Origin of the sequence: Streptococcus infantis, assembly GCF_047460825.1 — a bacterium.
Classification (GTDB): Bacteria; Bacillota; Bacilli; order Lactobacillales; family Streptococcaceae; genus Streptococcus; species Streptococcus infantis_V.
In genome coordinates this window covers 1-56,922 of the sequence record NZ_JASHFO010000010.1, presented here as the reverse complement: position 1 = coordinate 56,922, position 56,922 = coordinate 1, and the positions used below count along the sequence as shown (strand labels likewise).

General features: G+C 40.9%; 60 protein-coding genes and 1 pseudogene (1 of these 61 only partly in view). 11 read left to right on the top strand and 50 right to left on the bottom strand.

The features are described 5' to 3' along the window. The 12 genes and pseudogenes from QM911_RS04555 to tsaB all read right to left on the bottom strand — a co-directional run. On the bottom strand, positions 1–784 hold the 5' portion of the coding sequence (locus QM911_RS04555; protein WP_414313255.1) for a M20 family metallopeptidase. It extends 590 nt beyond the left edge of the window; only the first 784 of its 1,374 coding nucleotides appear in the window; it begins with the start codon at positions 782–784; the stop codon falls past the left edge of the window. Positions 785–906: 122 nt separating this feature from the next. Further along, positions 907–1,761 carry a MetQ/NlpA family ABC transporter substrate-binding protein gene (locus QM911_RS04550; protein ID WP_000694516.1) on the bottom strand — a complete coding sequence of 285 codons (855 nt, stop codon included), beginning with the start codon at positions 1,759–1,761 and terminating at the stop codon, positions 907–909. 153 nt (positions 1,762–1,914) lie between these two features. After that, positions 1,915–2,757, bottom strand: coding sequence for an amino acid ABC transporter substrate-binding protein (locus QM911_RS04545; RefSeq protein ID WP_084921146.1), 843 nt, complete (start codon positions 2,755–2,757; stop codon positions 1,915–1,917). 102 nt (positions 2,758–2,859) lie between these two features. After that, entirely contained in the window at positions 2,860–3,183 is a 324-nt protein-coding gene (locus tag QM911_RS04540; protein ID WP_045762538.1) for an AzlD domain-containing protein, read from the bottom strand. Further along, on the bottom strand, positions 3,173–3,868 hold the full coding sequence (locus QM911_RS04535; protein ID WP_301393873.1) for an AzlC family ABC transporter permease: 696 nt from the start codon (positions 3,866–3,868) through the stop codon (positions 3,173–3,175). The genes QM911_RS04540 and QM911_RS04535 overlap by 11 nt, the downstream gene beginning before the upstream one ends. A gap of 117 nt (positions 3,869–3,985) precedes the next feature. Next, the gene (locus QM911_RS04530) at positions 3,986–4,213 is read right to left on the bottom strand and encodes a hypothetical protein (protein WP_414313254.1); all 228 of its coding nucleotides are present in this window, start codon (positions 4,211–4,213) and stop codon (positions 3,986–3,988) included. A 366-nt stretch (positions 4,214–4,579) separates the two neighbouring features. Continuing rightward, entirely contained in the window at positions 4,580–5,257 is a 678-nt protein-coding gene (locus QM911_RS04525; protein ID WP_414313253.1) for a lysostaphin resistance A-like protein, read from the bottom strand. A gap of 121 nt (positions 5,258–5,378) precedes the next feature. Then, entirely contained in the window at positions 5,379–6,047 is a 669-nt protein-coding gene (locus QM911_RS04520; RefSeq protein ID WP_414313252.1) for a lysostaphin resistance A-like protein, read from the bottom strand. A 115-nt stretch (positions 6,048–6,162) separates the two neighbouring features. Beyond that, positions 6,163–7,025 (bottom strand): annotated as a pseudogene (locus QM911_RS04515) (helix-turn-helix domain-containing protein). Positions 7,026–7,135: 110 nt separating this feature from the next. Next, a complete protein-coding gene (gene tsaD, locus QM911_RS04510) occupies positions 7,136–8,146 on the bottom strand; it encodes a tRNA (adenosine(37)-N6)-threonylcarbamoyltransferase complex transferase subunit TsaD (RefSeq protein ID WP_414313251.1) in 1,011 nt (336 codons plus the stop codon). Then, a complete protein-coding gene (gene rimI, locus QM911_RS04505; protein WP_320692665.1) occupies positions 8,136–8,573 on the bottom strand; it encodes a ribosomal protein S18-alanine N-acetyltransferase in 438 nt (145 codons plus the stop codon). Before rimI ends, tsaD begins: the two co-directional genes overlap by 11 nt. Further along, positions 8,570–9,253, bottom strand: coding sequence for a tRNA (adenosine(37)-N6)-threonylcarbamoyltransferase complex dimerization subunit type 1 TsaB (gene tsaB, locus QM911_RS04500; protein ID WP_320692666.1), 684 nt, complete (start codon positions 9,251–9,253; stop codon positions 8,570–8,572). The genes rimI and tsaB overlap by 4 nt, the downstream gene beginning before the upstream one ends. A gap of 172 nt (positions 9,254–9,425) precedes the next feature. On the opposite strand from tsaB, the gene cibA reads away from it, so the two are divergent. Both cibA and cibB read left to right on the top strand, forming a co-directional pair. Continuing rightward, entirely contained in the window at positions 9,426–9,608 is a 183-nt protein-coding gene (gene cibA, locus QM911_RS04495) for a fratricide two-peptide bacteriocin subunit CibA (RefSeq protein WP_045762528.1), read from the top strand. Position 9,609: 1 nt separating this feature from the next. After that, positions 9,610–9,753 carry a fratricide two-peptide bacteriocin subunit CibB gene (gene cibB / locus QM911_RS04490; protein WP_320692667.1) on the top strand — a complete coding sequence of 48 codons (144 nt, stop codon included), beginning with the start codon at positions 9,610–9,612 and terminating at the stop codon, positions 9,751–9,753. A 369-nt stretch (positions 9,754–10,122) separates the two neighbouring features. On the opposite strand, the gene QM911_RS04485 is transcribed toward cibB, so the two are convergent. Continuing rightward, entirely contained in the window at positions 10,123–10,329 is a 207-nt protein-coding gene (locus QM911_RS04485) for a hypothetical protein (RefSeq protein WP_320692668.1), read from the bottom strand. A 418-nt stretch (positions 10,330–10,747) separates the two neighbouring features. Here QM911_RS04485 and QM911_RS04480 point away from each other — a divergent pair, with 418 nt between their 5' ends. Together QM911_RS04480 and rnjA are read left to right on the top strand one after the other, a co-directional pair. Beyond that, positions 10,748–10,981, top strand: a complete 234-nt coding sequence (locus QM911_RS04480) for a DNA-dependent RNA polymerase subunit epsilon (protein WP_000639587.1) — start codon at positions 10,748–10,750, stop codon at positions 10,979–10,981. A 1-nt stretch (position 10,982) separates the two neighbouring features. Then, on the top strand, positions 10,983–12,662 hold the full coding sequence (gene rnjA, locus QM911_RS04475) for a ribonuclease J1 (RefSeq protein WP_311522443.1): 1,680 nt from the start codon (positions 10,983–10,985) through the stop codon (positions 12,660–12,662). 41 nt (positions 12,663–12,703) lie between these two features. Here rnjA and QM911_RS04470 read toward each other — a convergent pair whose 3' ends face one another. From QM911_RS04470 to QM911_RS04435, 8 genes are all read right to left on the bottom strand, one after another. Further along, positions 12,704–13,741 carry an aldose epimerase family protein gene (locus QM911_RS04470; RefSeq protein ID WP_414258235.1) on the bottom strand — a complete coding sequence of 346 codons (1,038 nt, stop codon included), beginning with the start codon at positions 13,739–13,741 and terminating at the stop codon, positions 12,704–12,706. 146 nt (positions 13,742–13,887) lie between these two features. Then, positions 13,888–14,883, bottom strand: a complete 996-nt coding sequence (lacD, locus tag QM911_RS04465; RefSeq protein WP_414258234.1) for a tagatose-bisphosphate aldolase — start codon at positions 14,881–14,883, stop codon at positions 13,888–13,890. 10 nt (positions 14,884–14,893) lie between these two features. Further along, positions 14,894–16,060: an SIS domain-containing protein gene (locus tag QM911_RS04460; protein ID WP_414313250.1), complete on the bottom strand. Its 1,167-nt coding sequence runs from the start codon at positions 16,058–16,060 to the stop codon at positions 14,894–14,896. Between the two features lie 118 nt (positions 16,061–16,178). After that, positions 16,179–16,586: a PTS sugar transporter subunit IIA gene (locus QM911_RS04455; protein ID WP_414267455.1), complete on the bottom strand. Its 408-nt coding sequence runs from the start codon at positions 16,584–16,586 to the stop codon at positions 16,179–16,181. Between the two features lie 3 nt (positions 16,587–16,589). Further along, positions 16,590–17,411, bottom strand: a complete 822-nt coding sequence (locus QM911_RS04450; RefSeq protein WP_000185293.1) for a PTS system mannose/fructose/sorbose family transporter subunit IID — start codon at positions 17,409–17,411, stop codon at positions 16,590–16,592. After that, positions 17,398–18,303 carry a PTS mannose/fructose/sorbose/N-acetylgalactosamine transporter subunit IIC gene (locus QM911_RS04445; RefSeq protein ID WP_414313249.1) on the bottom strand — a complete coding sequence of 302 codons (906 nt, stop codon included), beginning with the start codon at positions 18,301–18,303 and terminating at the stop codon, positions 17,398–17,400. Before QM911_RS04445 ends, QM911_RS04450 begins: the two co-directional genes overlap by 14 nt. Positions 18,304–18,329: 26 nt before the next feature. Then, complete coding sequence (locus QM911_RS04440) at positions 18,330–18,806, bottom strand: PTS system mannose/fructose/N-acetylgalactosamine-transporter subunit IIB (RefSeq protein ID WP_000156977.1); 477 nt, start codon at positions 18,804–18,806, stop codon at positions 18,330–18,332. Further along, entirely contained in the window at positions 18,803–20,590 is a 1,788-nt protein-coding gene (locus QM911_RS04435) for a glycoside hydrolase family 35 protein (RefSeq protein ID WP_075227933.1), read from the bottom strand. The genes QM911_RS04440 and QM911_RS04435 overlap by 4 nt, the downstream gene beginning before the upstream one ends. A gap of 323 nt (positions 20,591–20,913) precedes the next feature. On the opposite strand from QM911_RS04435, the gene QM911_RS04430 reads away from it, so the two are divergent. Beyond that, entirely contained in the window at positions 20,914–21,630 is a 717-nt protein-coding gene (locus QM911_RS04430; protein ID WP_049526826.1) for a GntR family transcriptional regulator, read from the top strand. 271 nt (positions 21,631–21,901) lie between these two features. Next, the gene (strH, locus tag QM911_RS04425; protein ID WP_414313248.1) at positions 21,902–25,873 is read left to right on the top strand and encodes an LPXTG-anchored beta-N-acetylhexosaminidase StrH; all 3,972 of its coding nucleotides are present in this window, start codon (positions 21,902–21,904) and stop codon (positions 25,871–25,873) included. Positions 25,874–25,919: 46 nt separating this feature from the next. Here the strand turns inward: strH and purB are convergent, their stop codons facing one another. The 26 genes from purB to QM911_RS04295 form a co-directional block, all read right to left on the bottom strand. Beyond that, positions 25,920–27,218: an adenylosuccinate lyase gene (purB, locus tag QM911_RS04420; protein WP_414313247.1), complete on the bottom strand. Its 1,299-nt coding sequence runs from the start codon at positions 27,216–27,218 to the stop codon at positions 25,920–25,922. 55 nt (positions 27,219–27,273) lie between these two features. Next, positions 27,274–27,501, bottom strand: a complete 228-nt coding sequence (locus QM911_RS04415) for a hypothetical protein (protein WP_000615430.1) — start codon at positions 27,499–27,501, stop codon at positions 27,274–27,276. An 8-nt stretch (positions 27,502–27,509) separates the two neighbouring features. Next, positions 27,510–28,460: a ketopantoate reductase family protein gene (locus QM911_RS04410; protein ID WP_414313246.1), complete on the bottom strand. Its 951-nt coding sequence runs from the start codon at positions 28,458–28,460 to the stop codon at positions 27,510–27,512. Continuing rightward, a complete protein-coding gene (gene purK, locus QM911_RS04405) occupies positions 28,461–29,552 on the bottom strand; it encodes a 5-(carboxyamino)imidazole ribonucleotide synthase (RefSeq protein ID WP_414313245.1) in 1,092 nt (363 codons plus the stop codon). Continuing rightward, positions 29,539–30,027 (bottom strand): 5-(carboxyamino)imidazole ribonucleotide mutase, encoded by a 489-nt coding sequence (gene purE, locus QM911_RS04400; RefSeq protein ID WP_414313244.1) that lies wholly within the window; start codon positions 30,025–30,027, stop codon positions 29,539–29,541. Before purE ends, purK begins: the two co-directional genes overlap by 14 nt. Positions 30,028–30,226: 199 nt before the next feature. Next, a complete protein-coding gene (gene purD / locus QM911_RS04395; RefSeq protein WP_414313243.1) occupies positions 30,227–31,492 on the bottom strand; it encodes a phosphoribosylamine--glycine ligase in 1,266 nt (421 codons plus the stop codon). 121 nt (positions 31,493–31,613) lie between these two features. Then, positions 31,614–33,161, bottom strand: a complete 1,548-nt coding sequence (gene purH, locus QM911_RS04390; protein ID WP_414313242.1) for a bifunctional phosphoribosylaminoimidazolecarboxamide formyltransferase/IMP cyclohydrolase — start codon at positions 33,159–33,161, stop codon at positions 31,614–31,616. Position 33,162: 1 nt separating this feature from the next. Beyond that, positions 33,163–33,627 carry a GNAT family N-acetyltransferase gene (locus QM911_RS04385; RefSeq protein ID WP_101770975.1) on the bottom strand — a complete coding sequence of 155 codons (465 nt, stop codon included), beginning with the start codon at positions 33,625–33,627 and terminating at the stop codon, positions 33,163–33,165. Between the two features lie 43 nt (positions 33,628–33,670). Beyond that, positions 33,671–34,039, bottom strand: a complete 369-nt coding sequence (locus QM911_RS04380; RefSeq protein WP_414313241.1) for a hypothetical protein — start codon at positions 34,037–34,039, stop codon at positions 33,671–33,673. A 2-nt stretch (positions 34,040–34,041) separates the two neighbouring features. Next, positions 34,042–34,599, bottom strand: a complete 558-nt coding sequence (purN, locus tag QM911_RS04375) for a phosphoribosylglycinamide formyltransferase (protein ID WP_414312509.1) — start codon at positions 34,597–34,599, stop codon at positions 34,042–34,044. Further along, positions 34,599–35,621 carry a phosphoribosylformylglycinamidine cyclo-ligase gene (gene purM, locus QM911_RS04370; RefSeq protein ID WP_414312508.1) on the bottom strand — a complete coding sequence of 341 codons (1,023 nt, stop codon included), beginning with the start codon at positions 35,619–35,621 and terminating at the stop codon, positions 34,599–34,601. The genes purN and purM overlap by 1 nt, the downstream gene beginning before the upstream one ends. A 217-nt stretch (positions 35,622–35,838) precedes the next feature. Further along, on the bottom strand, positions 35,839–37,281 hold the full coding sequence (purF, locus tag QM911_RS04365; protein WP_060955050.1) for an amidophosphoribosyltransferase: 1,443 nt from the start codon (positions 37,279–37,281) through the stop codon (positions 35,839–35,841). 168 nt (positions 37,282–37,449) lie between these two features. Next, entirely contained in the window at positions 37,450–41,175 is a 3,726-nt protein-coding gene (locus QM911_RS04360; protein ID WP_414313240.1) for a phosphoribosylformylglycinamidine synthase, read from the bottom strand. Between the two features lie 63 nt (positions 41,176–41,238). Next, on the bottom strand, positions 41,239–41,946 hold the full coding sequence (gene purC / locus QM911_RS04355; RefSeq protein ID WP_414313239.1) for a phosphoribosylaminoimidazolesuccinocarboxamide synthase: 708 nt from the start codon (positions 41,944–41,946) through the stop codon (positions 41,239–41,241). Positions 41,947–42,114: 168 nt separating this feature from the next. Next, positions 42,115–43,455 carry a bacteriocin secretion accessory protein gene (locus QM911_RS04350; protein WP_414313238.1) on the bottom strand — a complete coding sequence of 447 codons (1,341 nt, stop codon included), beginning with the start codon at positions 43,453–43,455 and terminating at the stop codon, positions 42,115–42,117. A gap of 12 nt (positions 43,456–43,467) precedes the next feature. After that, a complete protein-coding gene (gene comA / locus QM911_RS04345) occupies positions 43,468–45,621 on the bottom strand; it encodes a peptide cleavage/export ABC transporter ComA (protein ID WP_414313237.1) in 2,154 nt (717 codons plus the stop codon). Positions 45,622–45,974: 353 nt separating this feature from the next. Next, the gene (locus tag QM911_RS04340) at positions 45,975–46,211 is read right to left on the bottom strand and encodes a hypothetical protein (protein WP_311522415.1); all 237 of its coding nucleotides are present in this window, start codon (positions 46,209–46,211) and stop codon (positions 45,975–45,977) included. 340 nt (positions 46,212–46,551) lie between these two features. Beyond that, the gene (locus tag QM911_RS04335; RefSeq protein WP_049531126.1) at positions 46,552–46,740 is read right to left on the bottom strand and encodes a hypothetical protein; all 189 of its coding nucleotides are present in this window, start codon (positions 46,738–46,740) and stop codon (positions 46,552–46,554) included. 80 nt (positions 46,741–46,820) lie between these two features. Continuing rightward, positions 46,821–47,033 carry a bacteriocin immunity protein gene (locus QM911_RS04330; RefSeq protein WP_414313259.1) on the bottom strand — a complete coding sequence of 71 codons (213 nt, stop codon included), beginning with the start codon at positions 47,031–47,033 and terminating at the stop codon, positions 46,821–46,823. Positions 47,034–47,071: 38 nt separating this feature from the next. Then, positions 47,072–47,227, bottom strand: coding sequence for a hypothetical protein (locus QM911_RS04325; protein WP_414313236.1), 156 nt, complete (start codon positions 47,225–47,227; stop codon positions 47,072–47,074). Between the two features lie 24 nt (positions 47,228–47,251). Further along, on the bottom strand, positions 47,252–47,404 hold the full coding sequence (locus QM911_RS04320; RefSeq protein WP_414267693.1) for a class IIb bacteriocin, lactobin A/cerein 7B family: 153 nt from the start codon (positions 47,402–47,404) through the stop codon (positions 47,252–47,254). Between the two features lie 123 nt (positions 47,405–47,527). Next, entirely contained in the window at positions 47,528–47,701 is a 174-nt protein-coding gene (locus QM911_RS04315; RefSeq protein WP_373115401.1) for a class IIb bacteriocin, lactobin A/cerein 7B family, read from the bottom strand. A gap of 451 nt (positions 47,702–48,152) precedes the next feature. Further along, a complete protein-coding gene (locus tag QM911_RS04310) occupies positions 48,153–48,389 on the bottom strand; it encodes an acyl carrier protein (RefSeq protein ID WP_060955040.1) in 237 nt (78 codons plus the stop codon). 5 nt (positions 48,390–48,394) lie between these two features. Beyond that, entirely contained in the window at positions 48,395–49,387 is a 993-nt protein-coding gene (gene plsX, locus QM911_RS04305) for a phosphate acyltransferase PlsX (RefSeq protein WP_075227952.1), read from the bottom strand. Continuing rightward, positions 49,384–50,154: a DNA repair protein RecO gene (gene recO / locus QM911_RS04300; RefSeq protein WP_049509320.1), complete on the bottom strand. Its 771-nt coding sequence runs from the start codon at positions 50,152–50,154 to the stop codon at positions 49,384–49,386. The genes plsX and recO overlap by 4 nt, the downstream gene beginning before the upstream one ends. Further along, the gene (locus QM911_RS04295) at positions 50,151–51,320 is read right to left on the bottom strand and encodes a pyridoxal phosphate-dependent aminotransferase (protein WP_414313235.1); all 1,170 of its coding nucleotides are present in this window, start codon (positions 51,318–51,320) and stop codon (positions 50,151–50,153) included. The genes recO and QM911_RS04295 overlap by 4 nt, the downstream gene beginning before the upstream one ends. A 235-nt stretch (positions 51,321–51,555) precedes the next feature. Here QM911_RS04295 and mobC point away from each other — a divergent pair, with 235 nt between their 5' ends. The 4 genes from mobC (at position 51,556) to QM911_RS04275 (ending at position 54,124) form a co-directional block, all read left to right on the top strand. Further along, positions 51,556–51,744 carry a plasmid mobilization relaxosome protein MobC gene (gene mobC, locus QM911_RS04290; RefSeq protein WP_414313234.1) on the top strand — a complete coding sequence of 63 codons (189 nt, stop codon included), beginning with the start codon at positions 51,556–51,558 and terminating at the stop codon, positions 51,742–51,744. Between the two features lie 266 nt (positions 51,745–52,010). After that, entirely contained in the window at positions 52,011–52,295 is a 285-nt protein-coding gene (locus QM911_RS04285; RefSeq protein ID WP_414313233.1) for a type II toxin-antitoxin system RelB/DinJ family antitoxin, read from the top strand. After that, positions 52,285–52,638 (top strand): type II toxin-antitoxin system RelE/ParE family toxin, encoded by a 354-nt coding sequence (locus tag QM911_RS04280; protein ID WP_414313232.1) that lies wholly within the window; start codon positions 52,285–52,287, stop codon positions 52,636–52,638. The genes QM911_RS04285 and QM911_RS04280 overlap by 11 nt, the downstream gene beginning before the upstream one ends. 475 nt (positions 52,639–53,113) lie before the next feature. Beyond that, positions 53,114–54,124 carry a YeiH family protein gene (locus QM911_RS04275; protein ID WP_414313231.1) on the top strand — a complete coding sequence of 337 codons (1,011 nt, stop codon included), beginning with the start codon at positions 53,114–53,116 and terminating at the stop codon, positions 54,122–54,124. Between the two features lie 133 nt (positions 54,125–54,257). On the opposite strand, the gene QM911_RS04270 is transcribed toward QM911_RS04275, so the two are convergent. The 3 genes from QM911_RS04270 to abpA all read right to left on the bottom strand — a co-directional run bounded on the left by QM911_RS04270 (position 54,258) and on the right by abpA (position 56,392). Further along, on the bottom strand, positions 54,258–54,695 hold the full coding sequence (locus QM911_RS04270; RefSeq protein ID WP_049503826.1) for a CoA-binding protein: 438 nt from the start codon (positions 54,693–54,695) through the stop codon (positions 54,258–54,260). A 135-nt stretch (positions 54,696–54,830) separates the two neighbouring features. Continuing rightward, the gene (gene srtB, locus QM911_RS04265) at positions 54,831–55,670 is read right to left on the bottom strand and encodes a class B sortase, LPKTxAVK-specific (protein WP_414313230.1); all 840 of its coding nucleotides are present in this window, start codon (positions 55,668–55,670) and stop codon (positions 54,831–54,833) included. A 74-nt stretch (positions 55,671–55,744) separates the two neighbouring features. Beyond that, positions 55,745–56,392, bottom strand: coding sequence for an amylase-binding adhesin AbpA (gene abpA / locus QM911_RS04260; protein ID WP_414313229.1), 648 nt, complete (start codon positions 56,390–56,392; stop codon positions 55,745–55,747). A 270-nt stretch (positions 56,393–56,662) separates the two neighbouring features. Between abpA and QM911_RS04255 the strand changes: the two genes are divergently transcribed. Beyond that, positions 56,663–56,922, top strand: a 260-nt coding sequence (locus QM911_RS04255; protein WP_414313228.1) for a helix-turn-helix domain-containing protein, incomplete at its 3' end; no start/stop codon positions are given.

The window sequence follows — 56,922 nt, the reverse complement described above, 5'->3', positions numbered from 1 at the left end:
CTCGTTCGTTAGGCTCTTGGACCTCATCGTACAAGCCCTCAACTAAAATACGTCCATCTGCAGCTCGCAAACTAGTCAAGGCTTGAATCAGATACCATGGAGCTGACTCTACAATGCCGCCATAGCTAGAGTGGATATCCACATCGGCACTCTTGACCTTAGCATCAAAGGTTACAATTCCCTTGTTCCCACCAGAGATTTCTAGCTGTTCCAAGGCATTTTTGGTCCCTTGTTCCCAGACCAATAAATCTGCACCACGAAGCTTGGTCGCATGTTTTTCTAGATATTTGTCCAAGTCCATAGAGGCAGATTCTTCTGCACCTTCCATGATGAAACTGATATTGACTGGTAGATCATCATGATGCTGCATGTATTTTCTAAGAGCACTCAAGCGGGCAGTGATATGTCCCTTGTCATCATCAACCCCGCGTCCATACATGATGCCATCACGGACAGAAAGCGTAAATGGATCCTCTGTCCAGACTTGGTCGCCATCCGCAGGTACTGTGTCATAGTGGTTGTAGAAAATGATAGTCTTGGCATTTGGGCGTGAACTTTTAAAATGCGCCATGACAAAGGGTGCCGTATAACTCTCATCAATCTCGACCTCTGCACCTACACACTTGAAGATCTCGCCTAGATAACGAGCCACTTCTTTCAAGCCGACTTGTTGGGCAAAGACTGATTTTTTAGAAATCAAGGTCCGCAAAACTTCAAAGTAATGTTGCGCCACATGATCCTTTTCAAACTTTTCAATTTGTTCTTCTTGGCTAGGGAAAACCATTTTCTCTCTACCTTTCTACTAGGACTTGTACCTTTGGAATCAATACAAGTGGATGTTCCTTTTCTTTAGTCTCTATATAAAAGCAAGAGGTGGAAAAAATCTCTCCCACCTCCCTGTGTTTATTACCAAACTGGTTGATCCAAGCCGTCTGAAGTTTCTTCGATGACTTTTTTCACTTCGTCAGTGTGGTAAGCAGCGATAATTTTCTTGATTGCATCAGCTTTAGGTGATGATTCCCAATCTTTTTTCGCAACGATGATGTTGTACCATTGTTTTGAGTTTTCGTCAGCTTGCTCTTTAAAGAGTGCTTTCTTGTAGTCCAATTTTGCTTCTGTAACAAAAGTGTTGTTTACAACTGCTGCATCAACTGAAGTCAATGAACGAGCTGTTTGGCTAGCGTCCAACTCAGTGATTTTCAAGTTCTTTGGATTTTCTTTGATGTTTGCGATTGTAGCAAGTTCAGTTCCTGAAACATCCAATTTAATCAAACCTGCTGATTGAAGAAGGTAAAGGGCACGGCTTTCATTAGTAGCATCGTTTGGAATAGCAATTTCACCGTTGTTTGGGATTTCTTCCACTTTAGTGTACTTGTTTTCTTCCCCGTTTTTACCTGAGTAAAGGCGGATTGGTGAGATATAAGTATCTGCAATCGCTACAAGGTCTTTACCGTTTTCTTTGTTCCAGTTGTTCAAGAAGTTGTAGTGTTGGAAAGCGTTCAAGTCTACTTCACCATCAGCAGTTGCTTTATTTGGTTGTGAGTAGTCTGTAAACTCTGTGAATTCCAATTTAATTCCGTCTTTTTCAACCAATTCTTGGACTTTGTCCCAGCGTGCTTCTTCTGAACCGCTACGGTTAACAGTCGCAATTTTAACTGTAGTTGTGTTGTCTGCTTTCTTGTCTGAATTTCCGCAAGCTGCAAGTGCAAGGCCTGCTACTGTAGCGATAGCTGCTACGCCTAACCATTTTTTAATTTTCATGATTCGTTCTCCTTTAAAAATAATACTGTAATAGTATCTCACACTTTATTTGATTTCGCAAATTGTTATTAGATAGGCAGACATATAGTTTGAAACTATATGCCTAAAAGTTATAAAATCATCCACCTACGAGAGAATGGATGATTTACAAACTTATTTAATATCAGCTTCTGCTGGCAGATAAGAACCGCCAAAGAACTGTTGAGATAGCTTTTCAAGGGTTCCATCTTTATATAATTCTTGGATGCGTTTGTCCACAAATGCCTTCAACTCATCTTGACCTTTGGCAAGAAGTGGGTATACGTAAGGTTGTTGGTCGCTTGGAAGTTCGATAACTTTCAAGTTATCCAAACCTTGGTCCTTGATGACTGTTTCAACACCGATTTTATCAAAAATCTTGTAGTCAAATCGGCCATCACTCAAACGTACCATGATTTGTTGGAAGTCCCCTTTAACGTAGTTAAGGATAGTTGGGTTATCTGAGTGTTGTTTGTTGTAGTCTTCTAGCTGTTTAGCAGATGTTGTTCCTTGAACAACTTCAGTAGATTTTCCACCGATATCATCAAACGATTTGATGCTAGAGTCATCTTTTTTCACTACAAGAACGTTAGGGTTTTTAGCAGTTGGAGCTGCATAAAGGTATTTTTCAGCACGTTCTTTAGTGTAGCTGATGTTGCTAACAGCCATTTGGTAACGATCAGCATCAAGTCCTGCAAAAACACCTGACCACTCTGTCTTCTCAAACTTGACAGTATACTTGTCAGAATCTTTAAAGATAGCGCGAACCACTTCAATCTCGTAACCAGTCAATTCGCCATTTTCTTCATAGTTGAATGGTTTTGGTGTAGCATTGGTTACAACGATAATTTCTTTTTTACTAGATGTTGCTTCACCAGATGCAGCATCTTTCTTTTCACCGCCTGAGCAAGCTGCCAATACACCCGCGGCAACAAGTCCTAGGGCAGCAAGTGATGAATATTTAACGATTTTTTTCATGATATTTCCTCCAAAATAGAATACAATCTTATCTTAACAGAAAAAAAGGAATTACGCTATTATATGATTTCTATATTTGTGATAGGTTTTCTTTATGGCTGATTAAAAGACCAAACGTAGGACTGCTATCAAGACTACTCCAAAGAGAACAGTCCCAACCAGGTTGCGGTAACGAAAGGCTACAAAAGCTGTTGGAAAGACTGCTAAAAAGTCTAACCACTTTATCTGTGGAAGGCTTCCAACTTTTCCTGTCACCACACTTGAAAGAATCAAGGCAAAGATAATAGAAACTGGTAGAAATTTCAAAAAGCGCTCTACGATAGGCGGCAAACCCTTGTACTTGGCTAGGATAAAAGGAATCATTCTTGGAATCCAAGTCACCAAGCCAGAAAAGACAATTGCTAATAAAATATACTTACTGACCATCCAAGACCACCCCCATGGTACAACCTAGCAAGGTCGCAAACAGAACAGCTAATGACTGAGACACCACCGTCAAGAGCAAAAAGAAAGATACAGCTACAACTGCTAAAATTATGAAGAGATTGCGCAAAGGAATCCGTTTTTGCATAATCTGAAACTGGGAAGTAAAAATCCCAATAAACATCCCCACTAGGGCAAAATCTAAGCCAAAAATTTCTGGATTTGGTAGAAGTCCACCTAGAGCAGTTCCGACAACAGTTCCGAAAAACCAAGCTACATAGCTGTTAAGGTTGTTCCCGTGCATCCACATGGGGTTAACCTTATCCGTATGCACCAACTCGCCCATCAAAACGCCATAGGTCTCATCGGTCAAAAGGCTGGACATGCCGATATTGTGCCAAAGACTGGTATGGCGAAAATAGGTCGACGCATGCAAACTCAGCAAGAAGAGACGCAGATTAATCAAAAAGACCGTCATGGCAATGGCTGCCACAGGCGCTTGAACTGCTATCAAGGCTATCATGGCAAACTGAGCACTCCCAGCATAGACAAAGAGACTCATCAAACCCATTTCTAGTGGTGTCACATAGGGAGAACCGATAATGCCACAGGCAAGACCGATGCTAACATAGCCCAGAGCTGTCGGCACCGCAGCCTGCACACCCTCCCAAAATCCTTTTTCTTTCATAGACTTCCTCACTAATCATTCCTTCAGCAACTGCTTTCCAAACAGTCACAGCAAACATCATTATAACATATTCGTAAAATAGAAAAAAGTTTAGAGTTTTAAGCTAGTAAAAAGTACTCATCCAGGATACATGCGAAATTGATCCACTCGAATAGGATATTTGTCAACTTCAGGTTTTTCAACATATTCATTTTCTATCGGGTAAACATCAACCCAGAGTTCTTCTCTCTGCCCTTTCAACTTAACCTTAAATCGATAACCAACATCATCACCTGCCAAGGCATCAACTTTCAAGGATTGAAAGTTTGGTAGAGCTTCGATTTCTGCTTTTATGTCTTGAGTCATGTGATAAAATATTTCTTTCTGTTGAACTTTAGAAGGCATCGGAAAATAAATCGTCGCTTCTTGTAAACGATGCGATTTTGAAAAAGCGAAGGTTGCTCGACCGCTATAATTCTTCCAATTAACCTTGTCATAATTATAAAAAAGGCGACCTGTTTTATAGAGATAAGGGTCTTCTGCATGCCAAGTATCTCGATAGCCAGTTGCTGTTTCTTCTACTACTTCATTTGATTCTCTATTGATTTTTAAAAATTAAATTCTTGAATTTTAAATCCACAAGGTATTGCGTAAAATTCACCTTCAGACATTAGCATTAAAGAAAAAGACTGGAAACCAGTCTCATGATACAACTTATAAACTATTTTAGATTTAATACCCAAACACCAATAAACTAACAATAAGCAAGAAGGTATTCCATGAAGCATGTAAAGCTATGGTCCAATAAATAGAGCGTGTACAGCGAAACATCATGCAAAATATCAAGCCCATTACAAAGTAGAGTATGAAATCTGTCGTTATCCAACCATGCTGTAAAACATGCATAGCGCCAAATATGCCAGCAGAAACAAGAACATCAATATAGTAGTTTTTAAATTTAGACAAGCTTGTCATCAAAAAACCACGACACACTATTTCTTCTGCTATAGGTGCGATAAGGCTACCGTAAAGTACACGCGTAATAAAATAGCTAATTCCTGTCAAACTGGTGGCTACTTCCACTACCGTACTTCCATTTTGCGTACGAGGAAAGATACGAGTTGCTAGATTTGCCCACACGAATAATAAGAAAAAAGAAAGAAAGAAAACACCTAGGTAAGACCAACGAAATTGGAAACGACCACACTCTTTCCAATGTTCACTTTTGACAAGAATAATAGTTGCAACAACTCCCAGCACAAGCATCAACAAGACCTGCAAAACATAGTAGATCTCATCAGACAAAGCTACAGTAAAATCTAAGTCTAGTATGCCATTAAAAATGAGGTAATAAGTCAAAAGCAACAAGCCAGTTGCTAGATGAAATTTCATTTCTTTCATTTTCTTCATTAAATTACTTCCTATATTATTTTATCGACAGCGTCTAGACCGCTCACCTATTGGAGCTACAGCCCAAGCAAAAGCACCACGATTAGGACTCCATTCCTTGATTTAAGATTTTGAAAATCCTCTAAAATAACAAAGGAAGTATATGCACGATACCGTTATAGACTATATGCAGTCCAATAGGCCAATAAATAGACTTTGTTACTCTAAACAAGACCGCAAATATGATACCGCCACCCATATATACGAAAAAGTCTGTCAAGACCCAACCATAATCACTAATATGCAGAATTCCAAATAAAGCAGCAGAACCAAATACGTCCAATCCCCATTTTTTCCCTTTTTCCAAGGCGGTCATCACCAATCCACGATAAATCATCTCTTCAAAAATGGGACCTGCAATCACAGGATAGAAAAAATACATCAAAAATGCCGTAGCGCCTGTAAAAGTTGGAGCAGCGAGTTGGTAAGCAAGTCCATTTTGGGTAGGTGGGAATAGGAAAAATTTGATGACATTCCAAATAAATAAAGCGAGAAAAGCTAAAAAGGAATAAAAAAGATAGAACCCTTTAAATTTTCTACTATTGATTTGTTGCCATTTTCCTGACCAAATCATGGCAACAAGAGCAAGCAAAACCACAAAAAAGTTCAACATCATATCCGAAAAGTAATAGCTAAAATCAGATAAAGAAACAGCAAAGTCGCTGTGTAAAACTAGACCACTGAAGTACTGGTAAGCAATGACAATTAGAAGTGCTACAAAAAAGTAGTAGCGTGAGATGATCTTTTTCATTCTATTTTCTCCTATACTATGGAATGAAGACAGTATAACACGAAAAATTCCATATTTTAAAAAATCGCATATTTGACATTTTTTCTGATAGGAATTTCACATTTGCGATTTCTAACTAATCGATAAGTGCTTTGTATTGCTGTAAGCGTAGTTCAAAAAGAGCTGTTAATTGTGGATTTTCTAATATTTGCAGAGATTGGATAAAGTGTTCAATCTCTTTTTGATTGCTTCCCTTGGTTTGAAGGAAAACACTCATTTTCTTTAAAAACTGCCACAATAATTTCTCAAAAACATCGTACGGGCGAAGTATGCTCTCCAACTCGGACTCAAAGATTGGAATGTAGGAGAAAAGTTTGCGCTCCATGAGCTCTGAGATGATATTGAGATAACCACCTTTCAAATACAATCGATTGTGCACTAACTCTTTAAATTCCTTGGATTTTTCAAGTAAAGAGGTGGATAAAAAGATGAAATCTTGATTGCTCAAAAAAGCATGGTATTGCAAAAGATATAGAGTTCAAACCAGGTCCAAGACTCGATAGCATAGAGATAGGTGGTTAAAAACTCACTATCCTCCTCTGCTAGCGGGTAACTTTTATCCAGTGAATGGATAGCATTTTTAATCACAATGGCATTCAAACGACGATAGATCAGCGCCATCTGTTCTTGTTCGACTTCCTCCAACAATTGCTCTAAACCAGCTATATCTTGATGGGCAAAGCGATCCACAACCCTTCTACCAAATCGCATGTGTGGAGATTCTTGGTAGTTGTTGAGCTTGTGCCCAAACTCATCGAAGGTCACATTTATCCCTTGGATCGCTAGGATCAACTTATCCGCAGACAGCATGGACTGCCCTAGTTCGAACTTGGATAACTGAGAGGCTGTTAGTCCAGCACAAGCCACATCTGACTGCTTGAGCTTTCTCGCCAGGCGCAATTCCTTGTAAAATTCTCCTAATTCCTGTTTTTCAATCATTGCCAAACTCCCCTTTTAATATTCCCTTTACTATTCTATTCGTAAAAACTTTTACTTTTTTAACATATTATAAAATATTTTAGCAAAAAAGCCAGCTTCAAGCTGACTTTTCATTCTATAGTATCAAAAGCGAGGCTAGGTTTGGCATTTAACTCCAAGCCTGCAAAGTTTTCTTTGTTCCACTCGCTGACGCTTGCGTAGGCAATCATGCCTGCATTGTCTCCGCAAAGTCGCAGAGGTGGAATGATAACTTTGACATCGGTAATTTCGGCTGCTAGACGTTCTCTAAGACCTTTATTTGCAGCTACACCACCAGCTACAACGAGGGTTTTAACAGGGTATTTCTCTAAGGCTTTTTTAGTTTTTGCCATGAGAATATCCATGACTGAAGCTTGGAAGGAGGCTGACAGGTCTTCCTTGGATAAGCTTTCTCCCTTTTGCTCGGCATTGTGGTGAAGATTGATAAAGGCAGATTTCAAACCTGAGAATGAAAACTCCAGATTGTCTTCTTTAATCATAGCACGCGGGAAATCATAAATATCCTGCCCCTTATGAGCTAGCTCATCAATCTCCCGACCTGCTGGATAGGTCAAACCCATGACACGGCCAACCTTATCATAGGCCTCACCAACCGCATCATCTCGGGTTTCACCAACAATCTTGTAATCACCAGCCTCAGAAACATAGACCAACTCTGTGTGTCCACCACTAACCAATAGAGCTAGCAAGGGGAATTCCAAGGGCTCCACACTTTGAGCCGCCATGAGGTGCCCAGCCATGTGGTTAACGGGGATAAGCGGAAGTCCATGTGCCCAAGCAAAGGCCTTGGCAGCTGACAAACCAACTAGCAAGGCTCCGACCAAGCCTGGTCCATAAGTAACCGCAACAGCTGTTACATCTTCTTCTGTAATCCCTGCTTCTGCCAGCGCCTCCTCGATACAGGCTGTAATGACCTCGACATGGTGACGACTGGCTACTTCTGGCACTACGCCCCCAAAACGTTTGTGACTCTCAATTTGACTAGCAATGACATTGGACAAGAGCTCGTCGTCGTTTTTCAGTACGGCGACACTGGTCTCATCGCAAGATGTCTCAAATGCTAAAATATATCTATCCTTCATCTATTTCTCTCTTCATGATAATGGCGTCCTCGACTGGATCATGGTAATAGGCCTTTCGCTCAGCGATGACTGCCATTCTTTCTTTCTTATAAAATGCCTGTGCTCGTTGATTTGACTTTCTGACTTCGAGGAAAATCTCCTTATCTGTCGGTAATAGATCAAATAAGTCTGACGCAATTCCCTGACCTTGATAGGCTTTTTTGACAGCGATTTGCAAGACTTCTGCCTCAAAGTTATTTTCCTGAACAGCTAGAAATCCAATCACTTCTGCCCCGTCATATGCCAGAGCATACCAAGTCTGGTCTTGGGACAGGTCTGCTTGGATTTGTTTCAAAGTCCAAGGACTGACTGGATAAACATCTGCCATAACAGCATAGATGGATTGAGCCAAGTCAGGTTGCTGTTGGATTCGTTTGATTTCTATCATAGGCGTTTAATGTAGGACTCGCCAGACTCAGTGTGATTCTTGAGCCAGTTTTCCTCAGCTTCAACTCGTTTGAGGTAATTTGGCACAAAGTCGTGCAAGGAGTCTGCTTCCTTGTCCCAGGCCCAAAGAGCAAGATTAGCTGCATTTGGCAAGGTTTCCTGATAGTTAGCCTGTGGTAGTTGTTCTTGAATCTGCTCCACAAAGGCTCCCACTTCACCAACAAAAGTGACTTGTTCAGTATCTTTGACTTGCTCCAAAACTTCTGCAAAGGACAGATGTGCCTCTGGAAAGACAGGTTGAGCATTTTCATAAAATCCTGCATAAACATTGTTGCGACGCGCATCCATCAAAGGAACAACCAAACCTTCCTGCTGGCTTGGTACCAGAGCTAAAAGGCTGGACATGCCCACTAACTCAATGTTCAGGGTATGAGCCAAGGTCTTGGCAGTTGCTACCGCGATTCGCAAACCTGTGTAGCTACCTGGCCCCTCTGCTACAACGATTCGATCCAAATCTTTAGGCGTCAAATCTAGACTAGCCATCAAAAAATCAATGGCTGGCATAAGGGTAATACTGTGATTTTTTTTGATATTGATTGTCGTCTCGGCAAGAAGCTGCTTGTCCTCTAAAATAGCAAGAGAAAGAGCCTTGCTGGACGTATCAAAAGCTAATACTTTCATAACACATTCCTATCTTTTTGTCTGTTTACTATTATACTACAAAAGAAGGCGCATGGGAATTTTCTTTGTTTTGAAACAAAAATCATGGTGAAAAGAAATTTTCAAAAACATTGCAACTTTTTACCTTCATTTCCGAATATAAAAGTGAACAAGAAAAAAGGAGGAATGTTCAATGACAAATTTCGAAAATATTGACAATCAATTTGTATCGCTATCTGAAAATGAATTATCAGATATTGATGGTGGTCTAGCTCCCTTGGTTGTCTTTGGAGTAGCAGTATCTTGGAAAGCTATTGCTGGCGGAACAGCACTTGTAGGCTCTGGCTTAGCAGCTGGTTATTTTTTAGGAGGTTAGTATGAGTAAAGATTTAGACAAATATCGTGAAATTTCTAATAAAGAATTGCAAGAAATCAAGGGTGGTTTTGGTGTCGGTGTTGGTATAGCTTTATTTATGGCAGCTTACACCATTGGAAAAGATCTCCGTAAAAAGTTTGGATAAGTCATGCTAGATAAAAGACACATTTTTAGAAGGATGAATTTTATTTTCTTCATCTCTTACAGTTTGATCAGTATTCTCAACGATTTAAACATTACAACTATACCATTGCCAATTGATTTATCTGTTTGTATTGTTTTATTTTTATGCTTCAACTCTATTTTTGAACAGAACAATCACAACTGTAAAAATAGGGATAGGGCCTGAAAATATAACCTTTGTTTGAGGGAAAATTGGACACCGAATTTGAAAAATCCACCCTATCTTAATAGTTGGGATGGATTTTTTGTGTAGCTGAGTTCGCTATTTTTTTATAACCTATTTTAAAGATAGGCATTCGTTCAATCAGCAGATATAAATAAACAACTGAAGCTAAGCATTCAAACCAAAGTAAAATACAAGCCAGACCACATAGGTCACAAGAAGGAGGAAAATAGAATACAGTGTTACAAAGAGAATTTTCCAGTGTAAAGCTGTTTTTCTATGTTCCAGCCGAACAAATAGTAGATTGCCACCGTAAACACAAGCAACAAAAACAGCAAATATCAAGAGACGAATCGCGATAGCTAGTTGAAACATAGAGAGCCTCCTTTCTCCAATTCTAAAGGCAAATATTTCAAAATCATCATCTAACGAAAAGGAGCAAATAGCCTCAAAAGGAGCCCAAGCAGTTGTAGCAATATGCAGAATTTCCATCCAAATAGGTGAAACACAAAATCAAGCATAGCTAGTCCTCCTTAATCAAGAAAAACCTCTTTTCTAACTTTATTATAGCACTTGCATCGGATGTCTTCAAATACTTATACAAGGTATAATGAAACCCATTTCAAGCTCCTTACTTTCATGTTTCCTGCTTTTACTAATTCCCCTTTTTATGTTATAATTGAGATAATTGTAACGAATCAAGGTCAATAAAGACAAAAAATGAACTGGAATCAAACCAGCTTCAAACTGAGCATTTTTGAATATAGCTGACCTGAAAGCAGAAAGGAAACATATGATTTACAAAGTTTTTTATCAAGAAACAAAAGAACGCAGCCCACGTCGCGAAACAACACGCTCACTATACTTAGACATCGATGCTAGTTCAGAACTTGAAGGACGTATCGCTGCTCGCCAACTTGTCGAAGAAAATCGTCCAGAATATAATATCGAGTATATCGAACTCTTGTCTGACAAATTGCTAGACTACGAAAAAGAAACTGGCGCATTCGAAATTACGGAGTTCTAATATGGCCTACACTCTTAAACCAGAAGAAGTCGGCGTTTTTGCCATTGGTGGTCTAGGAGAAATCGGAAAAAACACATATGGTATCGAATATCAAGACGAAATTATCATCGTTGATGCAGGGATTAAATTTCCTGAGGATGACCTACTTGGTATCGACTACGTTATCCCTGATTACTCTTATATTGTAGAAAATATCGACCGCGTCAAGGCTCTCTTGATTACACACGGACACGAGGACCATATCGGAGGGATTCCTTTCTTGCTCAAGCAAGCAAACATCCCTATCTATGCCGGTCCACTGGCCCTTGCCTTAATCCGTGGAAAACTCGAAGAGCATGGACTTTTGCGCAATGCTACACTTCACGAAATCAACCACAACACGGAGTTGACCTTTAAAAACCTTAAAGCAACTTTCTTTAGAACAACCCACTCGATTCCAGAGCCTTTGGGAATCGTCATCCATACACCTCAAGGGAAAATCGTTTGTACGGGAGACTTCAAGTTTGACTTTACACCAGTTGGTGAACCTGCAGACTTGCACCGTATGGCAGCCCTAGGTGAAGATGGAGTGCTTTGCTTACTCTCTGACTCGACCAATGCTGAAGTGCCAACCTTTACAAACTCTGAAAAGGTTGTCGGCCAGTCCATCATGAAGATCATCCAAGGTATTGAGGGACGTATCATCTTTGCATCCTTTGCCTCAAATATCTTCCGTCTCCAGCAAGCAACGGAAGCTGCTGTTAAAACCGGGCGTAAGATCGCAGTCTTTGGGCGCTCTATGGAAAAGGCCATTGTTAACGGGATTGAACTTGGTTACATCAAAGCTCCTAAAGGAACCTTCATCGAGCCAAATGAAATCAAAGATTACCCTGCAGGCGAGGTTCTCATTCTCTGTACAGGTAGTCAGGGTGAGCCGATGGCAGCCCTCTCTCGTATCGCCAACGGAACCCACCGTCAGGTGCAACTCCAACCAGGTGATACGGTTATCTTCTCTTCTAGCCCAATCCCTGGAAACACGACTAGCGTCAACAAGCTGATTAACATCATTTCTGAAGCTGGTGTCGAAGTTATCCACGGTAAAGTGAACAATATCCATACATCTGGACACGGTGGTCAGCAAGAGCAAAAACTCATGCTCCGCTTGATTAAGCCAAAATACTTCATGCCTGTCCACGGTGAATACCGCATGCAAAAAGTCCACGCTGGACTAGCGGTGGATACTGGTGTTGAGAAGGACAATATCTTTATCATGAGCAATGGTGATGTCCTTGCCCTCACTGCAAATTCTGCTCGTATCGCAGGTCATTTTAATGCTCAAGATATCTACGTCGATGGTAATCGTATCGGTGAAATCGGTGCAGCTGTGCTTAAAGATCGTCGCGATCTATCTGAAGATGGTGTTGTACTGGCTGTCGCAACCGTTGACTTCAAGTCTCAGATGATTCTATCTGGACCAGATATTCTCAGTCGTGGATTTGTCTACATGAGAGAGTCTGGTGACTTGATTCGCCAAAGCCAACGTATCCTTTTCAATGCTATTCGTATCGCTTTGAAAAACAAAGATGCCAGCGTCCAGTCTGTCAATGGCGCTATCGTAAACGCCATTCGACCATTCCTTTACGAAAATACTGAACGTGAACCAATCATCATTCCAATGATTCTCACACCAGATGAAGAATAAGAAAAAATTCTCTGAAGTCATAAGACTTCAGAGAATTTTTGTTATTTCACAACAAGTTCGTAACGAGTTTTGCTGGTGAAAGTTTCACCTGCTTTGAGAATGACTTGGTCTTTAAGGTCACTATGAATAGCATCTGGTAAAGCTTGTGCTTCAAGAGCAATTCCATTGTGCTGAATCATTGGCTGACCAGCGATGATGACACTCTCATCCACAAAGTTTGCTGTGTAGACCACAAAGCAAGGAGCCTCTGTCTTGAAGAGCAAGAAGCGACCTGAACCTTGGTCATAGAGGAATCCAGCATTGTCATGTCCTGCAGGAAGAGCAAATGGATGGTCCAAACCAGATACGAGTTGGATTTGCTCATCTTCTTCTGCAAAGATATCCTTCAACAAGGCACCATTGTAGATATGTTTGACCACATCACGGTTAGCATCTGGGGTTTTAGCTGGAACACCATCAGGAGCAATTGGATAAATACCCTCTGTATTCAGTTGGAAAACATGGCGGTCAACTGTCTGAGTGAAATCACCTGACAAGTTAAAGTAGCTATGATTGGTTGGATTAACCAAGGTATCCTGGTCCGTCGTCACCTTATAGCTAACTTCGTAGGCACCACTTTCTTCCAAGTTGTAGCTAATCCAGATCTTAAGATTTCCAGGGAAACCTCCAGTCCCGTCTGCTCTTTCTGTGTAAAGAGTCAAACCATGATCATTCACTTCGACTAGCTCAAACAAGCTAGAATCCCAACCAGTTGAGCCACTGTGGTTACAGTTGCTAGCATTATTAACTTCGAGTTCATAGGTCTTCCCATTGAGTTCAAATGTTGCACCTGCGATACGACCTGCAACTGGACCTACACTTGCTCCATGTTTAGGGCTATTGCCCACATAGCTTTCAAAATCATCAAAACCAAGAATAACATTGGCAAAATTGCCAGCCTTATCTGGAGTTACATAGCGTAGAATTGTGGCTCCATAAGTCATGATTTCCAGTTGATAACCTGCCTCCGTTTCAAAACGGTAAGCGAGGACATCCTTGCCATCAACTTTCCCAAATACACGTTCTGTGTATGCTTTCATCCTTCTCTCCTTTTTCTATTTCAATTAAGTAAACAAACCATAGAAAGCGCATTCACGTTCTATGGTTTTATTGTATGATTTACAGACACCTTTGTCAAGAAACCATAAATATTTTCTTAACAAAAGTAATTCCTTCTATTTCTATCCTATGCTTCTACACGTTCAGTCCATGAAGTAGCTGTTGTTTGAAGAACCTTATTAAGTTCATCGATGTTTTCAAAACCAGTTGTACGAAGCCATTCGCGAGCTGCTGCTTCACCATCTTTGATGTAAGCTTCAACTGATCCAGCCCATGTAGCACGTCCACAAAGAACACCGTTGAAGTTTGCACCTGATTCGTGGGCAAATACAAGAGTTTCTTGGAAGAGTTTAGCGGATACACCTGCACTCAAGTAGATGTAAGGAAGGTTAGTAGCTTCGTCTTGGGCTTTGAAGAATGCTGCTGCTTCTTCACGTGTATGAACGATTTCTCCATCGCCAAAACCTTCAACGTATTTCACGTTAACTGGAACTTCTACTTTCAAGACATCGATGTTAAAGCGTGGATCTGAGAAGACTTTCATAGCGCCAATAACCTTATGTGGTTTCACTTTAGCATATTCTGCAGAACCAGCGTCAGCAATTTTTTCATCGTAGGCAAGGATTTCAAGGAAGAATGGAATGTCTTCAGCTACACACTCAGAACCAATACGTTCAATGTAGGCTTGTTTTTGTTGGTTGAGTTCGTCAGAGCTATCTACATCGTAGTAAAGCAAGAACTTAACAGCATCTGCACCTTGTTCTTTGATACGTTTTGCAGACCAAACATCCAAGCAGTCTGGCAAACGTTTTGTGCTTGTTGTGTCGTATCCAGTTTTCTCATAAGCTAGGAGAAGACCAGCTTTTGGATCAAGAGCTTTTGTAGCTGGAAGTCCGTATTCTGGGTCAAGAAGCATTGATGAAGCGTATTTAGTCAATTCATCCGCTACCAAGACTTTAAGTTCTTCCATTTGAGCTACTGTTGGCTCTTCTGTTTGGTATTGAGCCATGAGACGTTTCAAAGCACCACGTTGGTCAAAAGCAAGAGCTGAGATGATACCATTCTCATCAGAGAGTTTTTCCAAACATGCACGTTTATTTGGGCTTAATGTTAATTTACTCATAGATTCTTCCTTATTTTTCAAATTCGTGAATAATGACACCTTGAACAACACGGTTAACTGTACCTGTAGGTGATGGTGTATCTGGTCTGTTACCAACTTTAAGTGAAGTCAAGAGAGCAAATAACTGACCGTAAACGATATAAGGGAAGACACGGTAAACATCATTCAAAACCCCACCGCAGCCAAGTGCTACTTCCTTAACATTTTCAAGTCCAAAGGCTTGATCGCTCAAGAGAACAACGCGACGAGCAATTTTGTCACCTGCAACTTCACGAACCAAATCCAAGTCATACTTACGAGTATAGTCTGTTGTAGTACCAAAGACCAAAACAACTGTATCTTCATTGATAAGAGATTTTGGACCATGACGGAAGCCAACTGGACTTTCATACATAGTCGCAACCTGACCAGCAGTCAATTCCAAAATTTTAAGCTGGGCTTCGTGAGCAAGTCCGAAGAATGGGCCTGCACCTAGGTAAATCACTCGGTTAAAGTCTAGGTCTACCAACTCTTTGACATCTGCTACATTATCAAGGACTTTACGAGCTAAACTAGATAGCACTTCAAAACGTTCAGCTTTAACTGCAAATTCTGTTGGATCAAATACCAAAAGTGCTGTCAACATCATTGAAGTGAAGCTTGAAGTCATAGCAAAGCCAGCATCGTTAGAAGCAGCTGGTTGTAGCAACAAGAGGTTGCGGTCATCACCATGCGCTTGGAGAGCCAATTTCCCTTCAGCCGCACAAGTGATGGTCACTTGATAAAGTTCATCAACCAAGGCCTTAGCCAAGTCAACTGTTGCCACACTCTCAGGTGAGTTCCCGCTACGCGCGAATGATACCAAAACAGTCGCCACATCTTTTTTCAAATAAGTTTGTGGGTTTGCTACGATATCAGTTGTCGCAATAGCATTGAAATTCCATTTACGTTCGTCATAGACTTCCTTGAAGTATGGAACTAAGGTGTCACCTACATAAGCAGAAGTTCCAGCACCAGTTAGGATTACTTTGATATAGTCATGCTTATCTGCAATTCCTTGCAAAAAGGCTGCAATTTCGTCACGGCGGGCTTGATAGGATTCAAAAGCCTCTTTCCAAACATCTGGTTGTTGGTAAATTTCACGTGTGGTGATCTCTGCTCCCAACTCAAGCAAATCTTCTTTTGTATAATCTAGCATTGAGTTCCTCTAATCTATTATTATATTGTTTTTTATCTAAAATATGGGAATGGGAGTAAGCCCCATTCCCATTTATATTCTATGAAATATGTTCTAACAGTAATTCTGTTATTACACCTTATTCATCTTCATCGTCATCGTCGAAGCCAGCCAATAAATCATTAACTTTGACAATGCTTTCTGAAGCACGACTCTTATAATCTGCATCAGCGCCGGTTAGGCTCGCATTGATAAACTCGATTACCATTGGAAGATTCATTCCTGCATAAAGTTCGATGTCACGACCTTCCATAATCAGACGGCTCACCACGTTACATGGTGTTCCACCAAGGAGGTCAGCAAAGACTAGGAAATCATCTAAACCTTCGACAGCAGCTTCAAATTTTGCAGTGAAATCTTCTGGCCCATCTTCTGGAAGAAGAGCAACTGCATGAATATTTTCTTGTGGACCCATAATCATTTCTGTGCTACCTTTAAGTTCTTCACAAAAACGTCCATGACTCACTAAAATTAATGATTTAGTCATAAATTATGCGCCCATTCCAAGTGCAAATTTACCAAAGGCAGAAAGAGCCAAGGCAAGCACGATAATGATACCGATAGCTTTTGTAGAGTTCATACCTTTCTTACCAAGCAACCAGAAGATAAAGGCAGTGAAGATTGCTGGAAGCAAGCGTGGGAAGATTGAGTTCAAGATGTCTTGGAAGTCAATCATCTTTTCACCGATTGGCAATTTGTATGAAATTTCAAAGTTGATCATTGTTGCTACAAGAGCACCCATCATGAACACACCAAGTACAGATGCAGCTTCAATCAAAGCTGTCAAAGTGCTTTGCATGTTGTTGATAAGGTTAACCCCTTCTTTGTAGGCAAATTCCAACTGTTTCCAACGGAAGATGTCATACGCTACTGCAACTGCGATCCAAAGGAAGATACCCCAAGGTTGACCAGCGATAGCCATTGTTGCAGCGATAGATCCCATGATAGCAGGTACAAGTGAACCAAAGATAGTATCTCCAAGAGGAGCGAATGGTCCCATCAAACCAGTCTTGATACCGTTAACCGCATCTTTTGAGCCAACGCCATCTTTTTCTTCCATGGCAAGGTCAAAACCAGCGATGATTGTGTGGAAGAATGGTGAAGTGTTGAAGAATTGAGTATGAACTTTCATCATTTCTTTCAACTCAGGAGTTCCATCTCCATACATTTTACGCAATTGTGGCAAGATCATGTAAAGGTAACCTGATGCTTGCATACGTTCGTAGTTCCATCCCAATTGGAAAGTGAACAAGCTACGTTTGTTAATTTGATTAAAATCTTCTTTTGTTAATTTGTAATTAGAATTCGTCATCTTCAATTTCCCCACTTTCTGATGGTGTAGAAGGTGCTGCTACAGCAACTTTTTGGCTGTTCTTGAAGTGAACAACTGCAAGGAAGATACCCACGATAGAGATACCGATCATAGACAAACCTTTGAAGTTGTTGGCAAAGCCAATTTTTTCAGCAACGTCAGCAGGAAGAGTGCCAATGATACCAGCAACTGCTCCACCAAGACCTGTTACGTATGAGTAAAGTACAGTCAACATAGCTGTCAAACCGAATCCCATAGCAAGGTAGTGAAGGTTACGTTTAACTGGAAGGTAACGAAGCAAGATAGCGAATCCAAGACCTGGAAGCATACGACCTGCAAGAGTCAAACCGTCTGCAACCCATTGGTATTCTTTAACAAGGTTTACAACACCTTGTACGAATTCTCCACCGAAAGCAAGGGCGAAGAATACTGGAAGGGCACGAGAAAGAGCCCAAGGAAGCGCACCAAGAAGGTAGTTGCGTTCGATTCCTTTGTAGTCAAAGCGTTCGATCGCAGCATCAATACGGTGTGCGAAGAATGTAGTAGTCATACGACCAAGTACGTCGAAGTAAGTCAAAAGTGCCGCTACTGGTACAGCGATTGTAGTGATCGCAAGGTCAGTTTCGATACCTTGTGAAACTGAGAAAGCAGTCGCAAGAACCGCACCAGAAGTTGCGTCGATACGAGAAGCACCACCGAAGGTACCTACCCCAAGTACGAACAACTGCAAGCTACCACCGATAAACAAACCAGTTGTCAAATCTCCCATGATCAAACCAGTAATGAAACCAGCGAATACAGGGGAACCTGCAGAAGAAACGATCGTCAACTCATCACAGATTTGATAAGCTGAGTACAGAGTGAGAAGTAAAATTTGCCACCATTGTATCATAACAATGACCTCCTAAAAATTTTTTCCTATTTTAATAAGCTCAAAAAGTCTGAAACTGGATCATTTGGAACCATTTGAGCAGTAAGTTTAACACCTTTTTCCGCCAATTTGTGGAAATCTTCTACGTCTTTATCTACAACGTTGATTGAACGTGTAATAGAACGTGTTTCTGGTGTTTGAGACATATTACCAACATTGACTGCTTCAAGCGGTACCCCTGCTTCCACTAATCCAAGGAAGCGGTCTGGTTTACGAGCAACGATAAACAAACGTTGGCTATCATATTTTCCAGCAAGGATATTGGCTGCAGCTTTTTCAACTGGCAAAATACTAAGTTTTACACCTGGTGGTGTTGCAAGTTTCAATCCGCTCTTTTCAACATCGTTGTTAACAACTTCATTGTCAACGACCATGATACGTGAAACATTCAGTTTAGCAGACCAAAGGTTTGCTACTTGTCCGTGGATCAAACGTCCATCAATACGGCATCCTACAATTGTCATAAATTTTCCCCCTTTATATGTTTTAGTGTAGGTTTACGAGTTAAGTGTATGTGATCTTTATACTCCCCTTCAGTTTCAAAGATAATGATGCGGTTAGCACCTTCCTTGAGATAGCTGTGCGGAATATAAAGCGATAAGGTTGGACCAACATTCCAGAAACGTCCGAGATGATGGCCATTGACATAGGCAATCCCTTTACCAAACTCAGATAGTTCTAAGTAGGTGTCCTTCGGAGCCTCAACTTCAAAGTCATAGGCGTAAAAGGCAGGTTGTCCTTCTGTCCATCCTTTTGAGAAATCAATCTTTTCAGGATTATCTAGTGGAAGCGGATAGTGTTCCCAGTTCACCATGAAGTGTAGGTCTTTGCAGACACCTGTACGAATCCCTTTTCTTTGTGTATCTGCTAGGAACTTATGCCCGTAATTGACACGCCCCATATTTTCTACCAAGACATCAAATCGAGAGAGCGCTTTCTTTTCTCCTTGATAGAAGATGTCCTCACCAATTTCTGTCTGGTATTGAGTTGCGACCCATTTACCATCTACAAATAGCTGAGCTCTGTCTCGACCGTCAATGATACGGATACGTTCTTCTTCTGCATCCCAACTAGCTTCTGTACGATAGAGTAGATAACCGTAGCTTTGTCCCAACTCTTCCATTTTCTTAGGATAGAGACTTTTAGTTGGACTTGTTAGGCTATCCAAGGTTTCAAATAGAGAAACTTTCTCAACCAGTGGAATGTTTTCAACTTCCATGCTCTCTTTGTAAAGCGGTTCTAATTGTGGATACTCAGGATAGTAAGTCGCCATCATTTCTTTAACTGCCATGTATTTAGCAGTTGGATTCCCAGCTTCATTAAGGAGAGCGTCATAATCATAAGATGTTACTTGTGGTAAATCAATAGTTCCTCGAGCTGAACAACCATTCATAAAACCAAAGTTGGTTCCACCGTGGAACATGTAAAGGTTGATAGAGCCTTGCTCTAGTACCTCATGTACGGCTTCTGCTAACTCCTCTGGCTCACGCGTGATGACTGGTTCTTTCCATCGGTTAAACCATCCATCCCAGAATTCCATACACATGAGTGGCCATTTCTTGCCATACTCATCAAAGAACTCTTGCATTTGCGAGAAGTTAAAGTTTGCTTTTGAACCAAAGTTCCCTGTCACAAAGAGATCATCTTCAATCAAGGTACCAGCTTTCAGAGTTGCTCGCCATGGACCATCAGATGTAAAGAGCGGACAAGTCACTGAACGTTCTTCCATCAATCGGCGAATCTCACGCAAGTAGGTTTTGTCCTCACCGTATGAACCGTACTCATTTTCAACCTGCATCATGAGGATGTTACCACCATTATCCAACAATCTTGGAACAAGACGTGGAAGTAAATGATCATAGTAGCGTCCTACCATTTCTATAAAGGCTGGATCAGAGGAACGGATTCGCATGTCTTTATTTAAAAGCCAAGCTGGTAAACCACCGAATTCCCACTCTGCACAGATAAAGGGAGATGGTCGAACAATAGCATACAAGCCTAAGTCCTGAGCTGTCTGAAGAAATTTTTCAATATCAAGATTGCCTTCAAAATTGAAGTTTCCTTCAGTTGACTCATGCAAATTCCAAGCGACGTAGGTTTCAACAGTGTTAAAACCTAAAGCCTTGAGATTGTACAATGAATGATACCAGTCTTCTTCAGGAATTCTAAAATAATGAATGGCACCAGATAAAATTTTGAATGGTTCCCCATCTAGGTAAAAATCATCCTCAATTTTAAACCTTGTCATTTTACCACCCCATACTTTTCGTTTGCGCTTTCATTTGTTGTTATATTAAATGATAAACTAATGAATCCATCTTGTCAATAGATTTTTCGAAAATTATTTAAAATTTTTCTTTTTTTTACTGAATTGTTTTCTAAAATTCTTGTAAAAAATTTTTTTCTTAAATATTTTCGATCTAGATAGCATAAATGTATGAGTTTTTAACCGTAAATAATATGTAAGTCAATCGCTTAGAATATTATTTTATTTTTTTACATTATTTACTATCATTTTCAAACTATTTATGGTAAAATCGAAGATGGAGAAGGAAAAAATGAGGTGAAAATATGGCAATTCCAAAGTATCAATATATCAAAGATGAATTGAAAAACAAAATCATTTCAGGTCAATTTGCAAGTGGCGACAAGTTCTACACTGAAGCAGAATTGATTGCAATGTATGACGTAAGTTCGATCACTGTTGTTCGCGCCTTAAACGACCTTGCTAAAGACGGTTATATTGTCCGCCAACAAGGAAAGGGAACCTTTGTGGCTCGCGCTCGCAAGCACAAACTCGTAGAATTTTCTGATGTAGAAATTTTTGAAACCAAGGACGATAAAGTCACTGTTCTTTCCATTGAACGCGGTAACGATCTTAACTACTTAGAAAAATTGGGATTGCGTGGCGATCAATTTTATTACAAAATCGAACGTATCCGTGAATCTAACGGTGTTACTTATATCTACCACACATCTTATATCCCTGAACAATACATCAATGCAAACTATCCAAATCTTGAATACTATAGTTCTATCTATAATCGTTTCAAATTGGACTACCACATTCACATGAATGACGAGCATTTTGAAGAAATCAATGAAATTGTATTTCCAACTCCAGAACATGCTGCTTCTATCCTAGGAATCGACGCTCAGTTCCCAACTGTTCTCCAAACCAAGACAACTAAACTTGAGTCAACTGGCCAAGTGTTGGAATACATTGAAACTTACAAACGTTCTGATTTCTATAAGATTAAATTTATCTCATGTGATCGCGATCACTAAACATTAAAAAGTCTGAGACAATCGTTTCAGGCTTTTCTATTTTTCATTATAGCACGCCAGCTTTTAGTAGGAAATATCAAATGACTTTAAACTATAATTTGGAGAAATTTTACTAAAAACAGAGTAAAAATAAAAATTTAGTTCAAATTAAATAACTTCTTATATTTTTTTTAGGTATTTTATTAAATTACTTGACTTTACTAGATTCAGATAATACAATGGAATCAGCATGTGAAAACGCTACCAAAACAATAAATTAGGAGGTTATTTAATGAAACCAGAAAATAAACAGCGTTTCTCTATTCGTAAATACGCAATCGGAGCAGCTTCTGTCTTGATTGGCTTTGCCTTCCATGCGCAAGCTGTTGCTGCTGATGGAGTCGTACCTACTACAACAGAGAATCAACCTACTATCCAAGCCGCAGGAGAATCGTCTCCACAGGCCAGCGAAGAAAAACTTGAAACTAGTCCTACACCAGAAGCCGTAGCTCCTGCAGCTCCAGTGACACCTGTAACAAACACTGAAGCACCAAAAGTTGAAGCTACTCCTGCACCTATCGTAGAAAAAACTGTTGCAACCGAAGAAACTCCAGCAAAACTAGGAGTAACTGAAGAAGCTAAGCAGCCAGAACCAGAAAAGGCAGAAAACAAAGAAGTTGCTACAGTTGAAGCTCCTGTAGTCGCTACAGAGAAAGCAGCTCAAGTCAATGAAAAACTGGCTAAAAAGAAAATCGTTTCAATCGATGCAGGGCGTAAATACTTCTCTCCTGAACAACTGAAAGAAATCATCGACAAAGCCAAACACTATGGTTACACTGATCTTCATCTCCTAGTCGGAAATGATGGCTTGCGTTTTATGCTTGATGATATGTCTCTAACTGTAGGGGACAAGACTTATGCGAGCGACGATGTCAAACGCGCTGTTGAAAAGGGAACAAATGCCTACTACAACGATCCAAACGGCAATCATCTAACTGAAAGCCAAATGACCGACTTGATTAACTATGCTAAGGATAAAGGTATCGGCCTTATCCCATCTGTTAACAGTCCTGGTCACATGGACGCTATCCTCAATGCCATGAAAGAACTGGGTATTGAAAAGCCTAACTTTAACTATTTTGGTAAAGAATCAGCACGTACTGTCGACCTTGACAATGAAAAAGCAGTTGCCTTCACAAAAGCTTTGATTGATAAGTATGCAGGCTACTTTGCTGGTAAGTCTGAAATCTTCAACATCGGTTTGGATGAGTACGCTAACGATGCTACTGATGCTAAAGGCTGGAGGGTTCTTCAAGCCTATAAATGGTATCCAGAAGATGGATACCCAGACAAGGGCTATGACAAATTCATCGCCTATGCTAATGACCTAGCTCGTATCGTCAAATCTCACGGTCTAAAACCTATGGCCTTCAACGACGGTATCTACTATAATAGCGATACAAGTTTTGGTACCTTTGACAAGGACATCATCGTCTCTATGTGGACTGGTGGCTGGAACGGTTACGATGTCGCTTCTTCTAAGCTACTAGCTGAAAAAGGACACGAAATCCTCAACACTAACGATGCTTGGTACTACGTTCTCGGACGTAATGCTGATGGTCAAGGTTGGTACAACCTCGATCAAGGCTTGAATGGTATTAAGAGCACACCAATCACTTCTGTTCCAAAAACAGAAGGAGCTGACGTTCCTATTATCGGTGGGATGGTAGCTGCTTGGGCTGATACTCCGTCTGCTCGCTACTCTCCATCTCGTCTCTTCAAGCTCATGCGTCAATTCGCAAACTCTAACGCTGAGTACTTTGCTGCTGATTACGAGTCTGCTGAACAAGCTTTGAAAGAAGTTCCAACAGACCTTACTCGCTACACAGAAGAAAGTATTGCTGCCGTTAAAGAAGCTGAAAAAGCCATCCGTGCTCTCGATAGCAACCTCAGCCGTGCTCAACAAGATACTATTGATCAAGCGATCGCAAAACTCCAGGAAGCTGTTAGCAACTTGACCTTCACTCCAGAAGCTCAAAAAGAAGAAGATGCTAAACGTGAAGTTGAAAAACTAGCTAAGAACAAGGTCATCTCTATCGATGCTGGACGTAAATACTTCACGCTAGACCAACTCAAACGCATCGTAGATAAAGCCAGCGAACTCGGTTACTCTGACCTTCACTTGCTCCTTGGAAATGATGGACTTCGCTTCCTCTTGGATGATATGAGTATCTCAGCAAACGGCAAGACTTATGCAAGCGACGATGTGAAAAATGCCATCATTGAGGGAACAAAATCTTACTACGATGATCCTAACGGAACTACTTTGAACCAAGCTGAAATCACTGAGCTTATCCAGTATGCTAAGGACAAAGGGATTGGACTAATCCCAGCTATCAATAGCCCAGGTCATATGGATGCTATGCTTGTCGCTATGGAAAAATTAGGCATTGCAAACCCTCAAGCCAACTTTGACAAGGTTTCAAAAACAACTATGGACCTTGAAAACAAAGAAGCGATGAACTTTACAAAAGCCCTTATCGGCAAGTACATGGACTTCTTTGCTGGTAAGACTAAAATCTTTAACTATGGTACAGATGAGTACGCTAACGATGCTACTAACGCTCAAGGTTGGTACTACCTCAAGTGGTATGGTCTCTATGGTAAGTTTGCTGAGTATGCTAATAGCCTAGCTGCCATGGCTAAAGAAAAAGGTCTTCAACCAATGGCCTTTAACGATGGCTTCTACTACGAAGACAAGGATGATGTTGAGTTTGATAAAGACGTTATCATCTCTTACTGGTCTAAAGGCTGGTGGGGTTACAACCTTGCATCTCCTCAATATCTAGCAAGCAAAGGTTATAAATTCCTTAACACGAATGGAGATTGGTACTACATTCTCGGTCAAAAACCTGAAGATGGAGGTGGCTTCCTCAAGAAAGCTATTGAAAATACTGAAAAAACTCCATTTAACCAACTAGCATCAACTAAATACCCTGAAGTTGACCTACCTACTGTTGGTAGTATGTTAGCTATCTGGGCTGATAGACCAAGCGCAGAATACAAGGAAGAAGAAATCTTTGAACTCATGACTGCCTTTGCAGACCACAACAAAGACTACTTCCGTGCTGACTACAAAGCACTACGCGAAGAACTTGCTCAAATCCCCGAAAACTTAGAAGGATATAGCACAGAAAGCCTCGACGCTCTCAAGGCTGCTAAAGACGCTCTGAACTACAACCTCAATCGTAACAAACAAGCTGAATTGGACACACTTGTAGCTAATCTCAAAGCTGCTAGACTTGGTCTCAAACCAGCTGCCACTCACTCAGGAAGCCTCGATGAGAGTGAAACTGCTGCTACAGTTGAAAACCGACCAGAGCTTCTAGTTAAGACAGAAGAAATTCCGTTTGAGATTGTTAAGAAAGAAAATCCTAACCTTCCAGCAGGACAAGAGAAAGTCATCACTGAAGGTGTCAAAGGTGAACGGACTATCTATCTTTCAGTTGTAACTGAAAATGGTAAGCAAACAGAAACAGTTCTTGAAAGACAAGTAACGAAAGAAGCTGTCAATCAAGTTGTCGAAGTTGGAACATTAACAACTCATGTAGGAGACGAAAAAGGTCAAGCTCCTGTTGTAAATAAACCTCGAGTAGTCATCGAAGATGAAGAAATTCCATTTACAACCATCACTCGCGAGACTCCTTCACTACCTAAAGGACAAACTCGTCTAGTAACTGCAGGTGTCAACGGTCGTCGTAGCCATTTTTACTCTGTGACTACTGCTGCTGATGGATCTGAAGTTAAAACATTGGTTACTAGTGTTGTCGCTCAAGAACCAGTCGCTCAAGTTATCGAAGTTGGAAATCCTGTAACTCACGTCGGTGATGAACATGGTCAAGCAGCTATCGCTGAAGAAAAACCAGCACTAGAGATTCCAAATGTGCCAGCTCCTGTTATAGAAGAAAAACCAAAACTAGAAATTCCAAATGTACCAACTCCTGTTACAGAAGATAAACCAAAACTAGAAATTCCAAATGAACCAACTCCTGTTACAGAAGATAAACCAAAACTAGAAATTCCAAATGAACCAGCTCCAGCATCTGTTCCTGCTGAGGAAAACAAAGCTCTTCCTCAAGGCCCAGCTCCTGTAGCAAAAGAAAATAAACTTCCTGAGACAGGAAGTCAAGGTTCAGAATGGTTGATTGCTACTGGTCTTATGACTGCTCTCACAGCTTACGGACTTAGCAAGAAAAAAGATTAAGCACAAATAAAAAGCGGGACAAAAATCTCGCTTTTTATTGTGATTATTAGTCACCCAAACCGATGCGTTCGAAGATCTCATCCACACGTTTGGTATAGTAAGTTGGGTTAAAGATTTCGTCAAGTTCTTCTTGAGTGAGACGTGAAGTCACTTCTGGATCTGCTTCAAGAAGTGGTTTGAAGTCTACTTGGTTATCCCATGATTGGGCAGTCTTTGGTTGAACAAGGTCGTAAGCTTGCTCACGCGTCATCCCTTTTTCAATCAAAGCAAGCATGGCACGTTGGCTGAAGATCAAACCAAATGTAGAGTTCATGTTGCGGATCATGTTTTCAGGGAAAACTGTCAAGTTTTTAACGATATTTCCAAAACGGTTGAGCATGTAGTCGATCAGAATAGTCGTATCTGGTGTGATGATACGCTCAGCTGATGAGTGAGAGATATCACGTTCGTGCCAGAGAGCAACATTCTCATAGGCCGTAATCATGTGACCACGGATAACACGCGCAAGACCAGTCATGTTTTCAGAACCGATAGGGTTACGTTTGTGAGGCATTGCTGAAGACCCTTTTTGCCCTTTAGCAAAGAACTCTTCCACTTCGCGTTGCTCAGATTTTTGCAGACCACGAATCTCAGTCGCCATACGCTCGATAGAAGTCGCGATGCTAGCAAGAACTGCAAAGTACTCAGCGTGAAGGTCACGAGGAAGCACCTGTGTAGAGATTTCTTGAGCACGGATACCCAATTTGTCGCAGACGTATTTTTCAACGAATGGTGGGATGTTGGCAAAGTTACCCACCGCACCAGAAATTTTACCAGCTTCCACACCAGCAGCCGCATGCTCGAAACGCTCGATGTTACGTTTCATTTCGCTGTACCAAGTAGCCAATTTAAGACCAAAAGTTGTCGGTTCAGCGTGCACACCGTGGGTACGACCCATCATAATGGTGAACTTGTGCTCCTTAGCCTTATCAGCAATGATGTTAGTGAAGTTTTCAAGATCCTTGCGGATGATGTCGTTGGCTTGCTTGTAAAGGTAACCGTAGGCAGTATCGACTACGTCAGTAGAAGTCAAACCATAGTGGACCCACTTACGCTCTTCACCAAGAGTCTCAGAAACCGCACGTGTGAAGGCAACCACATCGTGGCGAGTCTCCTGCTCAATCTCCAAAATACGGTCGATGTCAAAATCCGCTTTCTCGCGAATCAAAGCCACATCTTCCTTAGGGATTTCCCCCAACTCAGCCCATGCCTCGTCAGCCAAGATTTCCACCTCAAGCCAAGCACGGTATTTATTTTCTTCACTCCAAATATTCGCCATCTCAGGGCGAGAGTAACGTTCGATCATTGTTTTATTTTCCTTTCTTTTGATGTTTCACATCAGTTAGCAAACGGCAATCACTTTATTCAAATTCTTCTTTCCCAATCCACACAGATGGATAATGATTGAGTGTATTCAAATCTGTATCCAGCGGTAGATCATAGATAGCTAAATAGTTTTCAGGGTATTGTGCAACTAGCTCTTCATACTTAGCTTTCATTTTTTCGTGATCGCTACTAGCATACAAGACTTCGACGACTGCTCCGGTCTTCTCTTTTTCAACAAATGCGTTGACAATGAGTTGAATCATAAAACCTCCTAAATCGAAAGACCCTTCATATTTGCTTCCAGAATAGGCATCTTCACACCTAACTCCTGACCGGTCTGATAAACACTTTGACAACAGTAGAAGATGTCCTGCTTATCATTGTGCAAGGTCATAATTTTTCGGGTTAGCTCATTTTTTGCAAACATGATTTTCATGGCTTTGCCTGCTATCCATGCGGGAATTTTGTAGGGCATGAGTTCGGCTTTGTAAAATTTCAAATTCACTCCACGCGCTTCTACGACTTTCAAAGCATCTCGAATGGCCTTGATGGCCAATGATAATTCCGAAGAACTATTCATTAAGTTCAAAGCCAATTCTTCTGGATTTTCCAGATTCCCCGAACGTGCAGCTGTCGAAGTGACACCTGCATTAATCGCCATGTGAATCCAAATCCACTCGACCATATCATGAGGCACTTCCCACTTCAAATCTGCAGAAGTCAGTAAAGTCGTCAGATCAGCATAGTTAGAAATGTGTGCTTTTTGCTCACCTTCTAGCATTAAATGATCAAACAAGACACCATCCAAATGGTCCTCTTGCATGTGACCGCCCGCTGTCGGAAAGGCCAGAATATAGTCGTAATCCCCTGCCCACTCTTGGACCTCTTTTTGAGTATCCCAGAAATTGCAGAAGAAAACGAGAGTGCCTTTGATATTATTTTTTCGCAAGGTCTCCACAGCTTCTTTGACAAACCCATGGCGCACACTGAGAAAAATAAAATCATATTCCGAATCAACTTCTGCCACACGAACCTCATAGGTGTCGTGTTTGTTTTCACCTTTGGAATGATAGCGACCATCTAGCAGATCAACCGACAACTCCTTCGGAGCTGTGCTTTTCTTACTGTCTCTCAGTACGTGTTCCACTTGATGGCCTGCTTTTTGAAAGGCGTAGGCATAGGTGGTCCCGATGACTCCAAGTCCTAGAATCGCTATTTTCACTTAAAAATCAAGTCCTTTCCCAAACTCCTCAACCTTATCCGGCACATCACTAAACAAAGTCACATGTCCCATCTTGCGGTTGTGCTTCGCTTCTATTTTACCATACATGTGGAGGTGGGCGCTTGGATTTTCTGTGACATATTTTTCAGCAGCCTCGACATGCTGGCCAAGAACATTGAGCATGACTGCTGGTGCATGTAGTTTGATGTCTGGCAATGGTGCTCCCAGAACTCCTAAAATATGAGTCTCAAACTGTGAAAAGTCGCAAGCTTCGATCGAGTAATGCCCTGAGTTGTGTGGGCGTGGCGCAATTTCGTTGACAATGATGTCATCGGCCGTCGCAAACATTTCCACGCAGAGAGTTCCAGACAAGTTAAGCTGTTCAGCGATTCGCACTGCCATAGCTTTGGCTTTTTCAGCTAGGCTTGCTGAAATACGAGCAGGCACAATGGTTTTTGAAAGAATGTTGTTACGATGGATATTCTCCTGAATAGGGAAGACTGTCACATCCTTGCCATTTCCTGACACGATGACAGAAATCTCAAGGTCAAAGTTGACAAATTCTTCCAAGACACAGTCTGCTGAATCAGCTAGTGCATAGGCTTCTTCCAAGTCTGCTTCTGAACGAATAACCTTTTGTCCATGACCATCGTAACCACCAGTCGCCGTCTTGAGGACATAGTTTTTCGACAAGTCGATATCTTCCAAGTCTTGGCTATATTTCACAACCTTGTAAGGAGCCACAGTGACTTGAGCCTTGTTAGAAAGAAAGTCCTTCTCAAAGATTCGATTTTGAGAGATTCGGAGTAGGTCTGTCCCTTGTGGAAGCTGACCATCCTTGATAACGGCATCCAAACCGTCGGCATCCACATTTTCAAACTCATAAGTGAGGACATCGCAACGCTCCGCCAACTGGCGAAGAGCGTCCACATCATTATAAGGCGCCACAATGAGTTCCGCCACGCGAGAGGCCGGACAATCCACTGCAGGATCCAGCGCGATAACCTTGTGACCCATATAGATAGCAGAAATGGCCATCATCTGACCAAGCTGACCGCCACCAATAATTCCGATTGTTTTAGATGAGCTCATTTGTAGACTCCTCTGCGATTTTTCCTTGTTCTTCAGCAAAATTAGAAAGTGCTGTCGCAATAGCCTGGTCCTCTACTGAGAGGAGACGGAGGGCAAAGAGAGCAGCGTTGGTCGCACCTGCTTCACCTATAGCCATAGTTGCGACAGGCACACCACCTGGCATCTGTACGATAGAATAGAGCGAGTCCACGCCACTAAGGGCACGTGATTTGACAGGTACCCCGATGACTGGAAGGGTTGTTTTTGCAGCAACCATCCCTGGCAAGTGGGCAGCGCCACCCGCACCAGCGATGATGACTTTAATGCCACGACTACGTGCTTCTTCCGCATGTTTGAACATGAGGTCTGGTGTACGGTGTGCGGAAACAACTTTCTTTTCGTAGGCTACACCAAAGCGGTCTAGGACCTCTGCTGTTTTTTGCATGGTTGTCCAGTCGGATTTGGAGCCCATGATAATGGAAATTACTGGTTTCATAGTTAATATCCTTTTCTTTTTTGATAATGGTCTTAGGTGGTGGGGACGGAAGCAAACCTTCGGTTTCATTCCTAAACTTTGAGCCTAAGGTCTCAAAGTTTCCCCCGACCAGAACAGAAACTGTTCTGGTCTTTTCACCACGGCGACCATTATCTTACTTTGGCTCGCTTTCGCTCGCCATTGACAAATTTAGTATCTGTTAATCTTTTATTGCCTTGCTTCCGATATCTGTTCGGTAGAAGAGACCTTCTGTGTTTTGTTTGTTGAGTTCCTTGTAGATGATGTTTTGACCGTCTTTGACGGTATCAGCTGTGGTGACGAGCATGTAGACACGTCCACCGTTTGAGAGCAGTGCTCTGCTATTTTCCGAAAACTTAGCCCCGGCATAGTAGGTGATAATGTCGCCATCGGTTTTAGCTGGCAACTTGACACCTTTTTCATAGTCTAGTGGATAACCGTTTGATGCTACAACCACGCCAAGTGTCACACCCTTGTCGGTCCAAGTAATGTTGGGCTCCTTGCCATCGAGGATATCTGTGATATTTTCTGCAAAGTCAGATGTCAAACGAGGTAAGATGATTTGCGTCTCAGGATCTCCAAAACGAGAGTTGAACTCGATGACTTTCGGTCCATCAGCTGTCAAGATTAGCCCCGCGTAAAGGACACCAAGATACGGACGACCTTCTTTGATCATGCCTTCAAGAACTGGCTTGACAATGGTGTCAACCGCTGTGTCAACCACGCTCTGTGGCAAGTGAGGAACTGGCGCATAGGCACCCATCCCACCAGTGTTAGGGCCCTTGTCCCCATCATAAGCACGTTTGTGGTCCTGAGCCGTTGGCATAATGTAGAACTTGTCCCCATTGACAAAGGCAAAGAGTGAAAATTCCTCCCCTTCAAGGAATTCCTCGATAACCACTCGCGCACCTGAGTCACCGAATTTATTGTCCAAAAGCATTTCATGAGCGGCTTCGACCGCTTGCTCAACCGTTTCAGCAACAACAACACCCTTCCCAAGCGCCAAGCCATCTGCCTTGACAACGATTGGAGCTCCTTTCTCCTCAATATAAGCCTTAGCTGCCTCGAAATCTAAAAATGTACCATAGGCTGCTGTCGGAACGCCGTACTTGACCATGATTTCCTTAGCAAAATCCTTGGACCACTCAAGCTCAGCCGCAGCTTTAGTCGGACCAAAAGCCTTGAGATCAGCTTTATTAAAATCATCCACGATACCAGCCGCAAGCGCATCATCTGGACCAATGAAGGTCCAAGCAATATCGTTAGACTTTGCAAATTCAATCAATGCAGAATGTTCGGAAATAGAGATATTTACCAAATCAAGTCCATCTAAGGTCATCCCGTCATTCCCAGGAGCCACGAAAACTTGCTCAACGTCTTTAGACTCCAACAACTTTTTGGCAATCGCATGCTCACGACCACCTGAGCCGACAACTAACAGTTTCATCTCTCAACCTCTTTTGCGAATTATTTACTAACATTATATCATAAACGTTCGTTTTAATCTTGTTTCTTTAAGTTTTTTTAAACAAAAAAGGAAAGAAACTGTTTTCTTCCCTTTCATTTTCTTAATGTCTAAAATGTCTTACTCCTGTGAAGATCATTGTCAAGCCGTATTTATCAGCAGCTTCGATAGACTCTTGGTCACGGACTGACCCCCCTGGCTGGATGATGGCCTTGATACCTGCCTTGGCGATTTCTTCCACATTATCCGCAAATGGGAAGAAGGCATCCGAAGCAAGGACAGCGCCGTCAAGGCGGTCTTTAGCTTGGTCAATAGCGATGCGAACTGAAGCCACACGATTGGTTTGCCCAGGGCCAACGCCAAGTGTCATGTGGTCATTGGTCACGATGATCCCGTTTGATTTGACATACTTGATAGCCTTCCAAGAAAACTCAAGAGCTGTCGCTTCTGTCTCAGTTGGTTGGCGTTTAGTAACCACCTTCCAGTCAGCTGGACTTTCTTTGACCACGTCTTGGTTTTGAACGAGGAGACCACCAACAACACCTGTATATTCTGCTTCTGCTTCACTGGCATCTTGAGCATCAAATGGCAAGGCTAGGATGCGCAAGTTTTTCTTCTTGGTTGTCAAGATTTCAAGCGCTTCGTCAGAATAGCTTGGTGCAATGATGATTTCAAGGAAAACACCGTGCATTTTTTGAGCTGTCGCAGCATCTACTTCACGGTTGAGAACGACAATACCACCGAAGATAGAAACTGGGTCAGACTCATAAGCGTAGTCCCAAGCAGTTTCGATATCATCAGCTTGACCGATCCCACATGGGTTCATGTGTTTGAGAGCCACAACTGTTGGACGATCTTTGAAATCACGAATGATACGGATAGCGGCATCAGCATCACGGATATTGTTGAATGACAATTCTTTACCGTTAAGCTGTTTAGCTGAAGCAATTGAGTAAGCTGTTGGCAAACCTTTTTGATAGAAGTCTGCGTCTTGTTGAGGGTTTTCACCGTAACGCATTGGTTGCTTAAGGTCATAAGTCAAAGTGAGTTTCTCAGGTTTGCTTTCCCCCACTTGAGCTGTGAAGTATTCCGCAATCAAAGCATCATAAGCCGCTGTGTGACGGAATACTTTCGCTGCCAAACGTTGGCGAGTTTCGTAGCTTGTTTCGCCGTTTGCTGTCAATTCGTCAAGAACAACAGCGTAGTCAGCAGGGTCTACCACAACTGTGACGCTAGCGTGGTTCTTCGCTGCAGAACGAAGCATGGATGGCCCACCAATATCGATATTTTCAACCGCATCCGCGTAAGTCACATCTGGTTTAAGGATGGTTTCCTTAAATGGGTAAAGATTTACCACCACAAGGTCAATGAGCTCAATCTTGTTGTCCTTAGCCGCTTCCAAGTGACTATCCAAGTCACGACGAGCAAGAAGTCCTCCGTGGATATTTGGGTGGAGAGTCTTCACACGACCGTCCATCATTTCTGGGAAGCCAGTCACATCGTCAATGGCAATGGTGTCCACCCCAGCATTGTCAAGGGCAATCTTGGTCCCACCTGTAGAGATGATATCCCAACCAAGTTTTTTAAGTTCTTGGGCAAATTCAACGATGCCCGCTTTGTCTGAGACACTAATTAGTGCACGTTTAGTCATTCTATTCCTCTTTCTTTAGATCCAACCGCATAGCGACTTCGTTATTTTCTTCTATAAATCCTGTTTCCTGAAAACCCAAACTAGTCAGCAGGTACTTCATTTTTTCATTTCCAACTACATAATCTGCGATAATATGATTGCAAGCTCTATCCATCTGAGCCTCTTTGATCAGAACTTCCAAGGCTTTTCGTCCATAACCTTTTCCTTGGTACTGCTGGCCAATCATTATTCGCCAGATAAAATATTCTGCCTCATCCTTATCTATTTCCAACAGTAGAAAACCAACTACTAGTTCATTCCAATAGATTGCCATTGGAAACACATCCCCATTCTCTCGGTAGAGCCATGCGTCAGCTAAAGAACGCACATTGGGAGCTACAAAACGCGCTCGTTCATCAGCATCAGATATTTTCAAATCCAGCACTGCCTGAAAACTGCTCTCATCTACTAATTTCAGATTAATCATTTTTTCTCCTTTTGAATAAATAGGATTTTGAGGTGATTAAAGACTAATCTAACTCATATAAAAGGTAGTTATCAAAATTTATGATTCCTTTGAGGTAATCTCGGTCTTCTTTAGACAACTCAAATTCTGGAAAAGTCGCAATTAAACTGGACAAATAAAAATAATTCGGGTGCCTACGATAAGAAAAACCTGCTTGACCAAATTTCCCTTGACAAAAATCATAGGCAAGTTTTAATTCTTGACTTGTGACACCGTCTAAAATTTTATCTAACTCTGAAAGCTGACTTTTATCAGTATTTTCTATCATGGCTTTCACTGTATTTACTAAAACAAAAAGAAAATCATTAGTATTATCCAGTAGAATTGGTCTGTTAGATAACTTATTCTTTAACTCCATATAGTATTGGTCCATAATCATTTCTTCCTCTCCACTCCCAAACTATCCAAGACTTCTGGATAAAGCTTGTACTCTGTTTCGTGGATGCGAGTTTCGAAAGTATCAAGGGTATCCCCTTCAAGGCGTGGCACGCGAACTTGTTTGATGACCTTACCGGTATCAACACCAGAATCCACCCAGTGAATAGTCACGCCAGACTGGTCCACACCTGCATTCCAAGCATCCTCAATCCCATGAGCGCCTGGAAATTCAGGTAGAAAAGCTGGGTGAATATTGATGATACGGCCTTCATAAGCCGCTAGCAAGGTTCCCCCAACGATTTTCATATAGCCTGCGAGACAAACCAAGTCAATCTGGTGCTCATCTAAGAGTTCGACGATGGCTCCTTCATAGTCTGCCTTATTCTCAAACTCTTTAAGTTCAAAGGCATAAGATAAAACCCCTAGCTTTTCGGCACGTTCTAAGACATAGGCATCACGATGATCTGAAAAGACAAATTCTACTGGAAATTGTTCCGCAATCACCTGAAAGTTTGAACCGTTTCCAGAGGCAAAAACAGCAATCTTTTTAGCCATTATTTTATCACCACACTCGCATCTGTCTTCTTGACAATCCGACCGATTTCATAAACTGGTTCGTCGAGAAGTTCTTTGACACGCTCTACATTTTCTGGTTTCACCGCAAGCATGAGACCAATCCCCATGTTGAAGATTTCAAACATTTCTTCATGTTTGATTTGGCCATATTTTTCAAGGGCTTTGAAAATTGGAAGGACTGGTACTTTGCTTTCGTCAATTTCAGCCGCCAAATCATCCGCGAACATACGTGGCACATTTTCGATGAAACCACCACCTGTGATGTGGGCAATTCCATTCACCAATTCTTCTTTGATGAGAGGCAAAGCCGCTTTGACGTAGATACGAGTTGGTTCAAGAAGAACGTCTTTAAGTTTTTTGTCTTCCAATTCTGGGAGGACTTCTTCACCTGTATAGTCCGCAAAAACACGACGTACGAGTGAGTAACCATTTGAGTGGATACCACTGGAAGCAAGTCCAAGAAGGACGTCTCCCTCTGCTACTTTTGAACCGTCGATGATTTGAGATTTTTCTGCAACACCAACAGCAAACCCAGCCAAGTCATAGTCGTCTTCGCCATACATACCAGGCATTTCAGCAGTTTCCCCACCGATGAGGGCCGCACCTGCTTGTACACAACCTTCAGCCACACCAGCAACCACTTGTTCTAGCTTAGCTGGTTCATTTTTCCCAGTTGCTACGTAGTCAAGGAAGTAGAGGGGCTCTGCACCTGCAGCGATGATATCGTTGACACACATAGCCACACAGTCTTGTCCGATAGTATCGTGTTTGTCGTACTTGATAGCAAGCATGAGCTTGGTTCCAACACCGTCAGTTCCTGAAATCAAAACTGGCTCTTTAACACCTGTTTTTGAAAGGTCAAACATACCACCAAAACCACCAAGAGCTCCCATAACACCCGCACGTTCCGTACGTGCCACGTGTTTTTTGATGCGTTCTACAACCTCATAACCCGCTTCAACGTCCACACCCGATTGGGCATACGCATTTTTATTTGTCATTTTATTCATTCCTTTTCTTTTTTGAGAAAGACTGCGACGTATTTTTAGATAAACGATTATTTTATCTAAAAATAATAGTCAGGTCTCTAGCTTTGGTCCCATAGGAGAAAGCGTCTACTGACAAATGCTTTAGCTTTTAGTCAGTAGTGAGACGTGGAGCGTATGCATTCTTATTTGTCATTTGTTTTTTCCTTTTCCTTTCCTTCAATGGGGAATTTTATTTGTAAAAACTCGTTTTTTCTTCTAAACTTCTACGATATTCTTCTTCATAGTCATAGAGAGGAGTTGGATATTTCCCATCAAAGTAAGCCACACAGAGACCGCCATTGGGCGCATCTGTTTCAATCCCAATAGAGTCAATCAAGCCATCAATCGAAAGATAAGTCAGACTATCCGCACCAATGATTTGGCAAGTTTCCTCGACGGTATGATTGGCCGCAATTAACTCCTGACGTGTCTGGATATCAATCCCGTAGAAACATGGATAGGCAAGAGCAGGACTACCAATGGCAACGTGTACTTCTGATGCCCCCGCTTCTTTCAAAAGTTGGACAATGCGACGTGATGTTGTTCCACGTACAATCGAGTCATCAATCATGACCACACGTTTACCTTTCACGACACCAGAAACGGCAGACAATTTCATTCGAACCCCTTGCTCTCGCAATTCTTGAGTCGGCTGAATAAAGGTCCGTTGTGTATATTGGTTCTTAATAAGACCCATTTCATTTGGCAGACCTGATTCTTCCGCAAAGCCCATCGCTGCGCTAAGAGAGGAGTTTGGCACCCCGACTACGATATCAGCTTCATACTTGAACTCACGTGCCAGTTGAGCTCCCATTCTCTTACGAGCCGTATGGACATTGACTCCGTGGATATTGGAGTCAGGACGTGCGAAGTAGATATACTCCATGGAACAGATAGCCAGTTGAGTATCGTTTGTATAGCTGTCATACTGGATGCCATTGTCATCAATAATGACAATCTCGCCTGGTTTTACGTCGCGAATCCACTCAGCACCGATTACTTCAAAGGCACAGGTTTCAGATGAAACCACTACTGCTCCATTAGCCATTTTCCCGATTGACAGAGGACGGAAGCCATTTGGATCAAGCGCTGCAATTAACTTATCTTCAAACATCAAGAGATAAGCAAAACCACCTTTAACAAGACTGAGTGCTTCCTTTATTTTACCCATCAAGTTTGGATTGTGGCTACGGCGAATAAGGTGAGCCAAGATTTCAGAGTCAGAGGTTGAGCTGAAAATCGCTCCTCTTTGTTCCAATTCTTGCTTGAGAGATTCTGCATTGGTCAGATTCCCATTGTGAGCCAAACCAAACTGCATGTCGTGAAAGCGGAAGAGGAAAGGTTGGATATTGTCTACAGAAGCTTCTCCCGCAGTCGCATAACGCACGTGCCCAATCGCTCCAGTTCCTGTCAATTTATCCAAATTCGCAGGATTTTTGAAGACTTCTGATAAAAGCCCCATATCACGATGACGCTTCAATTTCCCTTGGTCATTGGAGAGGATTCCTGCCCCCTCCTGACCACGGTGCTGAAGACTATGGAGTCCAAAATAGGTTAATTTGGCAGCGTCTGGGTGGCCCCAGATACCAAAAACACCACATTCTTCATTAAGAGATTTTACTTCGTATGTCATTTTTTATACCTAATTTTTATTTGTGTATCATTCCTTAACGATACTAGAGCGGAATGATACGGCAGAAGCTCGTTTCACTCGCAACAATAAATCATTTGCAATTGTCGTAAGTTAGATCTACTTGATTTTACATTTACTGATGGTTATCTATTAGAAAATCTGCAAAGCCTATTTCCCAGTAAAGTATTGAACCGCTGATGCAAAGAGATATTGGTCTTTATTCCCTGGAATATTTTGGAAAAGACCGTCTTCGAAACGTTCTGAGTGACCCATCTTACCAATAATTTGACCGTTCTTGCTTGTGATACCTTCAATCGCATTGACAGAACCATTTGGATTGTATTTAGAGTCCATGCTTGGTTTGCCTTCGAAGTCAACATATTGGGTAAAGATTTGACCATTGTCACGAAGTTCTGCAAATTCCTCAGCTGTCACGACAAACTTACCTTCACCGTGTGATACTGGGATGGCATGGATGTCACCAACTTTCACGCCAGCAAGCCATGGTGAGTTCGTGTTAGCAATCCGTGTTTCAACCATCTTAGCCACGTGTTGGTTGGCATCATTGTAGAAGAGAGTTGGACTAGTACTGTTTGCATCTTCAAAGTTACCATATGGAAGAAGACCAGATTTGACAAGAGCTTGGAATCCGTTACAGATACCGATAATCAAACCACCACCTTCGATGAAGCTATCGATAGCTGCACGTACTTTTTCGTTAAGCAAGATATTAACGATGAATTTAGCTGATCCATCAGGTTCGTCAGCGGCTGAGAAGCCACCTGCAAAGAAGATAATGTTGGCTTTTCCGATATTGTCAACCATTGTGTCAACAGACTTGACAATAGCCTCTTCATTCAATGTGACAAATGGTACTAAGTTGACTTTCGCACCTTCTTTTTCAAAGGCCTTAGCTGAATCGTACTCAGAGTTAGTACCTGGGAATACTGGGATGTAAACCACTGGTGTCTCAACTGTTTCTTTAGCTTTGATGACAGCATCTGATGTCACCGCAGGTACTTCTTCCAACTCAGTTGCTTGTGCAAATTCCGTTGGGTAGACCTCTTCCAATTTACCTTGGAAGGCACTGTCAAGTTTATGTCCATCAAGCCTTACACCATTGACAGTAAGTGTAAAGTCAGCTGCTGTTTGTCCAATCTTCTTAACTCCCGCAATTTCTTCAGGAGATGTGAAGATGAATCCACCCAATTGAGCTGTCAGGACAGTCTCAAGATTTTCAAGGGTTACAGTGGCACCGATATGGTTACCAAATGTTGCAAGGGCAAGAGCTTCAAGGATACCACCATATTTGACCGCTGATGCAGCTGTCACTTTGTGGTCAGCTTGGATGGCTTCAAATTGAGCAAAGTTAGACTTGATAAGATCAAAGTCAATTTCTTGTGCCAAAGCTTGACCTGGGATGTAATAGATATTTTCACCAGCAGCTTTAAATTCTGGAGAAAGGACCTTACGACTATCTGCAGTTGTGACACCAAAAGCAACCAAGGTTGGTGGTACTGTCAATTCTTCAAAGGTACCAGACATGGAGTCCTTACCACCGATAGATGGCAAACCAAGTTGAATCTGAGCTTCAATGGACCCAAGAAGAGCTGCTACTGGTTGACCAAAACGCTCTGCTTGTTTATCCATACGCTCGAAGTACTCTTGATAAGAGAAACGAGCCTTAGACCAGTTTGCACCAGCAGCAACCAAACGAGCGGTTGCTTCGATGACCGCATAAGCAGCACCATGATATGGAGACCATTCTGCTACATAAGGATTGAACCCTTGCGCCATAACAGAAGCAGTTGTTGTCACACCATGTTGGACTGGCAATTTCTGTACAGAAGCTTCAGTTGGTGTGATTTGGTAGCGACCACCGAGTGGGTGATTAACAGTTGAACGACCAACTGAGCTATCAAAGATGGTTTGCAAGCCTTTTTGACTAGCATGGTTAAGATCAGCCAAGACTTCAAGAGTATCACCTTCAAGGGTTTCGGCAGATGTTTGACGTTCTTCTGGAAGATTAACATCCTTGTCAACCACCTTAGCATCCACAACTACACGTACACCGTTTGTCTCAAGGAAACGACGTTCCAAATCAACGATGGTTTCGCCATTCCAGTGCATAACAAGATTTGGTTTTTCAGTCACTGTCGCAACGACAACAGCATCAATATTTTCTTTGTTACATTCAGCAACGAAAGCATCTACATCTTCTGGACGAACCACTACAGCCATACGCTCTTGAGATTCAGAGATGGCAATTTCTGTGCCGTTCAAGCCTTGGTATTTCAATGGCACTTTGTCTAGATCAATTTCAAGACCATCTGCCAATTCACCAATAGCCACACAGACACCACCGGCACCAAAGTCATTTGATTTTTTGATCAGACGTGTCACTTCTCCATTACGGAAAAGACGTTGAATCTTACGCTCTTCGATGGCATTCCCTTTTTGGACCTCAGCACCAGCTGTTTCAACAGATTCAACCGTTTGAACTTTAGAAGAACCTGTCGCACCGCCGACACCGTCACGTCCAGTCTTACCACCGAGCAAGATAATCACATCACCTGCTTCAGGTTTTTCACGGACAACATTTTCCTTAGGAGCCGCACCGACAACTGCACCTAGCTCCATACGCTTAGCAACGAAACCTGGGTGGAAGTATTCACGAACGTAAGTTGTTGCAAGACCAATTTGGTTACCGTATGAAGAATAACCGTGAGCCGCTGTTTTAGAAATCACTTGTTGTGGCAATTTACCAGCACGAGTTTCAGCAATTGGTGTTGTAATATCACCAGCACCTGAGATACGCATGGCTTGGTAAACGTATGAACGACCTGACAATGGGTCACGAATGGCACCACCGATACAGGTAGCCGCTCCACCAAATGGTTCGATTTCCGTTGGGTGGTTGTGGGTTTCATTCTTGAACATGAGAAGCCATGGTTCTTTGACACCATTGACATCCACTTCAATTTCAACTGAGCAGGCATTGATTTCATCAGACACTTCCATGTCATCCAAACGACCATTAGCACGCTCATAACGGCCAAAAATAGTCGCCATATCCATCAAGGTTTGAGGTTTTTCTGTACGTCCCAACTCATCACGCATGGCAATATACTTGTCATAAGTCGCTTGCAATTGTTTTTCAAATTTAGAAGCCGAGAAGTCGATATTTTTCAACTCAGTTTCGAAAGTCGTGTGACGACAGTGGTCAGACCAGTAAGTATCCAAAACCTTAAGTTCAGTCTCAGTTGGTACACGTCCAATAGATTTGAAGTAATCTTGAATGAAGAGAAGGTCATCCACTTCCATGGCCAATCCTTGCTCAGCCTTATACTGTGCAAAATCTTCTGCCGTATAGCTTTCAAAGAAATCCAAACTTGGAATGGTCTTGTCAGACTCAGAGAAATCCTGTTTAGCAATGCCAACAGTGATGTCTTTGAAACGAGAGTCCACTGGATTCAAGAGGTAGTTTTTGACAGCTTCCAACTCATTCGCATCAATATCCTTGTTAACCAAGTAAAGTTGTGCTGTGTTCACCCTTACATCATTTGAACTACCAAGCAAAAGCAAAGCTTCCTGTGAAGATGCCGCACGTTGGTCAAATTGACCAGGCAAGCTTTCAATAGCAAAGAAAGCAACCTTCTCAAGATCAGCCTTAACCTCAGCTTCATCCAAAACAGTATCGGTCACTTGCTCAGAGAAAATGTGTTTTTCCGCACGCGCAAACAAATCCTCTGCCAAACCAAAAACATCATAAACCTGAACAATCCGAAGATCATTCAAGGTTTTTAACTGAAGATTATGCTGTAATTCTTTTACTAAAGAGTCAGATTTCACACGAAAATCAGCTTTTTTCTCAACGAAAATACGTTTATCCATTTTAGTTCCTTTATTTCTATTCAAATAGGTTATCGAAGACGAAGGTTTTCCGTTTCAAAAAGATCACTTCAAACCCTGCAATTTCTCCAACACAACCTTATATACATCCGTTAAACTGCCTAAATCTCTACGGAAAACATCCTTGTCCATATGGTGCCCTTCAGCATCCCAAAGGCGGCAGTTATCTGGTGAGAATTCATCTGCCAAGATAATCTTGCCATCCTTATCAAAACCAAATTCCAATTTGAAGTCAATCAAGCGAAGACCAATTTGTGCAAACCAATCTTTCAGCAATTCATTGATACGACGCGTTTCTTCCTTGATATAAGCAATTTGTTCATCATTGGCAATATTCAAGAACTTGACGTGTTCATCATTGATAAATGGATCGTCCAAATCATCGTTCTTGTAGTAAAATTCAACGATTGAAGTCTCCAAGTCCAAACCTTCTTCCACGCCAAAACGTTTAGAAAAAGAACCTGCAGTCACATTACGAAGAACAACCTCCAAAGGAATGATAGTAACCTTCTTATTGAGTTGTTCGGTGTCAGAAATACGTTCGATAAAGTGTGTCGCCACACCCGCAGCATTCAATTTTTCAAAAATAAGAGACGAAATCTGATTATTCAGCACACCTTTACCCTCAATGGTCTCTTTGCGAGCTCCATTCAGCATAGTGGCCTGGTCCTTGTAGACCGACTTAATCACATTTTCGTCTTCTGTAGTATAGATATCTTTAGCTTTTCCCGTATAAATAAGTTCACTGGACATTTTCTTGTTCGCCTTTCGTATTACTTTACATCATTCTAACACAACAGACACTAAAAATCAAATATTTCACGAACTATATTTGATATCATATCTGAAAAAGTACAGAAAAATCGCAAACGAATTTTCATTTGCGATTTTCTAAGATTGATTTGAGTTAAAATGAGAACTTTATTCTTGTTTCAAAAAGCGATCAAGATAGTAGCGTAAAAAACTCTTCCTACCTGTAATCATAGTCAAACGACCTTCAAGTCCATAACGAAGTTTTTCTGCTTGTTCAGCATTCAAATCCGTCTCTGCCTCTAATTTAAAGAAATTGCCCTTTTCTGTCTGAGTCGCACTGGTATCGATATTCGTAATCTTGGAGGTCAATACTAGCTGCTTATTCGCATCCGTTACCGTAGTAAATCGTACCTCATTTCCATGCTTGAGACCAGCCACTTCCTTAGAACTGATATAAGCTGTTAGTTTTGCCTTCCTCTCTTTAGCCAACTGCGGAAAAAGATGAGCAAGGATAGTTCCTTCTGGAATGATGGTGGATCGACTATGCTCAGGATTCAAATGTAGAACACCATCTTCTGTTGCTGTAATTTTCCCCTTCTCTAAAAGATTTCCTTGAATCTTTTTACCCGACTCCGCTTCAAGAATTTTCTGATCCAAGAGCGTTAATTCCTGGCCTACCTTGGCTAGTTGCTGAGATTTTAATGACTCCAACTGACTTCCCAAGCCAGATGCATAAGCTTGCTGGGCTCCTGAACCTGCATACTGTACTCGATAACCTGCAAGAGTTGACTCCAACTGAGTGATTTGAGCATCTAGCTGAGATAAGGCCTGCTGTTTGGTTTCCGATCCTTGCTCCTTTGTCGACTGATAAATAGCATAAGCCGGATGATCACTCTCTAAGTGTCCATCACCCTGAATAGCAGACTTGGCTTGCTGATATTCTTTAATTTTGGACTGGGTTTCACCGATGAGATTGCCTAACTCTGCCTGACTACCACTGGCTGCTGCATTTTGAGATGATATACTAGCATTTTGTTGCTCAACCTGACTCCGCAGACTAGCAGCTTGATTTAGATAATCTAAAAAACTATGCTGATAGCCAAATTTATCTGCTTCTGGAAATTGATCACTTCCTGCTTGAAGGCTTGCTTTTAAATACTCCAGTTGAACCTTCTGATCCTTGAGCATTTCCAACTGACTAGCATAATTCTCAGCCTGAACGGCTTCTGCTCCCTCTTGGTATTGAACGAGAAGATCCCCTTGCTTGACAAACTTATTTTCAGCCAAATGATTCGCCACAATCTTACTATTACTACTAGACTGAATGGTGGCAATGATACGAGCAGGTTCTACCGTAGCTCCAGCTGTCAAGCTTATCTCCTTTTGTGCAAAGATTGAAAAAACGATCAGGAACAAAAACAAGATAAAACTTGGAAAAATCACATAACTAGAAAAATTATGGTAACGACGATTGTAAAACTCAGCACTTTCTAAAAATTCTGATTGCATCTTTTCTCCTCTCTAACTATTCACCAAGTGGGCGTAGAAACCACCCTGAGCCAGTAATTCCATATGTGTACCCTCTTCGACAATCTTTCCCTGATCCAAAACGACAACCTTCTCTGTCCGCTCAGCAATGGTCAAGCGGTGGGCGATGAAGATCAAGGTCTTATCCAAAGCCATCAGATTATCGACAATTCGCTTCTCGGTCAAAATATCCAGACTGCTGGTCGCCTCATCCAAGATCAAGACGGGCGCATCGGTCAAGAGAGCACGCGCCAGAGCGATCCTCTGACGTTGCCCACCTGAAATCCCTGCCCCATCCGAAGTCAATTCTGTCTGGTAATTCAGTGGCATCCGCTCAATATCCTCCCGAATCTCTGCCAACTCCACTGCTCTCAATATATCTTCCTGGGTCGTCCCCTCCTTAGCTCCAAGAAGAAGATTCTCCAAGATCGTTCCATTAAAAACGTAGGGTTGCTGAGGCAGATAATTGATATACTGGCGCAGAGCCTTTTTATCAATCTGATTGAGATTGACGCCACCCAGACTAATCTCCCCCTGACTTGGATCGTAAAAATTAACCATCATCTTAGCCAAGGTCGTCTTACCCGATCCTGAAATCCCCACAAAAGCCACTTTAGAACCTTGCGGAATGGTTAGATTGATGTCCGACAAGACATCGCGACCATAGCCATACTTGTAGTGGACCTGCTTGAAAGTCATATCTCCTTCTAGCAAACTCAAATCTGAGACTGTTTTCTTTTCCTCAAACTCAGATGCAACCAGATAAACTTCATTCAGACGGTTATTGGCTACCTGCGCTGTCTGAAGTTTGGTTTGCAGATTGATGATATTCTCCAAAGGATTTGTAAAATAAACAAGCAATGTATTATAGGTGATCAACTGGCCCAAACTCATCTTATTATCCATGACTAGGAGAGCCCCCATCCAGAGAATGGCAACATTGAGCAAGAGTTGGGCAAGCTTTTTCAGAGCCTTTTGCTGACTTTCTGCCCGACTATAGGTAAATGATTTTTTCAGATAATCCACAAATTCCTTGTCAATCTTTTGGTAACGTTGACTTTCACTGGTCAAAGACTTAATGGTCTCAATACCGTTAATATCCTCGATAATAGAAGATGACAGGACTGCATTAGCTTCCATGGTATCCCGATTCATCTTTTCAAAGGGCTTCATAAAAGCAAAGATAATCACTGTGTAGATAGGAAGAGCTAGTAAACTCATGAAAAAAAGATTGCTATTCTGCGAAAATAGAACTACTGAAATAATCAAGACAGTAGATACATCCAAAAAGATTGACAGAATAGTCGAAGCCAGCGCATCAATGATACTATTTGCATCCGTGAAACGAGACACAATTTCCCCTGTCCGTCGTGTTGCAAAAAAGGACATGGGCAAATGAAACACGTGCTTGATGTAAGACAAAATCACATCAATGGACAAGCGTTGCCCCAAAACAAGTAAAAGATATTCCTGGGCATAAGATAAGATTTGCTGAAGGACATAAACGATGACTAGCCCTATTGAGATAATGCCCAAGGTTGAACGCATCTGATCTGGTACATAAGTGTCGATGATAGACTGAAGGTAATAAGAACCCACAATGTTAATCAAGGTCACCAAGAGGGTCGCCAAAACGATATTAACAATCAAACCTCGCTGTTTCACTAATATAGGGATAAAGGAGAGCAGACCATTTTTTTGTTCCTTATGAGGCTTATAAGTCGGAGATGGGGCCATAAAAATAGTGATTCCTGTCCACTCCTTAGCAAAGCGCTCACGAGAAATCTTGGTCAGCTTAACACTAGGATCTGGATCTGCAATATGAATGTTGTTCTTGTCTTGCCCAGTCACCACATAATAATGGAGCAATTTCCCTTCCTTAAACACATGAGCCACAAAAGGAAAGGTTACATCCGGCAAATCAAACAAGGTCATGTCCGCCTTTATTGCTCGTGTCTCAAAACCAATTTCCTCTGCAACCTTGACTAAGCCTAAAGCCGTAGTCCCATCCATGGTCGTCTTGGCCAACTCTCGCAAGTGAGCCAGAGAATAATAACTTCCATAATAACCAAATACCATGGCTAATGAAGCCACACCGCAGTCCATCTGGTCTACCTGAGGACGATAATGCCGTTTACTAAATTTCATATCCTACTCCTTTTCCTAACAATCTCCAAAGAAAACTTTGTAAGATTATTTTATACAAACAAAGAAGCAAAAAGAAAATTATTTCTAAAAAAACAATAACTGCACCTGAACAGCACTTTTTCCTAAATAAAAATAGGTAGAACAAACGTCCTACCTAGAAAATATAATGATTAATATTTCTTACCTTTTCCAATTTTTTGTCAATCATATACCAAACTATAAATGAAAACAAGGGTGGTACAAAATAGCTTTTTTCACTCATTGACACCTTAAAGCCTAGACTAGCAAGTACTTTAAAAAGCAAAAGATTCATCAGAAATAAGAAAAGGAATGTTAGAAAGATTTTTAAAGTCTTATTCATCTCCATCCTGATTATCTTCTTTACCTCTTATTTTCTGGATAGCATGATATTTTACCGCTATGTAAATGATTAAAAAAAGTAGGGGATAAGAGAATAAATCTGAAAGTTCCATGAAATTTATACTATACTTTCCTAGCAATAGTTTATAGTCTATTAAAACTTGCATGATAGAAAGTACAATACGTACTAGTAGAAGCAGCCCTAATAATATCACTTCTTTTTTAAACATACGAATATCTTTCTAACTAAAATCAGACTACAGTTCATCAGCTTAACACCCAAACATTCCCCAAGATTGCCCTAATACTGGAGCCACAAAGTTCAGATCTATTTAATCAACCTTTATCACATTTTTCTTCACTTCTACAAAGTAAAATAAATACCATCAAGAATAGTGAAATTGTAGGTATGTCAAAATTTTCAAACCATGTAGGTAGATTTATTTTGTTTACATCAGCGACTATTCTAACAATGATATAAACCATCGAACTGCAGCATACAGTAAACTATAGACAAGCTTTTTGTAACACTTGAACGACTTTCATCTCAAACTCCATTTTGATGGTCCATCAATTCCCAATCTTACTTCCTTTTGTTTGATACTTGTATCCTACATAAAACAGACCAAGCAGAATTGGATAGTTTTCTGGATAAAACAAGGTATTGATCGGTTTTTTCAAAATCAAATACGTTGCGATATAGATAATGACTGACACGATAAAATAACCTTCAGCAAATCCTAATAAAAATGTTTTCATAGCAGACTCCTATTTATCTGACAAGAATGGCAGAGTTTTTTCGCCATTCACACGCACAAAATCCTTTTCATTCAGATTCATCATTTATAGTTTGGATTATATTTTGACAAATCCTTGCAAAAAATCCCAAAATAGCCTGAAGCAATCAATCCAACTAAATACCATTTCCAATCAAAGTATAATAAAGAACCTGTACGAATTACATGAAGCACGAGATTGAGACCTATTGCTACTAAAGGAACTATAGTGGCTAGTTTAGGTAACAATGTATTGAGATCAGCGTTGCGATTCATACTTGATTTTCTTTTACGATTTGCCATAAACTTTTAAATTAACGTCTACTTCCCAGATGACGCCCATACATATAGGTAACGACTCCTAAAACACCCCATGCTACCGCTGTAGAAGTAGTAACAACGATGCCTCCTTCAGTAACAGACAAATCTGCATCTGTCATGATTTCAAATTTTGCATCTAGTTTTTTCATATTCCACCTACTCCTTTAAATATATTAGCCAAATGTACGAGATAACCAATAACCAGCTACCCCAGTTACACCTGCAGCAAGTAATGAGCCTCCGATAACAATCGATAAGCCTACTCCACCTTGTACTTGCTCTAATTCATTTTGCTCTACGATTTCAAATTGATTCAAATTTTGCATGATATACTCCTTTTTAAATAATACTAGCTAATCCAATAGCTACTCCAACTAGTAAACCCACTATTCCTGAGGCTGATATAATTATAGCCGCAAATTCGTTTGAAAAATTCATTGATTTCCTCATTATCTCTTGTTTCGACTAATTCCAATAGCTACACCTGCACTTAAACCTGCAAATGCTGAACCAGCAATAATACTAGCTGCCACCGCTACAGGGATAATTCCCCCATCCACTTCCATTAGCTCTTCTTCCGTAAGAGCTACAAAGTTCTGTTCCATTTTATCAAAGTTTGTCATTTGTTTTCTCCTTTATTTTTATATTTGTGATTTCTAACCTTTAAACCATTTTAAAAGCCAAATTGGATAAATAACTGAAATAATCATTTCTAATCTCCTTCCTCTTCCTCTTACTTATCTATTCGAGAAATCATTTTAAAATAAACAGCTAAATCAAATTTATTTTAAGAACCACTTAATTAACCATGGATACATGATTGGCATAAACATGAAGCAATCTCCTTCCTTTTCTTCTTACTTATCTATTCGATAAAATAATTTCAAAATAAACAACTAAGTCAAATTTATTTTAAAAACCACTTGATCAACCACGGATAAAGACCTGTCACATACATCAGTAATCCTCCTTTTTTGTTCTCATCTCTTTATTCGTAAACTCAACTGTAAAATTTCAAAATCTTATCTTTTTTCGAGAAACAAAAAAACAACATGACTTGCATGTTGTTATATGTTAGATTTTATCTTTAATGGCTTTCAATACATCTGCCACACTTTGAAGATGGTCGATTTCTTCATCGCTGATTTCAATTCCAAATTCATCCTCAATGGTTAGTACGAATTCCATCAAATCTACCGAATCAGCATCCAGATCATCCTTCAAGCTCAAGGCCTCTGTGACTACAAAGTCATCCCCTTGACGTTCTTGGATAATGGCCACGACACGGTCAAAAATTTCTTTTTCTGTCATATATATTATTCTCCTGAAAATTCACGCGCAGTTTGAGCAACTACGTCTGTTTCTAGCATGGTACGAATCTGACGAATCGTACTGTACACAGCCTTGGCATCACTTGAGCCATGAGTCTTGACAACAGGCGCCTTGACACCAAACAAGACTGCACCCCCAACATCTGAATAGTTGAGCTGCTTTTTCAAGCCTTTAAGGCTATCCTTGAGAAGAAGAGCACCAAGTTTTGCTCGAAGTCCACCACCTGTAATAGCATTTTTTAGCAAGCCCATGATTCCCATGGCTGTACCTTCGATGGATTTTAGCACAGCGTTTCCCGTGAAACCGTCTGCCACGACAACATCTGCAACACCCTCCATCAAATCACGCGCTTCCACATTACCGACAAAGTTCAAACTCTCATCAGCTGCTAGCAAGTCATAAGTTTCCTTGCGGAGTGGATCTCCCTTGCTGCTCTCTGTCCCGTTATTAAGCAAACCAACTCGTGGTTTTGCAATTCCACGAACATTTTTAGCGTAGAAAGAACCTAGGATGGCATATTGATGAAGGTGATGGGCTGTGTTTTCTGCATTGGCACCAAGGTCTAGCATATCAAAACCTTTCCCATCAACTGTTGGTAAGGTTGACATAAGTCCAGGTCGGTCAATATTCTTGATGCGACCAACGATGAAAAATCCTGCCGCTAGCAAAGCACCTGTATTTCCTGCAGAGAGCACAGCATCAGCCTCACCGTCCTTGACAGCCTTAGCAGCCAATACCATACTGGCTTTTTTCTTCTTACGAATGGCTTTTGTTGGTTCATCATCCGAATCAATTTTCTCATCTGTATGGATAATACTGACGCGATCTGTCGCTGTTAGATATTGCTTAATCTTGCTCTCATCTCCGTAAAGTTGAATCTCAATATCTGAAAAGTCAGCAAGGGCTTGATTAACACCTTCAACAATTGCCTGTGGTGCGTAATCCCCACCCATTGCATCTACTGCGATTTTTTTCATTTGTCTTCCTCTTTTAGTAATTGTCCCCAATCAGCTAGGGAATCAATAAATTTCTTTGATTTTAGGTGAATTCCTACGTATTCTTCATAAATTTGATCCATGAACTGACGCAATTCTTGCTTGATTTCAGACTTGAGAGAAATAGTCTCTAAAGTCTCAAAGTTAATAGCTTGAAATTGATTGAGCAGATAGGGAATGTTTGGATTCAGATGACAACGTTTCTCATCCTCATGATAATGCTCAGGACATAAGCAAGCGCCATATTTGAAAGAAAAATCAAAGGCCTGACCTACCCGATGGCAAAAAACACACTCATTAAAGTTAAGACTGATCCCAAAACGTGTCAAAATCTGAATTTCAAAAATATTAGTCAAAACTTGATAATCCAGACCCTCTTCCATCAACTCTAAAGTCTTTTGTAAAAAAGCAAACAAGGGAGCATCCTGTTGATTGTCCTGCAAACTAGCATCTGCCAGAGCTGCCACATAGGTCGCATAGGCCATGACAAAGAGATCACTATTGATTTTTGGAAAGGTCATCACCTCATGGTAGTCTTCAATATAACTAAGCCCATCATCATTGATTCGTAAAAGAAAACGAGCCAGCACCAAAGGTTGAATAACTGGAGCCAGTTTGGATTGACCGGCATGTTTGACAAAAAACATGCGCTTACCGACCTGCTCTGTAAAAATCTTGACTAGCTTGTCATCCTCACGAAAATTACGATTGTAGAGCACCAACCCCTGACTCGTAATAGACTGAATCATGCTTCTCTCATGTACTCCTCAAGACGTTTCATAGCCTCTCTGATGGTTTCCATACTAGCCGCATAAGACAAGCGCACATAACCTTCTCCATATTGACCAAAAGCTGCACCAGGGATAAAGGCAACAGCCTTCTTCTGAGCAAAATCCTTCAGAAAAGCAAAGGAATCTTGATTGTAGCCTTCTGGAATCTTAGCAAAGATATAAAAAGCACCATCTGGTTTGATGATCTCAAAACCAAGGTCAGTCATCTTCTCGATAATGTAGTCCCGACGTTGGATATACTCCTTCTTCATCGGCTCTGCATCGTTCTTACCAGCCGTCAAGGCTTCCACCGCAGCATGTTGAGCCATGGTATTTGCGGCAGTGACCAAGTACTGATGACTCTTGATTAACTGGGCTGTGAAATTTGCTGGAGCAAAGATAAAACCTAAACGCCAACCTGTCATAGCATGGGATTTGGATAGACCGTTGATGATAATAGCCTGATCTCTCAGCATCGTTCCCAAAGATACATGATTTTCCCCTGTATAGGTTAATTCTGAATAGACCTCATCACAGACAACGAAAACCTCATACTTACGTAAAACGTCTGCCAAGGCTTCCAACTGTTCGCGACTATAGGTAATTCCTGTAGGATTAGCTGGATAGTTGAGAATAACTGCCTTTAGCTTATCACCTTGCTCGATAATAGCTTTCTCTAGCATTTCAGGAGTTAAGACAAAACCGTTCTCAGTCGTATCAATCTCGACAATCTCTGCACCAACTAGATTAACAATTGGTTCATAACCAGGATAGGCAGGAGCTGGCAAGAGAACCTTGTCACCCTCTTCTAAAATAGCTGTCAAAGTAGCAGATAGGGCTTCTGTCGCACCAATTGTGACCAAGATTTCATTTTCAGGATTATAGTCCAGCTGGTATTTTTCTCTTACAAAATCACTAGCTGCCTGGCGTAAGGTCATCAAACCACTCATCCCTGTATAGTAGGATTGATTTTGGTCAATGGCGCGCTTAGCCGCCTCCTTGACATGGTCTGGAGTTGTAAAGTCAGGCTCTCCCAATGTCAGACGTAGAACCCCAGGAATCTCTGAAATAGCCTGGTCAAACTGACGAATCAAGGAAACTTGAATCTTATCTAATTGTTTATTAAAGCGCTTGGTTAAGTCCATAGATACCCTCCTTGCTTAAAGGACATATGTCTATTATACTACAAAAGCCCCCCGACCGCAAAATCACACTAGCATAAGCAACTGATGTATGTTCATTTAAATTTATTACAACACTATGTTTTTAGAATACTCAATGAAAATCTCATGAAACTAGGAATAGAGGTGAAAGCATAACTAAAGTTAGGTAAGCCGAAGATGACAACGTATTAGGAGATTTTCGACGAGTATTGAGAAGTTGCGTAAGGAAATAAATCGGATAGGGGTCAATATAAATCAGATCACAAAAAAAGTAAACGAAGATAATCAGGCTAGTCTAAATGAATTTAGTCAGATTCTTGAATTGCAGAAACATTTGAAAGATACTGTCAGACAATTTATTCAAAAACAAGAAAATCAAACAAAGGTAGAGGACAGATGGTTGTAATAAGAATTATTGTTGACATTCTCTCTTATTTGTCCTAAACGATAACTAAGGATAGGATGATGTCGGATGACTGGTAACAGTTTTCTCAAAGGTTGCTGATGATTCAGCTTCAGGTTTGGCACTACCTTCAGCTTTAGGCTGTAAAGAACCCGCTCCACCACTGGTTCTATTCGTTTCACTCTTGGAGTATATTCAAGAGTTTTTTCTTGCAAAAAAAGTTCAAAAAATATATACTGGCTATACACGATATAGAACGGAGATATACCATGACTACATCACTTGTTAAGCAATATAATTTTAAAATCAATGAGTTAGCAATGGAACAAGCTAGAGCCATTATCAAGGAAAAAGGAATGACCATGACGGATGCTATCACTCTTTTTATAGAGCAGATTGTCCTCGAACAGGACTTGCCAATCAAGACTGCAGAAGATTTACACCGTGAACAGTTGGTTGAGGAATTACAAGCTCAATCCGAAAGAACCTTAAGAGAATATGAATCAGGAAAAGGGACTTCCCTAGACAGTATGAGGGCACGCTATGGCTTATAAAGTAATTATTTCTGATGAAGTGAGCCAAGCTATTGACAGTATTCATGATTACATCACTACTGTTCTTTTATCACCTCAGTCTGCTAAAAATACTGTGGGTAAAATTTTAGATGGCTTAAAAAGTTTAGAAGTCTTTCCTGAGGCTGGTTTTGACGCCGATGAAAAAATTGGTATAAAGATTAATAGTAAGTACCCTACACGAGGAAAAATTATCGGTCAGTATGTCTTACTCTACTTCATCGACCAAAAACAAAACACTGTTTTTTTATCTCACCTATTCCACATAAAAAGCGACTATGTCACTTTGCTACAAAATGGTAATAAAAGAAGCTCAACTGATTGAGACATCTTTCTTTATTTTATAAGCTCCGAAACCTTAATTTTTGGTACCGTCTTGGTTTAACAGTACGCTGTATATATAATATTTTACAGCTACTTTTTCTTTAGAAACGTTGATTTAATAAGGATTTAAATATTACAGAGTATACCTTTGTAAAATACGGTTTTGCTAATCTTCGTTACAACTATTCTAGCACCATTATTGATTACTAGATCGGTAATGTCATTTCTGAGTGGATAGTCAGAAAGTGGTTAGATAAGTGCGACAAAAAAATATAACCTGAGTTTAGTTTTAATATGACTAGACAAACAGAAATACCAGAGGTGGAGCTCTGGTATTTCTGTTTTTTCCAAGACTTCGTTACAGTTCTAATCACATAAATTTGAGAAACTTGTCAAATAATTATTAAACTTTACTTTCTCTTTACTTTTCTGACAGATAAGATTATAATAAGGAGTATTTATTTTCGGAGGTTTTTATGTCATTTCTATCAAAAAATTGGGCTGGACTTTTGGTCTGTCTTATCATATCTATCATTTCTTGGATTTTAGGAGGCTTCTTGCCTGTTGTCGGGGCACCTGTCTTTGCCATCTTTATTGGCATGATTCTCCACCCATTTCTCACTTCCTATAAACAACTAGATGCTGGTTTGACTTACAGCTCCAAGAAATTGCTTCAGTATGCAGTTATCTTGCTTGGGTTTGGACTCAATATCTCTCAAGTTTTCGCAGTTGGAAAATCTTCCCTCCCAGTCATCCTCTCAACTATTTCAATTGCTTTGATTATAGCCTATCTCTTCCAGCGCTTTTTTGACCTAGATACAAAGCTAGCTACCTTGATCGGTGTCGGTTCCTCTATCTGTGGCGGTTCTGCCATTGCAGCGACTGCTCCTGTCATCCATGCCAAGGAAAAAGAAGTCGCACAAGCCATTTCTGTTATCTTTTTCTTCAATGTCTTGGCAGCTCTTATCTTCCCAACTCTAGGAACCTGGCTCCATCTTTCCAACGAAGGCTTTGCCCTCTTTGCAGGAACTGCGGTCAATGATACTTCCTCTGTAACAGCCACTGCCAGCGCCTGGGATAGTCTTTACCAGTCCAATACTCTCGAAGCTGCCACCATTGTCAAATTGACCCGTACCCTAGCTATTATCCCTATCACTCTCTTCCTCTCTTACTGGCAAAGTCGTCAACAAGGAAACAACCAAGGGGTAAAACTTAAAAAAATCTTCCCTGTTTTCATTCTCTACTTCATCCTAGCTTCTCTGCTAACCACCGTCCTTACTTCCTTCGGTGTCAGCAGCAACTTCTTTGCACCTCTCAAACAACTGTCTAAATTCTTCATCATCATGGCCATGAGCGCTATCGGCCTCAAAACCAACCTCATCGCTATGATTAAGTCCAGCGGTAAATCCATTCTTCTTGGTGCCCTCTGCTGGATTGCCATCATCCTGACTAGTCTCGGGATGCAGACCCTTATCGGTATTTTCTAATACTCTTCGAAAATCTCTTCAAACCACGTCAACGTCGCCTTGCCGTACTCAAGTACAGCCTGCGGCTAGTTTCCTAGTTTGCTCTTTGATTTTCATTGAGTATAACACAAAAGGTAGCCCGCAAGCTACCTTTTTATTGTTCAAGAATTAAGCGTGTATGTTCTCTCTTAATACAACGGTTCATCACGATATCATCGCAACCTCCAGCACGCAAGATTTCTTCTGCTTCTAGACTTTCAAGTCCTAGTTGCGCCCAGAAAATCTTAGCATCAGCCTTGAGAAAATCTCGTGCCACATCTGGTAGAAACTCACTACGACGATAGACATTAACGATATCTACAGGGAAAGGAATATCAGCTAGACTGGCATAAGCCTTTTCTCCCAAGATTTCCCCACCTGCAGCCTTAGGGTTTACTGGTATGATTTTATAGCCACGAGCCTGCATTTCCTTTGTCACTCGATTGCTAGTTGTTTCCTCACGGTCAGACAAGCCCACTACTGCTAGAGTCTTACTGGTTTCTAGATACTGACGGATTACGCCATCACTTGGATTGATAAATTCTTGAGTCATAAAAATCCTCCTTTTTCATCAGTATAGCATATTTTGAAAGGGTTTGCAGAAATTTACTATAAAATCAAAAAATCCTCCCAAAATTAAACAATTTCATTTAATTTGAGGAGGATTCATAAAAATTTTATTTAAAGATTATTCTCTTGTTGGTTTATACTGAAGGCTTTCTCCATGTTGTTTGACAAAGTCACTCATCTCTGAGTCAGGAATTTGTCGAAGGTAGAGATTGGCACGAATCGTATCATCTTCTTCACGACAAGTAGAAAGAACAAGATATTTATCCTTAGCTGATACCTTAACATTTGGTTTCTTAACCTCTGCAGTATCATAAATAATATTTAGCTGTTTCTCAAAATCCGCATCATCATCAAAAGAAGTACGGTAAAAAGCTGTTTCTTCTGGAACAATAATCATGGCAACAGCTTCATAATAATACTTTCTCTCTGGAGTTTCAATGACAACATAAGGATGTGCATCAAAATATTCTTGGCGACTGAAATAATTCACATCTTTAAACATACGATGATCCGGAACTTTACTACCACGAGCGTGACCAAATAACCAAGTCAATCGATCGCTAAAGTCCTTCTTGTTATCTGCGTCCATAAAGACTGCCCCCATTAAAGGTTCGTTAACGCCATCAAAGCGCTTATCTAAATAAGTCGCATTATCCGTTGTTTGAACGACTGGTTCATCCAACTGTGTACCAGGAATATATACATAACCAACTGTTTCAGAGTTTGTTGCAAGTAAGCCTTTAAATTTATTTGCGAGATATTCCTTTTCTTCTGCGCTAGCATTATAGGCTTGTTTTGGAGCTTCCTGAGTAATTTTTGCATCATTTAGCTTATCTCCACTTGGAGCTAGAAAGCTTTTATAGATAAAGAAGCCTCCCAAAGCAACGATAGCTACTGCAACAATTGAAGCAATTATTTTAGTAATTGGTGATTTCTTTGTCGTAGAACGTCTACTCATCTTTTCCTCCCTCATTTTTTACCAAAAAAATCACTGAAACCAAGTTTCAGTGATTGGCTACTTTTTAAATAAAATTATTTAGCAGCGTGTGTTTTTGGAAGGGCTTTTTGACCTGCTTTAGCATTTGCGCCTGCTTTTTTAGCAGCTGCGTCTGCTTTTTTAGCTTGGTCTTTAGCACCTGGTTTACCATCTTCTGGCTTAGTTGCTGCTTGATCAGCTGCTGTTTGCTCATCTGATACTACAGGACGACCAGTTTGGTTAGCTTGATCTTCAGCAATACGAGTTGGGTTAGGTTTGTTGTCCTCTACACCAGTTGGGTCATTCCAGTAGTTACCTTGACGTTTAGCCGCTTCGCGGTATGTTTCTTGCAAGTATTGGATTGCACGGTTACGTTGTGCATTTGTTGCGTCAGCCAAAACTTCATCAAGGTTAGCTTTAGCAGCTGCTACTGCTTTTTCATGAGTGTGACCAACGATTGCTTCAGCTTTAGCAAGTTCTGCACGAGCTGCAATCACTGAAGGTTCTTTTTCAACAGCTGCTGCGATATCTTCTGGGTGAGCTTCTACGTATGCATAAGCTTGATCTGCAATATCACGTTCAGAAACATATTTCTTTTGGATCAATTGGTTAGAAGAAGCTGGGTTTTCTCCTTGTGCAAAAACTGGAGCTGCTGCTGAGAATACTGCAAGAGCCGCTACTGATGCCAATAAAACTTTTTTCATTGTTTTATCTCCTCTTTAAATTTAATTATAAGGATAATCCCTATTACCTCAAATTATATCACATATATTTAAGTTGTCAAGTTTTTTCTTAAGCTATTTTTAAAATTCCTGGTAAAAAACGAGTAAAATTTATTATATTCTTAAAAATCAAGCAATATTCTTAAAGGATTATGGAAAAAAATGGACTAAAAAACGAACAATTAGTGAAATTTTCACATTTTTCTAATCTAATACTAGACTAAAATCAAAAAACATCTTATAATAGTAGTTATGAAACTTACAAACGAAGAAACACAAAAAATTGAACAACTCTTAAAAGATTCATCGTACGCCAAATATCACAAACGTCTACAGATTATTTATTTTCGCTCAAAAGGAAAGAGTTATAAGGAAATCATGGATTTGCTAGATTGTAATAAAACAACTGTTTGGAGGAATTTGAAAAAATATAAGGAGTTTGGTTTAGAAGCTCTTCTTCAAGAAACCCGTGGTGGACGTCATCGAGAATATATGACTTACGAAGAGGAACA

Excerpts from the sequence above, each read along its gene's own strand:
- QM911_RS04525 (WP_414313253.1), bottom strand. The coding sequence starts at position 5,257 with ATGAAGAAAATGAAAGAAATGAAATTTCATCTAGCAACTGGCTTGTTG.
- strH (WP_414313248.1), top strand. The coding sequence starts at position 21,902 with ATGAAACCAGAAAATAAACAGCGTTTCTCTATTCGTAAATACGCAATC.
- abpA (WP_414313229.1), bottom strand. The coding sequence starts at position 56,392 with ATGAAAAAAGTTTTATTGGCATCAGTAGCGGCTCTTGCAGTATTCTCA.
- QM911_RS04530 (WP_414313254.1), bottom strand. The coding sequence starts at position 4,213 with ATGACTCAAGACATAAAAGCAGAAATCGAAGCTCTACCAAACTTTCAA.
- QM911_RS04460 (WP_414313250.1), bottom strand. The coding sequence starts at position 16,060 with ATGCTAGATTATACAAAAGAAGATTTGCTTGAGTTGGGAGCAGAGATC.
- QM911_RS04360 (WP_414313240.1), bottom strand. The coding sequence starts at position 41,175 with ATGGATAAACGTATTTTCGTTGAGAAAAAAGCTGATTTTCGTGTGAAA.
- cibB (WP_320692667.1), top strand. The coding sequence starts at position 9,610 with ATGAGTAAAGATTTAGACAAATATCGTGAAATTTCTAATAAAGAATTG.
- purE (WP_414313244.1), bottom strand. The coding sequence starts at position 30,027 with ATGAAACCAGTAATTTCCATTATCATGGGCTCCAAATCCGACTGGACA.
- purF (WP_060955050.1), bottom strand. The coding sequence starts at position 37,281 with ATGACATACGAAGTAAAATCTCTTAATGAAGAATGTGGTGTTTTTGGT.
- QM911_RS04535 (WP_301393873.1), bottom strand. The coding sequence starts at position 3,868 with ATGAAAGAAAAAGGATTTTGGGAGGGTGTGCAGGCTGCGGTGCCGACA.
- QM911_RS04545 (WP_084921146.1), bottom strand. The coding sequence starts at position 2,757 with ATGAAAAAAATCGTTAAATATTCATCACTTGCTGCCCTAGGACTTGTT.
- QM911_RS04380 (WP_414313241.1), bottom strand. The coding sequence starts at position 34,039 with ATGGACCAATACTATATGGAGTTAAAGAATAAGTTATCTAACAGACCA.
- purK (WP_414313245.1), bottom strand. The coding sequence starts at position 29,552 with ATGAGCTCATCTAAAACAATCGGAATTATTGGTGGCGGTCAGCTTGGT.
- QM911_RS04480 (WP_000639587.1), top strand. The coding sequence starts at position 10,748 with ATGATTTACAAAGTTTTTTATCAAGAAACAAAAGAACGCAGCCCACGT.
- QM911_RS04385 (WP_101770975.1), bottom strand. The coding sequence starts at position 33,627 with ATGATTAATCTGAAATTAGTAGATGAGAGCAGTTTTCAGGCAGTGCTG.
- QM911_RS04435 (WP_075227933.1), bottom strand. The coding sequence starts at position 20,590 with ATGACAAGGTTTAAAATTGAGGATGATTTTTACCTAGATGGGGAACCA.
- QM911_RS04315 (WP_373115401.1), bottom strand. The coding sequence starts at position 47,701 with ATGACAAACTTTGATAAAATGGAACAGAACTTTGTAGCTCTTACGGAA.
- QM911_RS04325 (WP_414313236.1), bottom strand. The coding sequence starts at position 47,227 with ATGAAAAAACTAGATGCAAAATTTGAAATCATGACAGATGCAGATTTG.
- purH (WP_414313242.1), bottom strand. The coding sequence starts at position 33,161 with ATGACTAAACGTGCACTAATTAGTGTCTCAGACAAAGCGGGCATCGTT.
- QM911_RS04470 (WP_414258235.1), bottom strand. The coding sequence starts at position 13,741 with ATGAAAGCATACACAGAACGTGTATTTGGGAAAGTTGATGGCAAGGAT.
- QM911_RS04340 (WP_311522415.1), bottom strand. The coding sequence starts at position 46,211 with ATGTTTAAAAAAGAAGTGATATTATTAGGGCTGCTTCTACTAGTACGT.
- QM911_RS04280 (WP_414313232.1), top strand. The coding sequence starts at position 52,285 with ATGGCTTATAAAGTAATTATTTCTGATGAAGTGAGCCAAGCTATTGAC.
- QM911_RS04295 (WP_414313235.1), bottom strand. The coding sequence starts at position 51,320 with ATGGACTTAACCAAGCGCTTTAATAAACAATTAGATAAGATTCAAGTT.
- QM911_RS04320 (WP_414267693.1), bottom strand. The coding sequence starts at position 47,404 with ATGCAAAATTTGAATCAATTTGAAATCGTAGAGCAAAATGAATTAGAG.
- QM911_RS04440 (WP_000156977.1), bottom strand. The coding sequence starts at position 18,806 with ATGACAATTGTAGGATGCCGTATTGATGGACGTTTGATCCACGGACAA.
- QM911_RS04285 (WP_414313233.1), top strand. The coding sequence starts at position 52,011 with ATGACTACATCACTTGTTAAGCAATATAATTTTAAAATCAATGAGTTA.
- QM911_RS04330 (WP_414313259.1), bottom strand. The coding sequence starts at position 47,033 with ATGAATCGCAACGCTGATCTCAATACATTGTTACCTAAACTAGCCACT.
- plsX (WP_075227952.1), bottom strand. The coding sequence starts at position 49,387 with ATGAAAAAAATCGCAGTAGATGCAATGGGTGGGGATTACGCACCACAG.
- cibA (WP_045762528.1), top strand. The coding sequence starts at position 9,426 with ATGACAAATTTCGAAAATATTGACAATCAATTTGTATCGCTATCTGAA.
- QM911_RS04430 (WP_049526826.1), top strand. The coding sequence starts at position 20,914 with ATGGCAATTCCAAAGTATCAATATATCAAAGATGAATTGAAAAACAAA.
- lacD (WP_414258234.1), bottom strand. The coding sequence starts at position 14,883 with ATGAGTAAATTAACATTAAGCCCAAATAAACGTGCATGTTTGGAAAAA.
- tsaB (WP_320692666.1), bottom strand. The coding sequence starts at position 9,253 with ATGAAAGTATTAGCTTTTGATACGTCCAGCAAGGCTCTTTCTCTTGCT.
- QM911_RS04275 (WP_414313231.1), top strand. The coding sequence starts at position 53,114 with ATGTCATTTCTATCAAAAAATTGGGCTGGACTTTTGGTCTGTCTTATC.
- comA (WP_414313237.1), bottom strand. The coding sequence starts at position 45,621 with ATGAAATTTAGTAAACGGCATTATCGTCCTCAGGTAGACCAGATGGAC.
- QM911_RS04550 (WP_000694516.1), bottom strand. The coding sequence starts at position 1,761 with ATGAAAATTAAAAAATGGTTAGGCGTAGCAGCTATCGCTACAGTAGCA.
- QM911_RS04540 (WP_045762538.1), bottom strand. The coding sequence starts at position 3,183 with ATGGTCAGTAAGTATATTTTATTAGCAATTGTCTTTTCTGGCTTGGTG.
- QM911_RS04445 (WP_414313249.1), bottom strand. The coding sequence starts at position 18,303 with ATGATACAATGGTGGCAAATTTTACTTCTCACTCTGTACTCAGCTTAT.
- QM911_RS04335 (WP_049531126.1), bottom strand. The coding sequence starts at position 46,740 with ATGAAAACATTTTTATTAGGATTTGCTGAAGGTTATTTTATCGTGTCA.
- QM911_RS04310 (WP_060955040.1), bottom strand. The coding sequence starts at position 48,389 with ATGACAGAAAAAGAAATTTTTGACCGTGTCGTGGCCATTATCCAAGAA.
- purC (WP_414313239.1), bottom strand. The coding sequence starts at position 41,946 with ATGTCCAGTGAACTTATTTATACGGGAAAAGCTAAAGATATCTATACT.
- QM911_RS04415 (WP_000615430.1), bottom strand. The coding sequence starts at position 27,501 with ATGATTCAACTCATTGTCAACGCATTTGTTGAAAAAGAGAAGACCGGA.
- QM911_RS04520 (WP_414313252.1), bottom strand. The coding sequence starts at position 6,047 with ATGAAAAAGATCATCTCACGCTACTACTTTTTTGTAGCACTTCTAATT.
- rimI (WP_320692665.1), bottom strand. The coding sequence starts at position 8,573 with ATGATAGAAATCAAACGAATCCAACAGCAACCTGACTTGGCTCAATCC.
- QM911_RS04450 (WP_000185293.1), bottom strand. The coding sequence starts at position 17,411 with ATGACGAATTCTAATTACAAATTAACAAAAGAAGATTTTAATCAAATT.
- purM (WP_414312508.1), bottom strand. The coding sequence starts at position 35,621 with ATGACAAATAAAAATGCGTATGCCCAATCGGGTGTGGACGTTGAAGCG.
- purN (WP_414312509.1), bottom strand. The coding sequence starts at position 34,599 with ATGGCTAAAAAGATTGCTGTTTTTGCCTCTGGAAACGGTTCAAACTTT.
- tsaD (WP_414313251.1), bottom strand. The coding sequence starts at position 8,146 with ATGAAGGATAGATATATTTTAGCATTTGAGACATCTTGCGATGAGACC.
- QM911_RS04485 (WP_320692668.1), bottom strand. The coding sequence starts at position 10,329 with ATGTTTCAACTAGCTATCGCGATTCGTCTCTTGATATTTGCTGTTTTT.
- recO (WP_049509320.1), bottom strand. The coding sequence starts at position 50,154 with ATGATTCAGTCTATTACGAGTCAGGGGTTGGTGCTCTACAATCGTAAT.
- srtB (WP_414313230.1), bottom strand. The coding sequence starts at position 55,670 with ATGAGTAGACGTTCTACGACAAAGAAATCACCAATTACTAAAATAATT.
- purD (WP_414313243.1), bottom strand. The coding sequence starts at position 31,492 with ATGAAACTGTTAGTTGTCGGCTCAGGTGGTCGTGAGCATGCGATTGCC.
- purB (WP_414313247.1), bottom strand. The coding sequence starts at position 27,218 with ATGATCGAACGTTACTCTCGCCCTGAGATGGCGAATATTTGGAGTGAA.
- QM911_RS04455 (WP_414267455.1), bottom strand. The coding sequence starts at position 16,586 with ATGACTAAATCATTAATTTTAGTGAGTCATGGACGTTTTTGTGAAGAA.
- rnjA (WP_311522443.1), top strand. The coding sequence starts at position 10,983 with ATGGCCTACACTCTTAAACCAGAAGAAGTCGGCGTTTTTGCCATTGGT.
- QM911_RS04350 (WP_414313238.1), bottom strand. The coding sequence starts at position 43,455 with ATGCAATCAGAATTTTTAGAAAGTGCTGAGTTTTACAATCGTCGTTAC.
- QM911_RS04270 (WP_049503826.1), bottom strand. The coding sequence starts at position 54,695 with ATGACTCAAGAATTTATCAATCCAAGTGATGGCGTAATCCGTCAGTAT.